Origin of the sequence: Methylobacterium sp. J-001, from assembly GCF_022829565.1 — a bacterium.
In the GTDB taxonomy this organism is placed as follows: Bacteria; Pseudomonadota; Alphaproteobacteria; order Rhizobiales; family Beijerinckiaceae; genus Methylobacterium.
This window is the reverse complement of sequence record NZ_JAKSYN010000200.1, coordinates 167,282-223,097: the sequence shown is the minus strand read 5'-3', so window position 1 is coordinate 223,097 and position 55,816 is coordinate 167,282. Positions and strand designations below refer to the sequence as shown.

52 protein-coding genes, 1 tRNA gene and 1 pseudogene (2 of these 54 cut by a window edge) are annotated in these 55,816 nt (G+C 69.3%); 21 read left to right on the top strand and 33 right to left on the bottom strand.

The window, feature by feature from the left end; all coding sequences use genetic code 11:
• Nucleotides 1-391, top strand: partial view of a GGDEF domain-containing protein gene (locus MKK65_RS25400; protein ID WP_243960785.1) — the 3' portion only. Its footprint begins 506 nt before the window's first position; only the last 391 of its 897 coding nucleotides appear in the window; its start codon lies off the left edge, out of view; its stop codon occupies nucleotides 389-391.
• Nucleotides 392-605: 214 nt separating this feature from the next.
• On the top strand, nucleotides 606-1,274 hold the full coding sequence (locus MKK65_RS25395; RefSeq protein WP_058192928.1) for a LuxR C-terminal-related transcriptional regulator: 669 nt from the start codon (nucleotides 606-608) through the stop codon (nucleotides 1,272-1,274).
• A 36-nt stretch (nucleotides 1,275-1,310) separates the two neighbouring features.
• On the opposite strand, the gene MKK65_RS25390 is transcribed toward MKK65_RS25395, so the two are convergent.
• Entirely contained in the window at nucleotides 1,311-2,549 is a 1,239-nt protein-coding gene (locus tag MKK65_RS25390) for a DNA topoisomerase IB (RefSeq protein WP_243960784.1), read from the bottom strand.
• Nucleotides 2,550-2,683: 134 nt separating this feature from the next.
• On the opposite strand from MKK65_RS25390, the gene MKK65_RS25385 reads away from it, so the two are divergent.
• The 4 genes from MKK65_RS25385 to MKK65_RS25370 all read left to right on the top strand — a co-directional run bounded on the left by MKK65_RS25385 (nucleotide 2,684) and on the right by MKK65_RS25370 (nucleotide 6,057).
• Nucleotides 2,684-3,847, top strand: a complete 1,164-nt coding sequence (locus tag MKK65_RS25385; protein ID WP_243960783.1) for a glycosyltransferase family 4 protein — start codon at nucleotides 2,684-2,686, stop codon at nucleotides 3,845-3,847.
• A gap of 2 nt (nucleotides 3,848-3,849) precedes the next feature.
• A complete protein-coding gene (locus MKK65_RS25380; protein WP_058192931.1) occupies nucleotides 3,850-4,509 on the top strand; it encodes a class I SAM-dependent methyltransferase in 660 nt (219 codons plus the stop codon).
• 213 nt (nucleotides 4,510-4,722) lie between these two features.
• Nucleotides 4,723-5,295, top strand: coding sequence for an NAD(P)H-dependent oxidoreductase (locus MKK65_RS25375; protein WP_243960782.1), 573 nt, complete (start codon nucleotides 4,723-4,725; stop codon nucleotides 5,293-5,295).
• A 147-nt stretch (nucleotides 5,296-5,442) separates the two neighbouring features.
• Nucleotides 5,443-6,057 carry a cytochrome b gene (locus MKK65_RS25370; RefSeq protein ID WP_243960781.1) on the top strand — a complete coding sequence of 205 codons (615 nt, stop codon included), beginning with the start codon at nucleotides 5,443-5,445 and terminating at the stop codon, nucleotides 6,055-6,057.
• A 2-nt stretch (nucleotides 6,058-6,059) separates the two neighbouring features.
• Here the strand turns inward: MKK65_RS25370 and MKK65_RS25365 are convergent, their stop codons facing one another.
• Entirely contained in the window at nucleotides 6,060-6,959 is a 900-nt protein-coding gene (locus MKK65_RS25365) for an AprI/Inh family metalloprotease inhibitor (RefSeq protein ID WP_243960780.1), read from the bottom strand.
• On the bottom strand, nucleotides 6,956-7,921 hold the full coding sequence (locus tag MKK65_RS25360) for a 2-hydroxyacid dehydrogenase (protein ID WP_243960779.1): 966 nt from the start codon (nucleotides 7,919-7,921) through the stop codon (nucleotides 6,956-6,958). Before MKK65_RS25360 ends, MKK65_RS25365 begins: the two co-directional genes overlap by 4 nt.
• A gap of 243 nt (nucleotides 7,922-8,164) precedes the next feature.
• Here MKK65_RS25360 and leuC point away from each other — a divergent pair, with 243 nt between their 5' ends.
• The 4 genes from leuC to mqo all read left to right on the top strand — a co-directional run bounded on the left by leuC (nucleotide 8,165) and on the right by mqo (nucleotide 12,757).
• Nucleotides 8,165-9,577, top strand: coding sequence for a 3-isopropylmalate dehydratase large subunit (gene leuC, locus MKK65_RS25355; RefSeq protein WP_243960776.1), 1,413 nt, complete (start codon nucleotides 8,165-8,167; stop codon nucleotides 9,575-9,577).
• Nucleotides 9,578-9,660: 83 nt separating this feature from the next.
• Nucleotides 9,661-9,745, top strand: a tRNA-Leu gene (locus tag MKK65_RS25350).
• 271 nt (nucleotides 9,746-10,016) lie between these two features.
• Complete coding sequence (locus MKK65_RS25345; protein ID WP_243960774.1) at nucleotides 10,017-10,538, top strand: lipocalin-like domain-containing protein; 522 nt, start codon at nucleotides 10,017-10,019, stop codon at nucleotides 10,536-10,538.
• A gap of 488 nt (nucleotides 10,539-11,026) precedes the next feature.
• Nucleotides 11,027-12,757 carry a malate dehydrogenase (quinone) gene (gene mqo / locus MKK65_RS25340; protein WP_243960772.1) on the top strand — a complete coding sequence of 577 codons (1,731 nt, stop codon included), beginning with the start codon at nucleotides 11,027-11,029 and terminating at the stop codon, nucleotides 12,755-12,757.
• A gap of 63 nt (nucleotides 12,758-12,820) precedes the next feature.
• Here the strand turns inward: mqo and MKK65_RS25335 are convergent, their stop codons facing one another.
• The 3 genes from MKK65_RS25335 to MKK65_RS25325 all read right to left on the bottom strand — a co-directional run bounded on the left by MKK65_RS25335 (nucleotide 12,821) and on the right by MKK65_RS25325 (nucleotide 13,811).
• Nucleotides 12,821-13,090, bottom strand: a complete 270-nt coding sequence (locus tag MKK65_RS25335) for a hypothetical protein (RefSeq protein ID WP_243960770.1) — start codon at nucleotides 13,088-13,090, stop codon at nucleotides 12,821-12,823.
• Between the two features lie 134 nt (nucleotides 13,091-13,224).
• Nucleotides 13,225-13,437, bottom strand: a complete 213-nt coding sequence (locus MKK65_RS25330) for a hypothetical protein (protein ID WP_058192940.1) — start codon at nucleotides 13,435-13,437, stop codon at nucleotides 13,225-13,227.
• A gap of 146 nt (nucleotides 13,438-13,583) precedes the next feature.
• The gene (locus MKK65_RS25325; protein WP_243960768.1) at nucleotides 13,584-13,811 is read right to left on the bottom strand and encodes a hypothetical protein; all 228 of its coding nucleotides are present in this window, start codon (nucleotides 13,809-13,811) and stop codon (nucleotides 13,584-13,586) included.
• A 185-nt stretch (nucleotides 13,812-13,996) separates the two neighbouring features.
• Here MKK65_RS25325 and MKK65_RS25320 point away from each other — a divergent pair, with 185 nt between their 5' ends.
• A complete protein-coding gene (locus MKK65_RS25320; protein ID WP_243960767.1) occupies nucleotides 13,997-14,164 on the top strand; it encodes a hypothetical protein in 168 nt (55 codons plus the stop codon).
• A 16-nt stretch (nucleotides 14,165-14,180) separates the two neighbouring features.
• Here the strand turns inward: MKK65_RS25320 and MKK65_RS25315 are convergent, their stop codons facing one another.
• From MKK65_RS25315 to murI, 3 genes are all read right to left on the bottom strand, one after another.
• Nucleotides 14,181-14,402, bottom strand: coding sequence for a hypothetical protein (locus tag MKK65_RS25315; protein WP_243960765.1), 222 nt, complete (start codon nucleotides 14,400-14,402; stop codon nucleotides 14,181-14,183).
• Between the two features lie 24 nt (nucleotides 14,403-14,426).
• Nucleotides 14,427-15,107: a cache domain-containing protein gene (locus tag MKK65_RS25310; protein WP_243961008.1), complete on the bottom strand. Its 681-nt coding sequence runs from the start codon at nucleotides 15,105-15,107 to the stop codon at nucleotides 14,427-14,429.
• A 205-nt stretch (nucleotides 15,108-15,312) separates the two neighbouring features.
• Nucleotides 15,313-16,188: a glutamate racemase gene (gene murI, locus MKK65_RS25305; RefSeq protein ID WP_058192944.1), complete on the bottom strand. Its 876-nt coding sequence runs from the start codon at nucleotides 16,186-16,188 to the stop codon at nucleotides 15,313-15,315.
• A gap of 261 nt (nucleotides 16,189-16,449) precedes the next feature.
• Between murI and egtB the strand changes: the two genes are divergently transcribed.
• The 3 genes from egtB to MKK65_RS25290 are packed head-to-tail and all read left to right on the top strand — an operon-like array spanning nucleotide 16,450 to nucleotide 19,799.
• Nucleotides 16,450-17,718, top strand: a complete 1,269-nt coding sequence (gene egtB / locus MKK65_RS25300; RefSeq protein WP_243960764.1) for an ergothioneine biosynthesis protein EgtB — start codon at nucleotides 16,450-16,452, stop codon at nucleotides 17,716-17,718.
• Nucleotides 17,719-17,736: 18 nt separating this feature from the next.
• Nucleotides 17,737-18,711 (top strand): L-histidine N(alpha)-methyltransferase, encoded by a 975-nt coding sequence (gene egtD, locus MKK65_RS25295; protein ID WP_243960763.1) that lies wholly within the window; start codon nucleotides 17,737-17,739, stop codon nucleotides 18,709-18,711.
• A 41-nt stretch (nucleotides 18,712-18,752) separates the two neighbouring features.
• Nucleotides 18,753-19,799, top strand: coding sequence for an adenylate/guanylate cyclase domain-containing protein (locus MKK65_RS25290; RefSeq protein WP_243960762.1), 1,047 nt, complete (start codon nucleotides 18,753-18,755; stop codon nucleotides 19,797-19,799).
• Nucleotides 19,800-19,820: 21 nt separating this feature from the next.
• On the opposite strand, the gene MKK65_RS25285 is transcribed toward MKK65_RS25290, so the two are convergent.
• From MKK65_RS25285 to clpS, 4 genes are all read right to left on the bottom strand, one after another.
• Nucleotides 19,821-21,119, bottom strand: a complete 1,299-nt coding sequence (locus MKK65_RS25285) for a flavin monoamine oxidase family protein (RefSeq protein WP_243960761.1) — start codon at nucleotides 21,117-21,119, stop codon at nucleotides 19,821-19,823.
• Between the two features lie 94 nt (nucleotides 21,120-21,213).
• Nucleotides 21,214-21,498: a hypothetical protein gene (locus MKK65_RS25280; RefSeq protein WP_007566909.1), complete on the bottom strand. Its 285-nt coding sequence runs from the start codon at nucleotides 21,496-21,498 to the stop codon at nucleotides 21,214-21,216.
• Nucleotides 21,499-21,589: 91 nt separating this feature from the next.
• Entirely contained in the window at nucleotides 21,590-24,082 is a 2,493-nt protein-coding gene (gene clpA, locus MKK65_RS25275; protein WP_243960760.1) for an ATP-dependent Clp protease ATP-binding subunit ClpA, read from the bottom strand.
• A 37-nt stretch (nucleotides 24,083-24,119) separates the two neighbouring features.
• The gene (gene clpS / locus MKK65_RS25270) at nucleotides 24,120-24,521 is read right to left on the bottom strand and encodes an ATP-dependent Clp protease adapter ClpS (RefSeq protein ID WP_208612073.1); all 402 of its coding nucleotides are present in this window, start codon (nucleotides 24,519-24,521) and stop codon (nucleotides 24,120-24,122) included.
• A gap of 631 nt (nucleotides 24,522-25,152) precedes the next feature.
• Here clpS and MKK65_RS25265 point away from each other — a divergent pair.
• Entirely contained in the window at nucleotides 25,153-26,634 is a 1,482-nt protein-coding gene (locus MKK65_RS25265; RefSeq protein ID WP_243960759.1) for a D-alanyl-D-alanine carboxypeptidase, read from the top strand.
• 110 nt (nucleotides 26,635-26,744) lie between these two features.
• On the opposite strand, the gene MKK65_RS25260 is transcribed toward MKK65_RS25265, so the two are convergent.
• Genes MKK65_RS25260 through MKK65_RS25250 form a run of 3 tightly spaced genes read right to left on the bottom strand, consistent with a single transcriptional unit; the run spans nucleotide 26,745 to nucleotide 28,873 of the window.
• Complete coding sequence (locus tag MKK65_RS25260; RefSeq protein ID WP_243960758.1) at nucleotides 26,745-27,491, bottom strand: J domain-containing protein; 747 nt, start codon at nucleotides 27,489-27,491, stop codon at nucleotides 26,745-26,747.
• A gap of 3 nt (nucleotides 27,492-27,494) precedes the next feature.
• Complete coding sequence (locus tag MKK65_RS25255; protein WP_243960757.1) at nucleotides 27,495-27,746, bottom strand: hypothetical protein; 252 nt, start codon at nucleotides 27,744-27,746, stop codon at nucleotides 27,495-27,497.
• Nucleotides 27,743-28,873, bottom strand: a complete 1,131-nt coding sequence (locus MKK65_RS25250) for a S1C family serine protease (RefSeq protein ID WP_243960756.1) — start codon at nucleotides 28,871-28,873, stop codon at nucleotides 27,743-27,745. The genes MKK65_RS25255 and MKK65_RS25250 overlap by 4 nt, the downstream gene beginning before the upstream one ends.
• A gap of 406 nt (nucleotides 28,874-29,279) precedes the next feature.
• On the opposite strand from MKK65_RS25250, the gene MKK65_RS25245 reads away from it, so the two are divergent.
• On the top strand, nucleotides 29,280-29,495 hold the full coding sequence (locus MKK65_RS25245; protein WP_007569315.1) for a hypothetical protein: 216 nt from the start codon (nucleotides 29,280-29,282) through the stop codon (nucleotides 29,493-29,495).
• Nucleotides 29,496-30,160: 665 nt separating this feature from the next.
• Here MKK65_RS25245 and MKK65_RS25235 read toward each other — a convergent pair.
• A complete protein-coding gene (locus MKK65_RS25235; RefSeq protein WP_243960755.1) occupies nucleotides 30,161-33,598 on the bottom strand; it encodes an SbcC/MukB-like Walker B domain-containing protein in 3,438 nt (1,145 codons plus the stop codon).
• Nucleotides 33,599-33,771: 173 nt separating this feature from the next.
• Here MKK65_RS25235 and MKK65_RS25230 point away from each other — a divergent pair, with 173 nt between their 5' ends.
• A complete protein-coding gene (locus tag MKK65_RS25230; protein WP_243960754.1) occupies nucleotides 33,772-35,448 on the top strand; it encodes a methyl-accepting chemotaxis protein in 1,677 nt (558 codons plus the stop codon).
• A 110-nt stretch (nucleotides 35,449-35,558) separates the two neighbouring features.
• Here the strand turns inward: MKK65_RS25230 and MKK65_RS25225 are convergent, their stop codons facing one another.
• From MKK65_RS25225 to MKK65_RS25180, 10 genes are all read right to left on the bottom strand, one after another.
• Nucleotides 35,559-36,185 (bottom strand): DUF4194 domain-containing protein, encoded by a 627-nt coding sequence (locus tag MKK65_RS25225; protein ID WP_058194654.1) that lies wholly within the window; start codon nucleotides 36,183-36,185, stop codon nucleotides 35,559-35,561.
• Entirely contained in the window at nucleotides 36,178-37,548 is a 1,371-nt protein-coding gene (locus MKK65_RS25220; protein ID WP_243960753.1) for a Wadjet anti-phage system protein JetA family protein, read from the bottom strand. The genes MKK65_RS25225 and MKK65_RS25220 overlap by 8 nt, the downstream gene beginning before the upstream one ends.
• Nucleotides 37,549-37,583: 35 nt before the next feature.
• Complete coding sequence (locus MKK65_RS25215; protein ID WP_007569323.1) at nucleotides 37,584-38,000, bottom strand: FKBP-type peptidyl-prolyl cis-trans isomerase; 417 nt, start codon at nucleotides 37,998-38,000, stop codon at nucleotides 37,584-37,586.
• 88 nt (nucleotides 38,001-38,088) lie between these two features.
• Entirely contained in the window at nucleotides 38,089-40,152 is a 2,064-nt protein-coding gene (locus MKK65_RS25210) for a methyl-accepting chemotaxis protein (protein WP_243961006.1), read from the bottom strand.
• 574 nt (nucleotides 40,153-40,726) lie between these two features.
• Nucleotides 40,727-41,941 (bottom strand): carbohydrate porin, encoded by a 1,215-nt coding sequence (locus tag MKK65_RS25205; protein WP_243960752.1) that lies wholly within the window; start codon nucleotides 41,939-41,941, stop codon nucleotides 40,727-40,729.
• Nucleotides 41,942-42,573: 632 nt separating this feature from the next.
• The gene (coaBC, locus tag MKK65_RS25200) at nucleotides 42,574-43,842 is read right to left on the bottom strand and encodes a bifunctional phosphopantothenoylcysteine decarboxylase/phosphopantothenate--cysteine ligase CoaBC (protein ID WP_243960751.1); all 1,269 of its coding nucleotides are present in this window, start codon (nucleotides 43,840-43,842) and stop codon (nucleotides 42,574-42,576) included.
• Between the two features lie 51 nt (nucleotides 43,843-43,893).
• Nucleotides 43,894-44,616, bottom strand: a complete 723-nt coding sequence (locus MKK65_RS25195) for a di-trans,poly-cis-decaprenylcistransferase (protein ID WP_243960749.1) — start codon at nucleotides 44,614-44,616, stop codon at nucleotides 43,894-43,896.
• A gap of 77 nt (nucleotides 44,617-44,693) precedes the next feature.
• On the bottom strand, nucleotides 44,694-45,083 hold the full coding sequence (locus MKK65_RS25190; protein ID WP_243960747.1) for a transcriptional regulator: 390 nt from the start codon (nucleotides 45,081-45,083) through the stop codon (nucleotides 44,694-44,696).
• Nucleotides 45,070-45,687: a hypothetical protein gene (locus MKK65_RS25185; RefSeq protein WP_243960745.1), complete on the bottom strand. Its 618-nt coding sequence runs from the start codon at nucleotides 45,685-45,687 to the stop codon at nucleotides 45,070-45,072. The genes MKK65_RS25190 and MKK65_RS25185 overlap by 14 nt, the downstream gene beginning before the upstream one ends.
• 158 nt (nucleotides 45,688-45,845) lie before the next feature.
• Nucleotides 45,846-46,331: a VOC family protein gene (locus tag MKK65_RS25180; RefSeq protein ID WP_243960743.1), complete on the bottom strand. Its 486-nt coding sequence runs from the start codon at nucleotides 46,329-46,331 to the stop codon at nucleotides 45,846-45,848.
• Between the two features lie 82 nt (nucleotides 46,332-46,413).
• Here MKK65_RS25180 and uvrB point away from each other — a divergent pair, with 82 nt between their 5' ends.
• Nucleotides 46,414-49,155, top strand: coding sequence for an excinuclease ABC subunit UvrB (gene uvrB / locus MKK65_RS25175; RefSeq protein ID WP_243960740.1), 2,742 nt, complete (start codon nucleotides 46,414-46,416; stop codon nucleotides 49,153-49,155).
• A 10-nt stretch (nucleotides 49,156-49,165) separates the two neighbouring features.
• Here the strand turns inward: uvrB and MKK65_RS25170 are convergent, their stop codons facing one another.
• The 3 genes from MKK65_RS25170 to MKK65_RS25160 form a co-directional block, all read right to left on the bottom strand.
• Nucleotides 49,166-49,384, bottom strand: coding sequence for a hypothetical protein (locus MKK65_RS25170; protein ID WP_243960738.1), 219 nt, complete (start codon nucleotides 49,382-49,384; stop codon nucleotides 49,166-49,168).
• 118 nt (nucleotides 49,385-49,502) lie between these two features.
• Nucleotides 49,503-50,399, bottom strand: a complete 897-nt coding sequence (locus MKK65_RS25165; protein WP_243960736.1) for a sigma-70 family RNA polymerase sigma factor — start codon at nucleotides 50,397-50,399, stop codon at nucleotides 49,503-49,505.
• Nucleotides 50,396-51,034: a flavodoxin family protein gene (locus tag MKK65_RS25160; protein WP_243961004.1), complete on the bottom strand. Its 639-nt coding sequence runs from the start codon at nucleotides 51,032-51,034 to the stop codon at nucleotides 50,396-50,398. The genes MKK65_RS25165 and MKK65_RS25160 overlap by 4 nt, the downstream gene beginning before the upstream one ends.
• A gap of 192 nt (nucleotides 51,035-51,226) precedes the next feature.
• Here MKK65_RS25160 and MKK65_RS25155 point away from each other — a divergent pair, with 192 nt between their 5' ends.
• Entirely contained in the window at nucleotides 51,227-51,760 is a 534-nt protein-coding gene (locus MKK65_RS25155; RefSeq protein ID WP_243960734.1) for an ankyrin repeat domain-containing protein, read from the top strand.
• A gap of 4 nt (nucleotides 51,761-51,764) precedes the next feature.
• Here the strand turns inward: MKK65_RS25155 and MKK65_RS25150 are convergent, their stop codons facing one another.
• Entirely contained in the window at nucleotides 51,765-52,076 is a 312-nt protein-coding gene (locus tag MKK65_RS25150; protein WP_243960732.1) for an addiction module antidote protein, read from the bottom strand.
• Nucleotides 52,077-52,087: 11 nt separating this feature from the next.
• Nucleotides 52,088-52,381: a type II toxin-antitoxin system RelE/ParE family toxin gene (locus MKK65_RS25145; protein ID WP_243960730.1), complete on the bottom strand. Its 294-nt coding sequence runs from the start codon at nucleotides 52,379-52,381 to the stop codon at nucleotides 52,088-52,090.
• A gap of 110 nt (nucleotides 52,382-52,491) precedes the next feature.
• On the opposite strand from MKK65_RS25145, the gene MKK65_RS25140 reads away from it, so the two are divergent.
• Both MKK65_RS25140 and MKK65_RS25135 read left to right on the top strand, forming a co-directional pair.
• Nucleotides 52,492-54,258 (top strand): pyrroloquinoline quinone-dependent dehydrogenase, encoded by a 1,767-nt coding sequence (locus MKK65_RS25140; RefSeq protein WP_243960728.1) that lies wholly within the window; start codon nucleotides 52,492-52,494, stop codon nucleotides 54,256-54,258.
• A gap of 59 nt (nucleotides 54,259-54,317) precedes the next feature.
• A pseudogene (locus MKK65_RS25135) lies at nucleotides 54,318-54,749 on the top strand (acyl-CoA thioesterase).
• A 6-nt stretch (nucleotides 54,750-54,755) separates the two neighbouring features.
• Here the strand turns inward: MKK65_RS25135 and MKK65_RS25130 are convergent.
• Nucleotides 54,756-55,816, bottom strand: the 3' portion of a protein-coding gene (locus MKK65_RS25130; RefSeq protein WP_243960727.1) for an O-antigen ligase family protein. Its footprint extends 265 nt past the window's final position; only the last 1,061 of its 1,326 coding nucleotides appear in the window; the start codon falls outside the window, past its right edge; its stop codon occupies nucleotides 54,756-54,758.

Here is a 55,816-nt window from a genome sequence, read left to right as displayed (position 1 = left end):
GGACATCGACCACTTCAAGCGGATCAACGACGAGCACGGCCACGATGTCGGCGACCTTGCCATCCAGGCCGTGGCCGAACTGATTGCGGGGGACGGCATCGGTGGCCGGCTGGGCGGCGAGGAATTCGGCCTTGTCCTGCCGGGCTGCGGACTCGCGGAAGCGATCGCCCGGGCCGAGTGCCTGCGCGCGAGCGTCGAGGCGCTCTGCATCCGCGGCAGCAATCATGCGATCAGCCTGACCTGCAGCTTCGGCGTCAGCACCTGGATCGAGGCGGACGACGTTCATGCCCTGATCAAGCGGGCCGATATCGCGCTCTATGCCGCCAAGGGCAGGGGCCGCAACTGCGTCGTGCCGTACCAGAGCGATGCCGGCTTGGCCGTCGCAAGCTGAGACAGCCGAGCCGGCCCAACCTGGCACGACGCGGCACAGTATGGTTACGGGCAGCGACCCATATCGGCACAGGCATTCGCGGCACGATGACAGGAATCGACAGAATCTGCGAAAATAAAGCTTAATATTCGCGCCAAACTCGTGGAATGGATCTTGGAACTACGCACCCGATCCCGGCCCCTTTGTATCGCCGGGAGACGAAAGGTGCGAGGTCATGAGTACGGCCGTAGGCGTCCTGATCCTGGATGAACCGCAGGACCTGAGCGCGACTGTTCGCGCCACTCTGGAGCATATGCCGGAGTTTCACACGATCGGCCTCGAGGACCTGGACCAGGCGAATGCCGGGCCCGCGGTCGCGCTGATCTTCCTCGATGAGATCCGGCTGGCGGATGGGATCGCGCGTCTCGTCGGCCTGAAGGAGCGGCAACCGAACCTGCGGACGCTGGTGGCCTTCGGGGCGCTCACCGCAGACGATCTGCGGGCGTTGCTGGCGGCGGGAGCCGATGCCTTCGTGGCGCGCTCGAAGTCGCCGCGGGAGCTGGGCGCGGCCCTGCTCGCCCTGGCCGAAGGGTCGGACTGCCTCGTGGCGCCGGAACAGCAGGCGGTGATGCCGGCGGACCAAGGCGACAGCCTCGGGCTCACCCCCCGCGAAGCCGAGGTGCTGCGCTTCCTCAGCTCGGGCTTCAGCAACAAGGAGGTAGCCCGCCGCCTGGCGCTCAGCGTCCGGACCGTGGAGACGCACCGGCTCAACCTGCGCCGCAAGACGCAGACCGGGCGGCTGAAGGACCTGGTCTCGCTGGCGCGCCAGCTCGGGCTGGCTCCGGTGGTCGATAGCGACCCGAATCGGCGCGGCGGCGGCTCCGGCAATCAGTCCCGGCACTGACCGGGATACCGGGCAGCCCCGGCGGGGCTGCCCCCCCTATGCGGCGCCGACCTGCGCCCGCGGACCACCCGACGACCGCTTGCCCCCGGTCGCGGACTTGGCCGCCGATTTGGCCCGGGACACGACCTGACTGGACTTGCTCCGCGTGCGGGCCTGAGTTGCAGCCGGCTTGACCTTCTTTCCCGCCCGGGCATCGCCCTCCGACGCGGCCAGCCGCGCCTGGAGCAGCCCAAGCACCGCCGCCTCCTCGGAGCGGAGCTTGCCGAGATCCCCGCTCAGCTCGGACTCGACCGCATCCTTCACCTGCAGGAGGAGATCGCCCTCCAGGTAGCAGTCGAGGATCTGGGGGTGGATGTAGCACTTCCGGCAGATGGTCGGCGTGTTGCCGAGGCGGCCGGCCACGCTCTCGATCGCCGTGCGAACGTTGCGCTTGGCGCCCGCCTCGCTGTCGAAGCTCTCGAATTCCTGCAAGGCCAGGGCCGCCAGGACAGTGCCCGCCCAGGTCCGAAAATCCTTGGCGGTGAAGTCCTGGCCGGTGATCTCACGCAAATACGCGTTCACGTCCGACGAGGTGACGTCGCGCTGGACGCCGTCGCCGTCGATGTACTGGAACAGCTCCTGCCCCGGCAGGTCCTGGCAGGCCTTCACGATCCGGGCGACGCGCCGGTCCTTCAGCGACACGTCCCACGTCTTGCCGCTCTTCCCCTTGAACCGGAACGACAGTTCGGCTCCCGCGATCCGGACATGCGGATCGCGCAACGTCGTGAGGCCGTAGCTCTTGTTGGTGCGGGCATAATCGTCGTTGCCGACCCGGATCAGCGTGGTCTCGAGCAGGTGGACCACGGTGGCCAGCACCTTCTCGCGGCATAGGCCCCGCCGCTTCATATCGGCATCGACTCGCTGACGGATACTGGGGAGCGCATCCGCGAAGGCCATGATGCGCGAGAACTTGTTGGCCTCCCGCGCCTGCCGGAATTCGGGGTGATAGCGGTACTGCTTGCGACCCTTGGCGTCCCGGCCGGTGGCCTGGATATGGCCGCTGCTGCGCGCGCAGATCCAGACGTCGGTATAGGCTGGCGGGATCGCCAAAGCGCGGATGCGGGCCAGAATCCGCTTGTCGCGCACCGGGGCGCCCTTCGCGTCGAGGTAGCGGAAACCGGTACCGCTGCGCTTGCGCGTCAGGCCCGGCCGGCTGTCATCGACGTAGACGAGGCCGGCTTCCTCGGCCGCCGCCCGCAAGCTTCCGCCGTTCTGGTCCGTCTCGACATCCGCCATGGTCGCCCCTCCCGGATACGCCGCCGGGGTACCGCCCGGCGAGAAGGCGCTGATCAACCGGCGTCGCCCGACCGCCGTTCCGAGTCTGCGCATCCGTCGCAGGCCGATCCGCGGTGCCGTGCTAGAGGGACTGGATGGATTCCGAACCCGCCCGCGACATCCGCCCGAACCCGAAGCGAAGCCTTGTCTTCGTCGTGACCGAGGATTGGTTCTTCGCCTCGCACTTCCTGCCCATGGCCCGCGCCGCCGTCGGCATGGGGCTCGCGGTGGCTGTCGTCACCCGGGTGCGGGCGCACCGTGCCGTGATCGAGGCGACTGGCGCACGCGTCGTTCCGCTCGAAGCGGACCGGGCGAGCCTGAACCCGATGGCCGCCGGCTACGCAGCCGGACAGCTCGCCGGGATCCTGAAGGCGTTGAACGCCGACATCGTCCACTGCATCGCCCTTCGGAGCATCCTGGTGGGCGGCACCGCGGCCGCGATGGCTGGCATCCCGGCACGGGTCTACGCGCTGACGGGCCTGGGCCTCGTCGGCGCCCGCGACGACCGGATCGGGCGCGCGGCGCGGCTCGGCCTGAAGGCGCTGATCCGCGGCCCGCTGGCTTCCGGGCGCACCCGATTCCTGTTCGAGAACCCGGACGACGCGCTGGCGCTGGGCCTCGATCCCTCCGAGCAGGCGGTGACGGTGCTCGGCGGGGCGGGAGTCGATTGCGGCTCCTTCGCGCCACAACCACTCCCGGCGATGCCACCGCTCAAAGTCGCCGTGGTGGCGCGCATGCTCTGGTCCAAAGGCATCGACGTGGCTGTCGAGGCGACCCGGCTGGCACGGTCCCGGGGCGCGCCTGTGGAGCTCGCCCTATTCGGGGTGCCCGACCCGTCCAACCGCCGCTCGATCGACGAGGCCACTTTGCGTGCCTGGAGCCGCGATGGCGTCGCATGGCATGGCCTGGCCTCCGACGTGTCCGCCGTCTGGGCGCAACACCAAGTCGCGTGCCTGCCGTCCCGGGGTGGGGAAGGACTGCCGCGCACCCTGCTCGAAGCCGGGGCCTGCGGCCGGGCGCTGGTGACGACCAATGTCCCGGGCTGCCGCAGCCTCGTACGGGACGGCATCGAGGGCCTGCTCGTGCCTCCGGGTGACGTCCCGATGCTGGCGGAAGCGCTGGTCCGCCTGAGTGGCGATCCCGCCCTGGTGGCGCGCCTCGGCGCGGCGGCGCGGGTGCGGATCGAGGCGGGCGGCTTCACCGAGGCCGCGGTCACCGATCGGGTCTGCGCCGTCTGGCGCGACCTGCTGGACGCCTGATCATGCGCCCCCCGGACGATCCGCTCGGTTTCATCGAGGCCCATACCCGGCTGCTGCCGGTTCCCTACGCGCCGGAGATCCAGCTCTACGTCGCCGACGAGGCGACCGAACTTTGGCAGAAGACCGAGGACGAACTGCAAGAGATCGGGCTGCCGCCGCCGTTCTGGGCCTTTGCCTGGGCGGGCGGGCAGGCGCTCGCCCGCTATATCCTCGACCACCCCGACATCGCATATGGACGCCGGGCCGTGGATTTCGCCTCGGGCTCCGGCCTGGTGGCGATCGCCGCAGCCCGCGCCGGCGCCCAGCATGTCCTCGCCAGCGACCTCGACCCGTTCGCCGTGGCGGCGATCGGCATCAACGCCGCGGCCAACGGGGTCGCCGGCCTGATCGAGCCGGTCTCGGCCGATCTCCTCGGCACACGACCCCAGGCCGATCTCGTGCTCGCCGCCGACGTATTCTACGAGCGCGACCTTGCCAAGGCGGTAACCGACTGGCTCACCGACCTCCAGGCCACCGGAGTCACGGTGCTGATCGGCGATCCGGGACGCACCTACCTGCCGCGCGACCGCCTCGAATGCCTCGCAACCTACGCAGTGCCGGTCTCGCGCGCACTCGAAGACGCCGAGATCAAGCAGAGTCACGTTTGGCGGTTGCATGGCTGAGACGATGGTTGGCGCGTCGCGCTGTCAATCGCACCCGCCGGAGCATCGAGGCTTCATCCGCGGCCGGAATGCGCTACCTTGCGGTCGGACCACGATCTGCGGGCGCGCCTCCGAAAGAAGCGTCGCCGGACGCTCGGGGGGCTCGAGATTTGCGCGTGTCCCGCCACGGGGCGCACGGCGTCTGAATGAACATGTCCAAGTGAGCGTCGAGTCGTGAGCGTCAAGCCCAGCCTTCCCCGTGTCGTCGCCTTCTCCGGAAGCGCCAAGCGACCCTCGCGGACCCGCGATCTCGTGGAGGCGGTGGGCGCCGAGCTCGGGCGGCTGCGCCGGATCGACCTTGCGGTCTACGATCTGGTCGATGCCGGACCCGGGATCGGTGCCTCGCGGCTCGAGGATCTGCCATTGCCGGCGGCGCACCTGATCGCGGCGATCGAGGGGGCGGACGCCATGATCGTCGGGACGCCGGTCTACCAGGGCGGCTATGCCGGGCTGTTCAAGCACGTGTTCGATTTCGTCGATCCGGCGCGGATGGCGGGCATGCCGGTGGTTCTCACCGCAACGGGCGGCGGCCTGCGCCACGCCCTGGTTGTGGAGCACGGGTTGCGGCCGCTGTTCGGCTTCTTCGCGGCGCATGTGGCGCCGACGTCGGTCTATGCCGGCCCCGACGACATGGCCGACGGCCGGATCACCGACGTGACCGTGGCGGCCCGTCTGGCCACCGCCGCGGTGGAACTGGCCGCGCTGCTCGACGTAGCCCGGGCGATCGATGCGGGGGCGGCCGCCTGACACGGGTGCGCCCGCCGCTAGCAGTAAGTGTGATGTGTCCCGCGACGATAAAGTGGGATTATTCTTAAACTTGATCAAACCTGGCATTGGTCCGGCACCGTCGGTCTGCTTAGATCCACGGTGAACGATGCGCATCCGCGAGGGATCATGGCAGGTTCGACGATCACGGCCGGCAAGAAGGCGGGGACGCCGCTTCCCGCCACCTACGTCACGGCCTCAGGCCTGCCACGCTACCACCCGGTCTCGCAGGCATTGCACTGGGTGACGGCCGCCCTGGCGCTCGCGGTGCTGCCGCTCGCCTGGGTGGCGGTCAGCCTGCCGCCGGCCCCCGCCAAGGGCAGCCTCTTCGTGCTGCACAAGTCGGTCGGGCTGACGATCCTGGCGATCGTCGTCCTGCGGATCGTCTGGCGGATGATCCGGCCGGCGCCGGCCGATCCCCTGGCGCCGCGGCTGCTGACGCTGATCGGCCGCGTCAATCACGGGCTGCTCTATGCGATCTTCCTGATCATGCCGATCAGCGGCTACCTCCTGAGCGCGCTGTCGGGGCGTGACACGCCGTATTTCTGGCTGTTCACCATCCCGGGCCTGACCAAGGACGAGGGCGCGCAGAAGATCGCCGAGTCGATCCATCTCGTCGGGCAATGGTTCGTCTACGCGCTCGTGCTTCTGCACGTCGCCGCGACGATCTGGCACCTCGTGATCCGCCGGGACGGCCTGCTGGAGCGGATGCTGCCGGTCCAGGACGGCCGCGGATCCCGATAGGATTACTCGACCCGGCGCAGCACGAAGGTGGTGCCGACCTCGGGCTCGCGCCGCCACCGCCCATCGTCGGTCGCCACCAGGTCGATGGTGTGGCCGCGCTTGGCGGTGAGGGTCATCCGTCCGTTGGCATAGCGCCAGCGGACGGGGTCGAACACCTCCAGGCCGCCATCGTGGCAGCCCGGGACGACGTGGACGCCGCCGCCGGCTCCGTCCAGGGTGATCCGGCAGGTGTCGCGTTCCTGGAAGCGATCGAGGGCGTAAACACCCGGAGCAGGCCCCGGCGCCGCCGTGGCGGTCGCATTCGCACTACGCTGCAATTCAGCGGGCACAGCCGGCGCGGTCTGCAAGGAGGACGGCGTCGGCGCCGCCTCGATTCCGGCGATGTCGGGTGCGGCAGACGCGGCCGGACGCATCGCCGCGATGTCGAGGGGGACCAGGCTGTAGGTCTCACCGCCTTCCGTCTTTGCGACCAGGCTACGCTGGTCCGGACGCCGGGCGAATTCGAGGATCGGGCGGACGTTCCGGTCCACCAGGCGCACGCCCCGGTCACTGAACAGCCAGCCGGCGATGCCGCTCACGACCGGCAGGGCGCGCCGGCAACCGGCCGGGAAGCTGATCCGCTGGCCGGCGTCGCCGTTCTCGCTTCGCAAGGTCATGACGCAACGGCGATTGGTGCCGTCGCGCGACAGGTCCCAGGTCCCTGGCACTTCGCTGAGACGCTCGGGCAGGCTCGGCGGGGCAGGGGGAGCCGCTTGTGTTGCGATCGGCGGAGCAGCCAGCGTCCCCGGATCCAGGAGGCTGGGCTCCGGCGCCGTCGGAGGAGCGGCAAAGTCCTGCTGCGCCGCCGCCGGCCACGGGATCAGGGCCAGGGCAGCAAGCAGCGGGGCCAGTGCAGGTCTCACGCGGGCGGGCTCCAGGGTGTCTCGGAAACGGGGGTCAGCGGACCGCGCCCCTCGAACCACGACAGGACGTTGTCGACGACGAGTTGCGCCATCGCCGTGCGGGTATGCTCGGAGGCGGAGCCGACATGCGGCAGCAGCACGGTCTTGTCGAGGGCCGCGAGTTCCGCCGGCACGTGCGGCTCGTTCTCGAACACGTCGAGCCCGGCCCCCAGGATCGTGCCCGCCTGAAGCGCCGCGATCAGCGCTGCCTCGTCGACCAGGCTGCCGCGGGCGACGTTGATCAGGATCCCCTCGGGTCCCAGCGCCTCCAAGATTCCGGCATCCACCAGGCCGCGGGTGTCGTCGCCCCCGGGCGCGACCACGATCAGGATATGGACCGCCCGCGCCATACCGAGCAGGCTGTCGTGGTAGGTGTAGGACACGTCGTCCTTCCGGCTGCGGCCGTGATAGTCGATCGCGACGCCGAAGCTCTCGAGCCGATGGGCGATCGCCTTCCCGATCCGGCCGAGCCCCAGGATCCCGACCCGCCGCCCGCGCAGCGAAGCGGTCAACGGGAACGGCGCCTTCGGCCAATGACCTTCGCGCAGGTAGCGGTCGGCCTGCGGGAGCCGCCTTACGGTCGCCAGAACCAGGCCGACGGCGAGGTCGGCGACCTCGTCGGTGAGCACGTCCGGGGTGTTGGTGACGACGATCCCGCGCCGCTGCGCCTCGACGGCGTCGACGGCGTCGTAGCCCACGCCGAAATTCGCGATCAGTTCGAGCTTCGGCAGCTTATCCATCAGGACGGCGTCGACCTGGCCGCCGACGCAGAGACCGCGGATCCGCGGGCCGATCTCGGCGAGCAGCGCCTCCGGGTCCGCGGCGCCCGCGAGCCGGTGCACCGTGAAGCGCCCCTCGAAGGCGGCCTCGACCAGCGGATGCATTTTCTTGAGGAACAGGATCTCGGGCGGCGCTTCGGACATCCCACACTCCCTTGTTTTTGAACGACCGCCGATGCGGCCGGTCATGCTCGCTTCGGCATAGGGCCAGTGGCCGGTTGGGCGCCAGCCACGGCCAGCCTCCGGCCGTGACATCGGGGGCCAAGCGCCGAGCGGCCAATTGACAGGGCGAAGACTTGCCTCTTCCGAAAACCGCGCGCGATGCCTACTAAGGAACCCGCATTATCGCGAGAGCTCTGCACCGATCCCATCCGAAGACGAAAACCGATGACCAGCCCGCGCACCCTCTACGACAAGATTTGGGACGACCACGTCGTCGATGTCCAGCCGGACGGCACCAGCCTCCTCTACATCGATCGGCACCTCGTTCACGAAGTCACGAGCCCGCAGGCGTTCGAGGGTCTACGCGTGGCCGGCCGCAAGGTGCGGCATCCGGAAAAGACGCTGGCGGTGGTGGACCACAACGTCCAGACCTCCGACCGCTCGAAGGGCATCGACGATCCCGAGAGCCGGACCCAGCTCGAGGCGCTGGCCGAGAACGTGCGCGACTTCGGCATCGAGTTCTATGACGCCCTCGACCGCCGTCAGGGCATCGTCCACATCATCGGCCCGGAACAGGGCTTCACGCTCCCCGGCCAGACGATCGTGTGCGGCGACTCGCACACCTCGACGCACGGCGCCTTCGGGGCGCTGGCCCACGGCATCGGCACCTCGGAGGTTGAGCACGTGCTCGCCACGCAGACGCTGGTGCAGAAGAAGGCCAAGAACATGCGCGTCACGGTGGACGGCGCGCTGCCGGCCGGCGTGGGCGCCAAGGACATCATCCTGGCGATCATCGGCGAGATCGGCACGGCCGGCGGCACCGGTCACGTGATCGAGTATGCCGGCGAGGCGATCCGCGCCCTCTCGATGGAGGGCCGGATGACGATCTGCAACATGTCGATCGAGGGCGGCGCCCGGGCCGGCCTGGTGGCACCGGATGCCACCACCTACGCCTACGTCAAGGACCGTCCGAAGGCGCCGAAGGGCGCCGCCTTCGACAAGGCGCGGGCCTACTGGGAGAGCCTGCTCACCGACGAAGGCGCGTTCTTCGACCGCGAGGTCCGCCTCGACGCCGCAAGCCTGCCGCCGATCGTCAGCTGGGGCACCAGCCCGGAGGACGTGATCTCGGTGCAGGGACGCGTGCCGGATCCGGCGGCGATCGCTGACGAGAACAAGCGTCAGTCCAAGGAGAAGGCGTTGGCCTATATGGGCCTGACCCCGGGAACGCCGATCACCGACATCACCCTGGACCGGGTGTTCATCGGCTCCTGCACCAACGGCCGGATCGAGGACCTGCGGGTCGTCGCCCAGATGGTCGAGGGCCGCAAGGTGCATGAGAGCGTCTCGGCCATGGTCGTGCCGGGTTCGGGCCTCGTGAAGGCGCAGGCCGAGGCCGAGGGCATCGACCGGGTGCTGAAGGCGGCGGGCTTCGACTGGCGCGAGCCGGGCTGCTCCATGTGCCTGGGGATGAATGCCGACCGGCTCAACCCGCTGGAGCGGTGCGCCTCGACCTCCAACCGGAACTTCGAGGGCCGCCAGGGCCATCGCGGACGCACGCATCTGGTCTCGCCGGCCATGGCGGCGGCGGCGGCCGTGGCAGGCCGGTTCGTTGACATCCGGGAGTGGCCGCGCAGCTGAGGCCAGAAAGGCTGAAATCGCGATTGACGGGCCCCGTCCGTCCGAATAAACGAAGCCGTCGCCGACCGCTGGGTCGGCGGCAAGCCCAGGTGGCGGAATTGGTAGACGCGCTGGTTTCAGGTACCAGTCTTGCAAGAGGTGAAGGTTCGAGTCCTTTCCTGGGCACCATCAGCCGCCTAGAGCGCTGATCCGCTTAATACGCTCCCCCGACGTTTACAGAATGACAGGCTCTGGCAGCCGGTCAGTCCTACCTTCGGATCCGTGTCGATCGAGGGTGCACATCCGCCTCCCATCCCAGCTTCGCGCTACAAAGACCCGTTAGGGAAAGCGCGCCGTCTCCGGGAATGCCCGCATTGCGCCGTTGGCATCACCGCCACGGCGCACGGCTCTCGATGTCCGGCACGTCGACGTCGGGCTGCGCCGGAAGGAGAATCCCAGGATGACGAAATTCTCCGCCACGCTCGCCGCGGCCCTGCTCATGGCCGCGTCCCCCGGCCATGCCACCGAAGCTCAGCCCCCGATTCAGGCGGACGAGGACGACCTGGCCGCGAAAATCGTCGGAACCTGGGAGCTCGTCTCCTATCAGGTCGAGGATAAGGCGACCGGATCGCTCGTCGACGCGATGGGCAGCGCACCGCGGGGCCGGGTGATCTTCACGAAGGACGGTTGGGTCGCGTTCAACTTGGAAGGCACCGACCGGACGCCGGCCGAGACAGATGCCGATCGCGCCGCGCTGATGAAGACGCTGGTGGCCTATATCGGCCGCTATCGGATCGAGGGGGACCAGTGGATCACGCAGGTCCAGACCGCCTGGGCACCGGAATGGGTCAACACCGAGCAGCGGCGGACGATCGCGATTCACGGTGACGCGGCGGACGTGACGACACCGTGGCGAATCATGCCCAACTGGGATGCCGGCCGCCTGTCGCGCAGCATCATTCGCTTCCGCCGCAGCCGATAGCGTCGGACAGACCGAGTGCCACCGCGCCGGGCGGACAGGCGTCGCCTGTTTAGATCGGGTGCAATCCGGGCGATTGTCCAGCACCACAGATTGTTCTTTCAGACCTCATCCCTTAAGACGCGGACGGCAAGCCAGTTGGCCATACCTGTCATCCTCGATTCGCGTCATACGACGGCTGATTTTCGAATCCGGTCATGGCTTTATTCGGCATTGCGCGAACGAACCGGGTTATAGGTTAAGAAAAGTCTTTCCGATCGCGTATCGGGTTTCTCGAAGCTGCTTTTGTCAGCGCTTCGAGGGTGTGTTCGGCCGCTAATCATAAGAACGATCAGATAAGATCGATCGATCAATCTTCGAGTGCCGCACCATCGGCGGGGGAACGTTCTGGAAGGCTGGACGCGCGGGTCTCCCGGTCGTGTCGATCCGACGCCTTCTTGACCGGAGAGTGCGAGCCGCACTGTCCCGGTCCGCAACGATGAGATGTGGCGATGCGTGCCGACGACACCAACAAGCCCCGGTCCGGGCACTCCGCGCAGGAGAGGCTGGCCTTCAGCCGCCGGCAGCTGCTTGGCACCGCCGCCACCGGGCTCGCGGCCGCCTCGCTGCCGAGCGCCCTGGCCTTCGCGGATAGCGCCGACAGCAAGGTCGATGTGCTGCTGATCGGTGGCGGCATCATGAGCGCCACGCTGGGCGTGTGGCTGAACCAGCTGGAGCCGACCTGGTCGATTCAGATGGTCGAGCGCCTGGATCAGGTCGCCCTGGAGAGTTCCAACGGCTGGAACAATGCCGGCACCGGCCACTCGGCGCTGGCCGAGCTGAACTACACCCCCGAGAAGAAGAACGGCCAGGTCGAGATCGCCAAGGCGGTCGAGATCAACGAGGCGTTCCAGGTGACGCGCCAGTTCCTGGCCTCGCTGGTCAAGACCGGGGTCCTCAAGAACCCCCACTCCTTCATCAACTACACCCCGCACATGAGCTTCGTCTGGGGTGACGACAACATCACCTATCTGAAGAAGCGCTTCGAGGCGTTGAAGGCCAGCCCGCTGTTCGCCGGCATGCAGTACTCAACTGATCCGGAGCAGCTCAAGACATGGGTGCCCCTGATGATGGAGGGGCGCGACCCGAAGCAGAAGGTCGCCGCCACATGGTCGCCGCTCGGCACCGATGTCGAGTGGGGCGAGGTCACCCGTCAGTACGTGGCCCATCTGCAGGGCCAGCCGAACTTCAAGCTGAACCTTTCGACCGAGGTCGAGGGCATCACCAAGAATGCGGATGGCTCCTGGCGGGTCACCTCCCGCAACACCAAGGACGGGTCGCGGCGCACCGTCGATGCCAAGTTCGTGTTCATCGGTGCGGGCGGCGGCGCCCTGCACCTGCTGCAGAAATCAGGCATCCCGGAGGGCGCGGATTACGGGGGCTTCCCGGTCGGCGGCTCGTTCCTGATCAATGAGAACCCGGACGTGGCGACGCTGCACCTCGCCAAGGCCTACGGCAAGGCGTCGGTGGGCTCCCCGCCGATGTCGGTACCGCACCTGGACACCCGTGTGCTCGGCGGCAAGCGCGTGATCCTGTTCGGGCCGTTCGCGACCTTCTCGACCAAGTTCCTGAAGGAGGGCTCGTATCTCGACCTTCTCAGCTCGACCACGACCAGCAACATCTGGCCGATGGTCCGGGTCGGAATCGACGAGTATCCCCTGGTCGAGTACCTGGCCGGCCAGCTCATGCTGTCGGATGACGACCGGATCGCGGCCCTGCGCGAGTACTTCCCGAAGGCCAAGAAGGAGGAGTGGCGCCTCTGGCAGGCGGGCCAGCGCGTGCAGATCATCAAGCGCGACCCGAACAAGGGCGGCGTGCTGAAGCTTGGCACCGAGATCGTGAACGCCAAGGACGGCAGCATCGCCGCCCTGCTCGGGGCCTCCCCGGGCGCCTCGACGGCGGCGCCGATCATGCTGCAGGTCCTGGAGAAGGTGTTCGCCAAGAACGTCGCCACGCCCGAGTGGCAGGCGAAGATCAAGCAGCTCGTCCCAAGCTACGGCCTGAAACTCAACGACGATCCGGATCGGGTCGCCGAGGAATGGGCCTATACCAGCGAACAGCTGCAGCTGCCGGCCCCGCCGCAGATCGACAAGGCGGCGCTCAAGGCCGTCCCGACCAGCAGCACCGTGCTCAACAGCAGCAACACCACCGTCCCGGCGCCGGTTCACGACTTGGCCCCCTGAACCGAACGGGTCCCGGGTCTCGCGCACTTGCGCGAGGTCCGGGATCAACTCTGGTCGCCCCACTCAGGCGGAGCGAACCGGGGCTGAGCGGCTGGCGAGGTGAAGCCAGCCGAAATCCACCGGATAGCCGAGGCCGTGGAGCATCTTGACCCGCTTCCACGAGGCCGAGCGCGCCGAGGCCTCGTCCTGCCCGGCCTCGATCTCAGCGGCTTCCATTTCCTGAAGCTCCAGGGTCAGTTCCTCGCGCAGCCCCGTCGCCTTCATGGCGCCGAGCGCCGCCGTGAACGCCCGTTCGGTGACCCGCACCTGATCGCAAATCTGACGCACGCTCATCAGTCTTGAGCCCTCTCGCGCTACCGCTTGACTGCTGTCCTGCAGTCATCGGACCCTAGCATTTGCGGCGGCGACGGGTGATGTACGTCTTTGGTGCAGACAGGCTTACTATTGGACGTTGTTCATCGCGCCGTCTACCGCAGCGGGAGTGAGCCGAGCCGCCGCACCACGCGGGATGGGCGACGCCAGGGCCGCTTGCGGCCGAAGGTCCGGCGCGGGTCCAGGATACCCGAAGCGAGGTCATCCTTCTGAATGATCGGCGGCTGCACGGCGGCGCCGATCGCGACCAGCGCGGCGGATCCGACCAGGGCGATAATCGCGGCACCCCAGAAGAGACTCTCGAACATCTGGCCCTTCCGATCACGATGTCCTCATATAGGCATGAAGTCTGATCTAAATTGCGGCAAAACCTGGGCGAGGTCGATTAATTTGCATAGTCATCAATATCCATTGTGGAGCTTGAAAAAACACGGCTGCTTCGACGGCGATCATATCAGCTGACGATTGGTCCCGGCACGGTCGCGCGCGCGGCCCTGGCCATGCTGACGGCGAATCGGTGTCGGGGGATGCCGTGGGACATCGCCAAGGCCCGGGGCACGGCCGGCACAGCGTCCGCCTCCAGACGGTCGATCCCGCGCAGGTCGCCGACATCGCCCTGTCGATCCACGGCCCAGACGCCTGTCGCAACCCGTGGGACGGTGCCGACGACACGCTGATCCATGCATCACGAGAGCCGCAGACCGGATCAGCGGGCCGCCGCCGGTTGTACGATTTACGACTCGTTCATCCTCTAGGTGTCCCCTGGTCCAAGCCGGACGCCGATCCAGGCCTCCGGTGGAACAGGACGATCACGCGGGGCGAGGGCCCCATCCGCAGGACAGCATTCAGAACGGGGATACGGAAGCGATGCCGCGCAAGTCCGAGACGACGACCCAGGAACCGATCATGGAGCTTTGGCGGATCCTGGCCCTTGCGCTGATCGTCGCCGCCGGGATGCTGTTCGTTCACCTGGTCGTGCCGGCCGAGGCCGAAGCCTCCGGCGAGCCCACAAGCGCCTTCACGACGGTTCGGTAGCCACCTGCCGGGTCTGTCAGAGGAGCCTGGGCCAGAGGTTCGCCGGGTCCAGGGACATGGCATCGCCGGCAAGATCCGCTGGCGTCAGCCCGATCAGCAATGCGACCGCGAGGATTGCAGCGGTCAGGACCAAGACGATGGCGATACGCTCCGGATCAATCCGTGTCGCGTGCAGCACGGCGCACCCGAGCGTGAAGGTCGCGGCCTCCGTCAACGGAAGAAACTGCGCCAGGGCCATGACGGACGGTCCGGACGGCGCGACCTACTCGGCGCCCGCAGGTTTCAGGCCGGCCGAGTCCAGGGCGGCCGTGGCGGCTCGCATGTCCCGCCGGGCCTGCGCGATCGCCGCCGCCTTCGCGTCGCCTTGCGCATTGAGTGCCTCCAGGAATGCGATCCAATCCGCCCGCGCCTGGCTCGGGATTTCCCGATCGAGCTTCTGCCGGAGCTGGGCGATCCGGCCGTCCGGCGTGGCGGCGGTCGGCGCCGCCTGATCGGTGTCGTAGACGCCGACCGCGCACATCTGGTCGCCGGCCTTCGTGTAGTAGGTGGTCTTGGGTTCCTCGATCGTGCTGCCGGGCTTCGGGAACAGGTAGTGGATCACCGCGATCTGTCCGGGCTTGGCCGTATCCAGCATCGTCTGGATGAAGTGGTTGCCGGTCCTGTCGTGCAGGTCGCGAACGTCGTGGCCCTTCAGGATCGGGTTGGGATGGGCACTCATGACGCCGTCGGGACCGACGCAGAACACGTAAGTGTCGGCGGTGCGGAAGCCGTTCGTTCCCGCGGTGAATTCACCGAGCGCCTGGGCCGGGCTGGCCTCGAGAGCCCGGCCGACACGCCCGAGCATCCAGGACGCGAAGCCGTTCGGGCTCGGATCGTCGCAGGATGTCGGCGCTTCGCCATCGCCGCAGGCGAGCGCGGCCGCCGGCGGCTGCACGGCACACATCAGTGTTGCCGCAAGCAGCCCTGCTCGCAAAGCCATGCAAAACCCCCGAAATCAATATAATCGATTCAACACGGGGAATTAAAACTGGATCGACTGATTATGCAAGCGCGCATGATTATCGCCCCGCGCCAAGCGGGCCGTGACACTGGGCAATTCGGGATCGAACGAAGCGTCGAACCTGCGACCGGGTCCCGGTCCGGGTCGCCTACTGCATCGGCAGCGGGAGTGCCTCGACGGCGATCTCGCCGATGCCGCGGGCGGCGAGCGAGGCGCGCAGCGGAGCGGTCAGGCAGGTGCCGGCGGTGAAGGCGCCGTGCACGGAGCCGTCATGGTCCGCATTCCGCCGGGCGGGACCGATCAGCTGAATCACGCGTCGGGCGATGGCCGGGGCCGGATCGATCCACGTTACCGGCCAAGGCGCGAGGGCTTCGAGGCGCGGCAGCAGCAGCGGGTAATGGGTGCAGGCGAGGCAGATCACGTCGGTGCGTCGTCCATCCGCATCCGAGATGAAGCAGGGGGCGATCTCGGCGGCAAGAGCCGCGTCGTCGATGGGCGTGCCGGCCAGTTCGGCCTCGGCGAAGCCCGCGAGGTTCGGCGAGCCGACCAGCGTCACCGCGCAGGATCCGGCGTAGGTCGCGATCAGGTCGTGCGTGTAGGAGCGCGCCACCGTACCAGGGGTGGCCAGCAGGGAGATCAGGCCCGAGCGCGTCGCCGCAGCGGCCGGCTTGATCGGCGGTACCACGCCGACGAACGGCGTCGCGAAGCGCTGGCGCAAAGCCGGGAGGACCAGGGTCGACGCCGTGTTGCACGCGATGACCACCAGATCGGGCCGGTGCGTCGCAAGGAGTTGCTCCATCACCGCCAGCACCCGGGCGACGAGGGCGGCTTCGCCCAGCCGGCCATACGGGAAGGCGGCATCGTCGCCCGCATAGATGTAGCGCCCATCAGGCCGGGCCCGGCGCACGGCATCGAGGACGGTGAGGCCGCCCAGCCCGGAATCGAACACCAGGATGGTTGGTTCAGGCGACACGCGGAATGCCGCGGCGGACAGGCTGGCCCCGGCCATCAGATCGATCCGCATGGAAATTCTGGACTCCGCACTCAGCGCCTCGAATCTCGATGCCGAGGGTTAAGGCCTCCTCACTGCGGCGCAAAAAAGACCCGCGAATTCCCGTTCTTCTCATTAACCGCAGCGGCGCCACCGGCGAATAAGCGGATCGGACTGAGCGGCGGCAGAATCACTGGCGGAGGTTGTCTGACCACGGCGGGGACATATCTTCTGCGACCAAGCTGGGCGTCGACAAGACGATCCCAGGAGAGATGCGAATAAGGGAAGATCCGCATGGCAGCCACGGCGGCACTCCGCTCCGGCGACACGCGCGCGCAAACGGCTGCGGCTTTCCCGCCTCCGCCCGTGACGGCACGTCCGATCGACCGCGCCGCCTGGATCGCGGCCTTTCGCTTCGTCCGCAGCGAGACCGAGCGTCGGGCCGCGCCACTCTCGGCGGAGGATCAGCAGGTCCAGTCGATGGCCGATGCCAGCCCGACCAAGTGGCACCGCGCGCATGTGACGTGGTTCTTCGAGCAGTTCCTGCTGCGCGAGCACCTGCCCGGCTACGCCATCTACGACGAGCGCCTGCACTACCTGTTCAACTCGTATTACGTCGCGGCCGGCCCGCGGCAGCCGCGCATCCAGCGGGGCATGATCACCCGGCCGACGATGGACGAGGTGACGGCCTACCGGGCGCATATCGACCGGGCGGTGGAGTCGCTGCTCGGTCAGGCCTCGGAGAGTGCCCTGGAGGCTGTGCTGCCGATCCTGGAGATCGGGCTCTACCACGAGCAGCAGCATCAGGAACTCCTGCTCACCGACATTCTGCACGCCTTCGCGCAGAACCCCCTGGGGCCGGTCTACGACGCCGAATGGCGGTTCCCGGCTGCCTCCGGGCAGACAGGCCAGGCCAAGGTCGCTCGAGGCATCGCCTGGATCGGGCATGAGGGCGACGGCTTCTCGTTCGACAACGAGTCGCCCCGCCACGAGGCGCTGATCCTGCCCGGCCGGATCGACGAGGCGCTGGTCACCAACCGCGAATGGCTCGCCTTCATGGAAGCGGGGGGCTACGCCAAGCCTGAGCTGTGGCTCTCGGACGGCTGGTATGCCGGGCAGGCCGAGGGTTGGGAGGCGCCGGGCTACTGGCGCCGGGACGGCGACGGCTGGGCCACCATGACGCTCGGCGGCATGCGGCCGGTCGCGCTCGACGCGCCGGTCACCCACATCAGCTACTACGAGGCTGACGCCTATGCCCGCTGGGCCGGCCGCAGCCTGCCGACCGAGTTCGAATGGGAGGTCGCGGCCCGCGACGGCGCGCTTCCGGACGCCTTCGGCCTCGTCTGGCAATGGACCCGCAGCGCCTACGCGGCGTATCCCGGCTACCGCCCGTTGCCGGGGGCCCTCGGCGAATACAACGGCAAGTTCATGGTCAATCAGTTCGTGCTGCGCGGCTCGTCCGTCGCCACGCCCGAAGGCCATGCAAGGCTGCCGTACCGCAACTTCTTCTATCCGCACCAGCGCTGGCAGTTTACCGGCCTGCGCCTCGCCGACGCCGCCTGACGCGCCCCGGAGCTTCCCTTGACCGTCAAGCCCAGCTTTTCCGACGCGACCCCGGTCGCCCTGGACACCCCTGAACTTGCCTTTCTCGCCGACGTGCGGGACGGCCTGTCAAAGAAGCAAAAAGCGCTCTCGCCGAAATACTTCTATGATTCCGCCGGCTCCGACCTGTTCGAGGCGATCACGCGGTTGCCGGAATATTACCCGACCCGCACGGAGGTCGGTATCCTCGACAGCAGCGGGCCGGAGATGGCCGCGTTGCTGCCGGCCCGGGCGGCGCTGGTCGAATTCGGCAGCGGCTCGACCATTAAGCTGCGCCGCCTCCTGCGCCACCTCGACAAGCTCGCCGCCTACGTGCCGGTGGACGTGTCGGGCGAGTTCCTGCGCGCGCAGGCGGAGGTCCTGAGCGGCGACTTCCCGCATCTGCGGGTTGAGCCCGTGGTCGCGGATTTCACCCGCGATTTCGACCTGCCCGAGAGCCTGCGCGACATGCCCCGGGCCGGTTTCTTCCCGGGCTCGACCATCGGCAATTTCGAGCCGAGCGAGGCCGAGGATCTGCTGCGGCGGTTCGGGCGGATCCTGGGGCAGGGCGCGCACATGATCGTGGGCGTCGACCTCGTGAAGGACGCCGCGATCCTCGAGCGGGCCTATGACGACGCCGCTGGCGTCACCGCAGCGTTCAACCTCAACCTCCTGACCCGGATCAACCGGGAACTCGCCGGTCGTTTCGACCTCGGCGCCTTCTCCCATCGAGCCGTGTTCAACCCGCAAGCCTCCCGGATTGAGATGCATCTTGTCTCGGCGGGCGCGCAGGACGTCGGCATCGGCTCCGATACGGTCGCTTTCGCGGACGGCGAGACGATCCATACCGAGAGCAGCTACAAGTATACGGTCGAGACCTTCCGGGCCCTTGTGGAACGGGCCGGCTGGACCTGGATCCAGGTCTGGACCGATCCGGAGGGGCTGTTCTCGGTCCACGCGCTGCGGCAGGACTGAGATCGGCGCCGCCAACCGGCGCGTGGGGTGAGGGCGCCCGGATGCGTTTCGGCCCACGCTGGTTCTATCTCGTGGCGCCGGGGCTCGGTGCCCTGGCCGGCCTCCTCTACGGATCGATCTTCGCGGTCGGTCCGCTGCTTGGCTCGGCGATCCGCGGCGCGATCATCGGCACGCCGATCCTGCTCTACGAGCGCCGGCTGCTATGGCCGCATATGCGCGAGCGGGTGCGGCAGATGGCGACGCCGCTGTTCCTGCTCGCCACGGTGGCGCTCTACATCCTGATGATCGTGGTCGGCAACGCCGCCGCCAGCACGGTGCTGAACCGCCTGTTCCGCTTCATGTACAGCGAACGGAACGCGATGCTGATGTCGCAATCCGGCCTGCTCTACGCCCTCGGCATCTCGGCGCTCACCGTGTTCGTGTTCCGGGTGCGGGACCTGATTGGCCCGGGCGTCTTCGCCAACCTGCTGATCGGCCGCTACCACCGGCCGATCAGCGAGGAACGGATCTTCCTGTTCCTCGACGTCACCGGGTCCACCCGCTTCGCCGACCGACACGGCGACCGTGCGGCCCAGGCCTATCTCGGGCAGGTGTTCAACGCCCTGGCAGTGCCGGTCGCGCGCTCGCGGGGCGCGATCGACGATTATATCGGCGACATGGCGCTCGTCACCTGGACGATCGAGCGGGGCACCCGGGACGCCGCCTGCCTGCGCTGCGTCTTCGACTTCGCCGCCCGGCTGACCGAGGAATCCGCGGCCTGGACGCAGCGTTTCGGGCAAGTCCCTCAGTTTCGCGCGGCCCTGCATTGCGGCTCCGTGGTCACGGCCGAAGTCGGGTTGGAACGCCACAAGATCGCGTATTTCGGCGACGTCGTGAACACCACCGCCCGGCTGGAGAGCCTGTCTAAGAGCCTCGGCGTCCACGTCCTCGTGTCGGCCGACCTGCTGAACCGGATCGGCCCCTTGCCGCACGACTTGGTTGCCGAGGATCTTGGCGCCCATGCCCTGCGGGGCCGGGACGCGCCGCTCGCCGTGGCGGCCATCCGGCAGCGCCATCAGCCGCCGCCCGTGCAAAGGGGCGCTCGTTGATCGGGCGTTCGTGAGGCGCTGTTAGGCGCCCAACACCTTCAAGACGTCCCGGGCGGCGCGCTCGCCGTCCAGGGTCGCACCGCCCACCGTCATGGCGCCGCCGCCGGCCAACGCTTCCCCGGCGAAGAAGACGCGCCCTCCGACCGGCTCACGCAGGCGATCGCGCGCCTCCGCATGCCCTGGATTGACGATGGAATACGAGCCTTGGGCATACGGGTCGGTCCACCAGCCGGCGAGCCGCCCCGCCTGGACCGCGCCCGGCGCCTTCGAGCCCAGGATCACGCCGAGTCGCTCGGTGGCCAGCGCGACCGCGGCGGGCTCGCCCGCGCGGCACAGGTCCCGGGCAAGGTCACCGCCCAAATTCGCCACCGCCATGGGACGGCCGAACGGGCCCATCTCGAAATAGATAGTCGCCCCCCCGGTGATCACCGACACTGCGTCGCCCAGGGCCGCCGGATCGACCTTGGCCGGGTCGAGGCGCAGCGCAATCTTGGTGTAGGCACCCATGTGAAGCCCACCCAGCGCCGTCTCCACGGGCTCGGGCAGTCGCGGCGTGAACCGGATCGCACCGGATTTCAGCACGCCGATGGGCACCGTGACGATGGCGGCCGCCGCCCCGAGGACGCCAGCACCGGTGTCGATCCGGACGGTCTTCTCGGACCAGTCGATCGCCCGCACCGGACAACCGAGGCGCACCGGCAAATCGGAACCATGCCGCGCCACGAGGGCCCCGTAGCCGTCGACCCAGAGGTCGGTGCCGGACCACAGCCGATCGTAATCGACCGCTGAGACCCGTTCGGGATCCTCGCCCAGGGAGAGGCGGCTCAATCCGGCCGCCGCCCGTTCGGCATTCGGGCCGCCGGCGCGGGCGGCCTCGGCGAGCGATGAGTCGCCACCCTTCGGCGCCAGCAGCGCATCGAGCCCGGAGAAGCCTGCGCGACGGCTGGCATTCTCGGCCTCGGTCGCCGGGCGGCCGTCGATCGTGAGCGTGCGCGCCCAGCTACCGTCCTCGGCGAAGCGCACGCCCGCCGCACGGGCGATCGGTGCCCAGGGGTTGCGCTCGGCCCAGTGGATGTACTCGGCCCCGGCATCGAACCGGCAATCCGGACCGAGGGCTTGATCGGTGAACGCGCGGCCGCCGATCCGCTCCCGGGCCTCGAGCAGCACGACTTCTTGCCTGGCGGCCCGCAGGACCGACGCCGCTGCCAATCCGGCCGCTCCGGCGCCGATCACGACCACGGTCCCGCCCCGCGCGGCCGCGTGCAAGGCGGGGGCCGCCAGCAGGGCGGAAGCCAGTATCGTGCGTCGGGTCGGACTCATGGCGTACCCGCTCGGATCTCTGGTCGACCGGCGGACGTGCCGTAGAGGCCGGATGAAACGCCCGCGGCGATCCGGGATCCGAAAGGCGCGCGTGCTAGCCGCGCGCGCCCTGCGTACCGGAGCGTTTCTCCATCATGGTCTTGACCTGCATCAGCTGGTCCCAGACCTGGCCCGGCGAGGTCCCGAAGAAGTCGAAACCGGCATTCACCCCGAGATAGATCCCCACGCAGATCAAAGGCACCAGCACCCAGGCCAGAACCTCCTCACCGCGCCGACGCCGTTGGCGGCGCCTGCGGCGCTCCTCGCGTCGGGTCAGCTTCTGGGCAGGCGCAGGATGCGTGACGGGGGATAAAGGCCCCTCGTGCAGATCTTCTGTCATCAGGCGCCTCCTCGCCGCGGCGCGTTCACGTCGCGGCGGTCATAGACCGGCTTGGCTATGTCCGGAAGCCTGCCGACCGGGATGCGTGCCCTTATGCGCGCACCAGTGGCACCTTCGGCACGGTGCGGACACCGCCCGAACCGCCACTGCCCCCGCCACCCTTGTCATCCTTCGGGGTCTTCTTGCGCGTGGCCGCCCGGGGCTTGGCCCGCTTGTGCCGCTTGGCGGCGTTGGTGACATCCGCCTCGGGCTTGGGCGTGACCGGACCGGCCGGGAACTCGAAGCCCAAACTGTCCTTGGCGCCGGCCTTGGCTTCCTCATCCTCGGGCTTGCGCACGATCACCTTGACCGCGCCGCCATCCTTGAGCTTCCCGAACAGGACCTCATCGGCCAACGGCGTCTTGATGGTCGCCTGGATCAGCCGGGCCATCGGGCGGGCGCCCATCGCGTCGTCGTAGCCGTGCTCGACCAGCCACTCCCGGGCCTCGTCCGAAAGCTCGATGGTGACGTTGCGGTCGGCGAGCTGCGCTTCGAGCTGGAGGACGAACTTGTCCACCACCTTCGCCACCACCTCCTTCGGCAGGTGGCCGAACGAGATGATCGCGTCGAGACGGTTGCGGAATTCCGGCGCGAACAGCTTGTTGATCGCCTCGACGTCGTCACCGGTGCGCTTCGTCTGGGTGAAGCCGTAGGCCGACTTCGCCAGGTCCGAGGCACCCGCGTTGGTCGTCATGATGATGATGACGTTGCGAAAATCCACCTGCTTGCCGTTGTGGTCGGTCAGCTTGCCGTGGTCCATCACCTGCAACAGGATGTTGAACAGGTCCGGGTGGGCCTTCTCGATCTCGTCCAGCAGCAGCACGCAATGCGGGTGCTGATCGATCCCGTCGGTGAGCAGGCCGCCCTGGTCGAAGCCGACATAGCCGGGGGGCGCGCCGATCAGGCGGCTGACCGTATGGCGCTCCATGTATTCCGACATGTCGAAGCGCAGCATCTCGACGCCCAGCGACGCGGCGAGCTGCTTGGCGGCCTCGGTCTTGCCGACGCCGGTCGGTCCCGCGAACAGGTAGGAGCCGATCGGCTTGTCCGGATCGCGCAGGCCGGCGCGCGCCAGCTTGATCGCCGAGGTCAGCGCCTCGATGGCGCTCGGCTGGCCGTAGACCACCCGCTTCAGGTTCTCGGTGAGGTGCTGGAGCACCACCGCATCGTCCTTCGAGACGGTCTTCGGCGGGATGCGGGCCATCGTGGCGATGGTCGCCTCGATCTCCTTGATGCCGATGGTCCGCTTGCGGCGCGCCTCCGGCACCAGCATCTGCGAAGCGCCTGTCTCGTCGATCACGTCGATCGCCTTGTCGGGCAGCTTGCGGTCGTTGATGTAGCGGGCGGACAGCTCGACCGCGGCCTTCACGGCCTCGGTCGTGTACTTGAGCTTGTGGAACTCCTCGAAGTACGGGCGCAGGCCCTTCACGATCTCGATCGTGTCCGGGATCGACGGCTCGTTGACGTCGATCTTCTGGAAGCGCCGCACCAGGGCGCGGTCCTTCTCGAAGTACTGGCGGTACTCCTTGTAGGTGGTCGAGCCGATGCAGCGCAGCGTGCCGGAGGCCAGCGCCGGCTTGAGCAGGTTCGACGCGTCCATGGCGCCGCCCGAGGTCGCACCGGCGCCGATCACCGTGTGGATCTCGTCGATGAACATGATCGCGTTCGGGTGCGCCTCGATCTCCTTCATCACCTGCTTGAGACGCTCCTCGAAGTCGCCCCGGTAGCGGGTGCCGGCGAGCAGCGTGCCCATGTCGAGGGAGAACACGGTCGCGTCAGCCAGGACCTCCGGCACCTCGTGCTGGATGATCTTGCGAGCCAGCCCTTCCGCGATCGCGGTCTTGCCGACGCCGGGGTCGCCCACCAGCAGCGGGTTGTTCTTCTGGCGGCGGCAGAGCACCTGGATCGTGCGCTCGACCTCGGAATGGCGACCGATCAGCGGGTCGATCTTACCGTCCCGGGCCTTCTTGTTGAGGTTGACGCAATAGGCGTCGAGCGCGTCGCCCTTCTTCTTGGCGCCGCCGCGGGGATCGCCCTCGTCGCTCGGGCGCTCGGCAGCGCCTTCCTCTTCGGCGCCGCGCACGGGCTTCGCCTCGGACGCACCGGGGCGCTTGGCGATGCCGTGGCTGATGTAGTTCACCGCGTCGTAGCGGGTCATGTCCTGCTCTTGCAGGAAGTAGGCGGCGTGGCTCTCGCGCTCGGCGAAGATCGCCACCAGCACGTTGGCCCCCGTCACCTCCTCGCGCCCCGAGGACTGGACGTGGATCACCGCTCGCTGAATCACCCGCTGGAAGCCCGCCGTCGGCTTGGCGTCCTGGCGTCCGTCGCCGGTCAGGTTCGAAAGCTCGGTGTCGACGTAATCGACCAGGCTGCGCTTGAGCGTGTCGATCTCGACGTTGCAGGCGCGCATGACCGCCGCCGCGTCCTGGTCATCCACCAGGGCGAGCAGGAGATGCTCCAGCGTCGCGTATTCGTGCCGTCGCTCGCCGGCGAGCGCCAAGGCTCGATGGAGGGCTTGTTCTAGGCTGCGTGAGAAGCTTGGCAAAGCTGGCCTCTGTGTGGGTGCCTACCGCGAACGGCGCCTATTTCTTTTCCATAACGCACTGGAGAGGATGTTGGTGTTTGCGTGCGAAGTCCATGACCTGCGTCACCTTGGTCTCCGCCACCTCGTAGGTGAAGACCCCACACTCACCGACCCCGTTCTGATGCACGTGCATCATGATGTGGTAGGCGTCCTCGTGGCTCTTGTTGAAGAAGCGTTCGACGACCAGCACGACGAATTCCATCGGCGTATAGTCGTCGTTCAGAAGGAGTACCCGGTAGAGGCTCGGCTTCTTGGTCTTTGGCTTGGTGCGGGTGATGATCGCGGTGTTGGACCGGTCGTCGCCGCCCGGCGCGCGCGAACCGGAGGCCGTGATCGCGAGTCGCGCAGGCCGATGAAGCGTCGTCGATATCGCGGTGCCCTGCAGGGGGACCTGTGTCATGTGCGTCGAACCGATCCCTCGATTGGAGCGGGCGTCGCCGGCCCCCAATACCGATCCCGTCATGACCCTGCCGGGAGCGGCGTCTGGGTCAACGGACATTAATCTACAGACCGTGAGGCGACTTCGCCAGACGCCTGCGCGCACTTGTCCGCCCCGCAAAGCTTGCGCCAGGCGCATCGGCCTCGCGCCGCTCACGCCGGCGGGCGGAGGGCAAGGCGGTGGGCCCGCCGGACAGGAGGGGCTGCGGGACTCACGCATGTCACGACTCGGAGTGGGCGACGCTGGCGCCCCGTCGAGCCGCAGACAATCCGGCCCGCGAGATGGGGATTCCGTGAGCCGCCGGGCAGGCGGAGGATCGCTGCATGGCCGGCCTCCTCGGCACCGCCGGGCCGGCTTGGCGCGACCGACACGGACAGCGAAACCGGATGTCCCGGAAAGATTGTGCGCCGCCTCCACCCGCGTCAAGCGGCGCCCCGGCCGACAGGATTTCGAAGTCGCGGGGTTCGCATTAACGGGCCTGTAACTGCACCCGCCTAATTCTCAACCGATGCAGCGGGGCCACGCGATCGGCGCAGGCCTGCACCAGAGATACGACCGGCCATGCGCCGGTCCCGCGAGGCAATCAGGCGTGATGCGTAGCGTTGTAGGCCGCCCCCGGACGATCCCCGCGCTGCCGGCCGCCCTGGCGGCTGCCGCGGTCCTGACCGCCCTGGCGGCGCCGGCCGAGGCCCGGCGTGGGCGGCATCACCACCACGCGTCCGGCGGCGGCTACAACCCGCCCTACGCCGCCATGGTGGTGGACGTGAAGAGCGGAAAGACGCTGCACGCGGTCAACGAGGACGCCCTACGCCACCCGGCCTCGATCACCAAGGTCATGACGCTCTACATGCTGTTCGAGCAGATGGAGCGCGGCAAGTTCGCCCTCGATTCCGACCTGACCATCTCGGCCCACGCCGCCGCCCAGGCGCCGTCGAAGCTCGGCCTGCGCCCCGGCCAGACCATTACGGTCGAGGATGCGATCAAGGCGATCGTCACCAAGTCGGCCAACGACGTGGCCTGCGCGATCGGCGAGAACATCGCCGGTTCCGAGGAGCGCTTCGCCCAGATGATGACCGCCAAGGCGCACGCCCTCGGCATGAGCCGGACGCAATACGCCAACGCCTCGGGCCTGCCGGATCCCGACCAGCTCACCACCGCCCGGGACCTGACCGTCCTGGCCCGGGCCATTCAGGACCGGTTCCCGCACTACTACCGCTACTTCCAGACCCGGTCCTTCGCGTTCCGCGGCCGGGTGATCGGCAACCACAACCACCTGCTCGGCAACGTCCAAGGCGTGGACGGGATCAAGACCGGCTACACCCGCGATTCGGGCTTCAACCTGATGACGGCAGCGAAATCCGACGGCCGCCAGATCGTGGCGATCGTGCTCGGCGGCAAGTCGGGCGCCAGCCGCGACCGGATCATGGCCGACCTGGTCCGCTCCAGCCTGCCCCGGGCCTTCGCGGGCGCCCGCCAGGCCCCGCCGGTCACCGAGGTCGCCGAGCGCGCCCGGCCGGCGGTCGTGGCCGATGCCGTCTCACGCACCCGCACGCAGGTCGCCTCGGCCGACGACGAGGATGTCGAGACCACCGGCACCACCGGCGAGCCCCTGGACATCATGCCCTCCCGGACGACCACGACCCCGGGCGGCACCTGGAAGCCGGGCCCTCAGGGCGCTTCACAATCTCTGCCGAAGGCGGCCCAGGCCTATGCCGGCACCAGCAGCGCGCAGGCCCCGTTCCCGGGCGCCTCGAAGACCGCGGCCCGGATGGCGTCCACGGAGCGCGACGAGCCGCCGAAGGCGGTCACCGGAACCCGCGTCGTCCCCACCGCCTGGGTGATCCAGCTCGGCGCCATGGACGACGAGGCCAAGGCCCGCTCGATGCTGTCCGAGGCCCGCGCCAAGGCGGGCGGCAGCCTGTCGAAGGCGGCGCCCTACACGGTCAAGGTCGAGCATGGCGGGACCACGCTCTACCGCGCCCGCTTCTCGGGCTTCGCGGAGCAGGATTCGGCGCAGGATGCCTGCACGGCCCTGAAGCGCAGCGGCTTCAGCTGCTTCGCGACCCGCAGCTGAACCACCTCGACAATCAGCGTCGCGCCCACAAGGTGCGCCGGCACGGCGACGTCGCGGCTCAGTTTGCTCGCGGCTGCGAATCAGTAAGTATCTGACAACGCGCGTGGAGTTCAGCGATGTCGGTTCAAAAGCCTGTCTCGGGCCGCGTTAACCCGCGCCGCCCTCTCGGCACTTCCGCCCTGGTCGGGGTGGGTGAGCTTCATCAACGACCTGTGGGCCGTCCGGACCTGCTCAGCGGTCGCCCCGCGCTGAAGCCCCAGGATCTGGTACGCCTCCTCCTGCGTCATCGACCCTGGATACGTCGGGCGTCCCGGCCGCGGGTCTCGATCGCGCTCAGCGTCTACACGCCAGCCGGGCGCCCGGCGGTCGAGATACGGCTCTAGCAGCGCCGCGCCCTCGGGATCGGTCTGACGGCAGGCGGCAAGCAATTCCGCCACCTCCGCGACCGAGAGGGCGTCGAGCCAGGCCCCGGCGCGGGGCCCGGCGATCACCCGGCCCTCGCTGAAGCTGCCGTCCGGACGCAGGCGGATCTCGATCAGCGCCGTCCGGTGCCGGCGGCCGCGATCGACCCAGGGCTTGAGGATCGGGGTGAGGCGTGCCGTCATCGCGGCCTGCCCCTCGATCATCCAGATGCCGCCGAGGCCGAGCAGGGCCACCAGCACGAAGTTGCCGTGCAGCAGCAGGAATCCGGCCGCCCCGAGGGCGAGGACGCCGCCGATCTTCTCCGGACGGATCGCGCCCATCATCGCGGTCACGCTCTTGCCGAAGGCGCGGCCGAGCCGGCGGCCGAGGCCGTCGCCGTTCTTCGAGAGCCACCAGAGCGTGAGGCAGGCCAGAAGGGCCGCGAACAGCACCATCGCTCAGCGCCGCGCGCCGAATTCGGCGCCGGCGCGGCCGCCGATCTGCACCGTCGTGCCGTCGCCGAGATCGTAGAAGCCGCGCCGCGTCGGCATCGGCGTCGACGGCTGCCACGCGGCGCATCCGGGGCGCGGCGGCAGGCGCACGCCCTCGGGCAGGTCATCCGGGCAGAGGCGCGAACGCACCGGCTGCTCGGCCGCGGACGCGGCGCCGACGAGCAGGCAGAAAACAATCAGGGCGGGCAAGCTTTTCACCGGCGGTTCTCCGCGACATCGGCGGTGGTGATCCGAATCTGTCGGATCCGGCCGTCGCGCTCGACCTTCAGGGTTACGGGCGCGCCGAGGCCGGCCTCCTCGATCGCCGTCGTCAGATCGGCGAGGCGATGGACCGGCTGGTCGTTGGCGGCCACGATCACGTCGCCGATGTCGCCGGTCTGCGGATCGACCCCGCGCAGACCGGCCTGGGCCGCCGGGGAGCCGGGCAGGACCCGCAGCACCACGACGCCGTCGATCCCGAGCCGAGCGGCGGCGGCCTCCTGGGCGGCGATGATGCCGATGCCGGGGTTGCGCACCCGGCCGACCCGGATCAGCTCCGGGACGACGCGGTTGACCACATCCACGGGGATCGCGAAGCCGATCCCGGCGCTGGCGCCTGAGGGCGACACGATGGCGGTATTGACCCCGATCAGCCGCCCGGCGGAATCGAGCAGCGGGCCGCCGGAATTGCCGGGGTTGATCGCCGCATCGGTCTGGATGACGCCCGACAGTTCGCGCCCGGCGCTGGTCGGCATCCGTCGGCGCACGGCGCTGATCACGCCGGTGGTTAGGGTATGGTCGAGGCCGAACGGGTTGCCGATGGCGAAGGCCGATTGCCCGACCTTGAGATCCGCCGAGGATCCGATCGCCAGCGGCGGCGGCATCTTGGCCACACGCCCCAGCCGCAGGACGGCGAGGTCGTAGGACGGCGCCAGCCCGACCAAGGTCGCCGAGACCACCGCGCCGTCGCTCATCCGGACCGAGACCGAGCCGCCCGTTTGCGCAGCGTTCTGCACGACGTGCGTGTTGGTCACGATGTGGCCGGCGCCATCCCAGACGAAGCCGGTTCCGGTCTGCGTACCGCTCTGCTCCCCGCCCTCGTCGTCCGCGTCGAACAGGTCGCGTCCGTTGGCGGCGCTCTGCGCGAAGACGTGGACCACGGACGGGCTCGCCCGCTCGAACAGCGCGATCGTGGCCGTTTCGGACTGAGCCAGATCGCCGCGGGCGGCGACCACACGGGGCGCCTCGGCCGAGTAGAGAAGCGGCTGCACGTACGGTTGGGCGACGTAGAGCGCCAACAGGACCAGAACCGCGGCGAGCACGATGCGCACGGTACGGTCCGGCAAGACGCTGTCTCCAATCGGGGCCCATCGGCGGGCGAGGGCCTTAAGTGCGCGTTCAGGATCAGGGCGTCAACACAGACGGAGCGCGGTCGCCGACCAGCCCCTGACGTGTCCTGGCGCACGTCGGAAACTGGCGCGCACTGGCTAACGGAATGGTCATCAATCGAGCGCCACAATTCTCGCAAGTTCAGGGCGGATCAGATGTGACCGGTTTGGGCATGGAACACGGCAACGCACCTTATCCTACGTACTCGGACAATGTGCTGGTGCCTAGAATGCCCAAATTGATCGCAAAGCTGCCGCAGAGATGCTTGCATTGACGCTCAGCCTTTCAGTCCCCGCAGGAGGCCGGCTCGACCGGACTGCGGGAGTCTGAACGGTCCCAAACGGTTCGGAAGGACAAGTCGACATGGAAACCGAAGCTCTCGAACGCCCGGCCGATCTGACGATCTGGCGCACGGCCCCGGCGAGCACCCCGCTGGCCCAGCCCGAGCGGTACGGCACCCTGCGCGAGGCGATCGCCGCCGCCGCCGGTGCCCTGACCGATCCGGCCAAGCAGCCCTGGATCATCACCGAGGAGGGCGAGATCCTCTCCCCGAACTGGATCCGCACCTACCTGAACTGACACGACGATGCGGCTTTGCACCTCGAAGATCGCCGCGCGAACTTTCAGAGCGCGAAAATCTTCGGGTGCAAAGCCCCGTCATGCCGCGGCAAGCGCGGTCCATTTACGCCAAGCGCGTCCGGCCCGGTCTGCCGTTGACAGGACATGCGCCCGGCAACATCCTCCGCGTATCGCAGCGCGCGGCGTACGATTCGAATGTCGTCCTGAGACAGGACCTTCGGCGTAAGCCGCCTCCTAAAAATCGCGAGCCGCGTCCGTGACCGCCGTTGCGTTCGATACGCTGTGCTTCGTTCGCACCCTCCGCGACAAAGCGACGATGTCTTCGGAGCAAGCCGAAGTGTTGGCCGACGCCGTCGCCGAGGCGATCTAGAGCAATCTCGCGACCAAGTCGGATATCGAAGCTCTGCGGCTCGCCAACAAAGCGGACATCGAGGCCCTGCGCCTCACCAACAGGGCCGACGTCGCCGAGACGAAGGTTGAGATCCTCAAGTGGGTGCTACTGGGCGCAGTCGGGCTCCAGACGCTCGTGATCATCGGTGCGGTCATGGCCCTGACACCGGACCTGCGCTGACCGCACGCGCAATCTGCCACGCGCGATCACGCAGGGACGGCAGCCTTCGCTGAAGACCGGGGATATCGGGGATCGCAATCGGTGCCCCGCCGGCTCACTCGGCCGCGTCGGAGCGGCGGAATCCCTCGATCCCGACCTGCTCCGGGTTGATCGCGTGCAGCGCCCGGCGCGCTGCTTCCAGCGGATGCTCGGCCTCGATCCGCACCGACGTCAGGTCCGGGCTCTTGTAGACGGTGACGATGGTGTCCATCACCTCGGTCAGGGTCGTGCGCTTGTCCTCGGGGGCGGCGATCAGCAGCTGCAGCCCCCAGGCGCGGTAGAGATCGACCAGCGCCTGGCTGTTGCGCACGTCGAGCTTCGAGAACGCCTCGTCGAGGAGGCAGAGCCCCAGTCCCGGATTCTCGTCGCCGGGCCGGTCGCCCGGATAATAGGCGCTGGCGAGCGAGGCCGCGATTGCCACGTAGAACGGCGCCTGCGCCTCGCCGCCGGAGCCGCGCAGGGCCCGCGCTGACATGGTCGTGCGGTTGCCCGCCGCGTCCTTCATGCCGATCTCGTAGACGAAGTAGTTGCGGTAATCGGCGAGCCGCGCCGCATCCTCTTGGCCGGCGATCAGCGCGGTGATTTCTTCCAGCGCCGCCGCCATCGGCCCCTCGGTCTCGCCCGCCAGCAGCGCCTGCGCGGCCTCCGGCGAGCGGGCGGTCTCGGTGGCCAGCGCATGAACGGCGGCGTAGCGGCGGTCCACCGCCGCTTCGAACGCATAGGTCTGGCCGGTGAAGCTGCGCGCGGACAGCCGCTCGTTCAGAGCCGCGAGCCGGGCATGGACCCGCTCGAACCGGTCGGCCAGGCGCGTCAGCAGGTCCTCGGTCATGAGGCGGCGCATCTCGACCTCGGCCCGCTCGGCCTGGGCGCGGTAGCGGCGCAGCTCGTGGCCCTCCACGGCCTCGTATTCCTTGCGGACCCAGGCGTAGCCATCGATCGCCGGGGCGTCGCCGGCGTTCAGCGGATTCTCGACCCGCCAGGCCGAGCAGGCCTCGGTCAGCTCCCGCTCGGCGACGCGGCCGTGGGAGCGGGCCGCCTCGGCCGCCTCCCGGGCGAGCCCGCGCTCGGTGGCGGCCCGCGTGCCGGCGGCCTTGGCGTCGAGGCCCGCCAGCGCATGCCGCGCCTCGGCGATCACCGCGACGCTGAACGGCTCCGAGCGGGCGAGGCGCACCCGCGCCGCGTCGCCGCCCATGAGTTGCCGCAGGGCCGAACGCCTGGCCGAGAGCGCAGCCCGGGCCGCCTCACGGACGGTCCCGAGACGCGCCCGCAGCGCGGCCTCGTCGGCGAGCAGGCGGTCGAGCTTCGGCTCCAGCTCCTCCGACAATTCCCGCAGGTAACCCATCCGCTCGGTGGTCAGCGCGGCGATCTCGGCGGTGAGGCCCGCGTTGTCGCGCTTCTCGATGCCCTCGCGCTCGGTCTGGAGGGTACGTCGCCTTCCTTCCAGTCCGTCGAGTTCGGCCCGCAGGGCGTCGACATCGTCGAGGCCGCGACTGATCCGGGCGCGGATGGCCGCGGCGGTGCGGGCGGCCTCGCGCAGGACAGCGGCCTCGCCGCGCAGCCGGCGAGCCTCGGCGACCGCGGCCTCGTGCGACCGGCGGCTATCGACCGTGGGGCCGCGATGGCCGCGGGTCATGAGCAGGTCGACGCTGCGGGTGACCGAATAGGCCATGCCGGCGGTGGTCCGGCCGCTCGGAGCGACGGCGCGGGACAGGCGCGCCAGCTCGGCATCGTCCTTTGCCAAATCGTAGCCCCCGAGCCGCACCCCCAGGAATGCCTCCGCGTGCGGATCGCTGGTCTCGATCACGGTGAGCGGCCCGTCGTCGTAGCGGCGCGGGCGCTGCTTGGCGGTGTCGGTGGTCTTGACCAGGATGCAGCGGTGGAACCGGTCGCGGCCCGACTGGAGCACGCCCAAAGCCTCGCTCAGCCGGTCGGGGGAAACGACCAAAGCCTCGCGGGCGCGGCCGAGCAGCCCTTCGAGCGCCGGTCCCCAGTGGGGATCGACGATCTCGGCCAGTTCGCAGATCGGCAGGGCCTCGATTCCACGCCGCTCCAGCTCGCCGCGGAACGCCACCGTGTCGGAGGACAGGCGCGCCGCCGGTCCGGCGCCCGTGCGGGGCGCGGTGCGCTCGGCCTCGCTCTCCTGGGCGCGGGCCTTCAGCGCCGCGTCCTCGGCCGCCCGCTCCAAAGCCTCGTCGAATTCGGGCAGGCGCGCCAGCCCGTCGATCAGTTCGGCCAGGGGGCCGTCCGGCCGCAGGATCTCCTCGGGCGAGGATTCCCGGCGCAGGCCGGCCCGGGCGCACGATTCGGCGAGCCGCGCCGCCGGCGGGCAGGCCTGGCGCAGGATCGGGGCGACCGGCTGCAGCTTGCCCATCTGGCCGACGACGCCGACGAGGTCGGAAATCCGCGCCACCAGCTCCTTCCGGTCCCGCTCCAGCATCGACAGGCCCAGCGTCGAGGCCGCCAGTCGCCCTTCCGCGGCGCTGCCGGCGAGCAGGGCCTTCTTCTCGGCGATCTCGCCGTCGATCTCGCGGACATGCCCGCGGCTCGCGGCGACTCGCTCCCGGGCGATCCGCAGGATGTCGGCGCCCTCGTTCAGGCGCAGCCGGACCGCGGTGAGGTCGAGGCTGCGGCGGCGCAACTCGGCGCAGGCCGCCCGGAATTCATGGTTGGCGGCGGCGAGCACCGCCTCGCTCCAGGCGTCGTAGCGGTCGCGCAGGCGGCGCAGGCGGGCGAGGCGGCTCTCCAGCTCGCCGATGGTCTCCAGCAGCCGGCGCCAATTGGCGATGGAGAGCCGCACCCGCTCGACATCGAGCGGCTCCGGGTCGAGCACGAAGGCGCGCACGAAGGCGCTGGTGTCGAAGATCGGCTTGAACGCCACCGCGTTGGCGAAGCTGCGCAGGAAGTGCCGGGGCTCGGGCGAGGGCGCGCCCTCCCGCAGGGTCGCCAGGATGTCGGCGGTGAAGCGCTCGCCGGAGGTCCGGTACTCGGTGAAGCTCGCCGCCCGGGCGCGCAGATCCGCCGCGATCTCACTCCACGGCGCCGTGAAGCTGCCCCCCGGGGCGGTGCGGGCGTAATCGGCGATCTCGAACCGGTGCCCCACCGCGATGAAGCGCGACAGCACGGTCTCGCGCGGCTCCACGGCCCGGGCGGCGAGCGCCAGCCCGACCGTGACGGTGCGGCCCGAGGCCGGGTTCTCGAACACCAGGGCCAGCACGGTCTCGCAGGATTCCCGCGTCGGCCTTCCGCCCTCCGCCGGGTCGCTGATCCAGCCGAGGCAATAGTCGCGCACCGTGCGGGCACTGCGGCCCGAGGCCGAGGCGTTGAGCGCCAGGCGGCTGGCATTGTTGCCGGCGAGCACCGTGCCGACCGCGTCGAAGATCGTGGACTTGCCGGCCCCCGTCGGCCCGACCAGGGCGGCGGCGCCCCGCAGGCGGATCTGCTCCCGCCGGATCAGGTACCAGTTGGAGATGGCGATATCGGTGAGGACGTACACGATGTCGGAAGGCCGGGCCGCTGCAGGGAAACGCGGGGCCCAGTTGGCCGGGTTCGGCCGCGCATGCAAGCTTCAGCCTTCATGACGCCGGGTTGTCACCGCGGCCGAGATTCGCGACTTGTCAGACAATTCGACATCTGTATCGTCCCCGCCCGGGGGGATTGATAAAAACCATGCGCGCCAGCCTGAAGCTCAAATTGAGCGGCCTATTCGCTCTGCTCCTCCTGTCGGCGGCGCTCCAGGGGGGATTCGCGATCCATAAGATGATCGCCCTCGACCGGCAGCTCGAAGCGCTGCTCGACCACGCGGTCCTGTCGATGAACGAGGCGCAGGCGATCGAGGCCCTGGTGATCCGCACGCGCCTCGCGCAGGTCCGGTTCGTCACCGCAACAGCCGAGACCGAGCGGCAGCTCACCGTCAAGGAGGTCGACGAGCTGACCCGGGAGCGCAACGCCAAGGTCGACGTTTATCGGGCGCTGATCGCCTCGCTCGACGAGAAGGCGCGATTCGACGACCTGCTCGCCAAGCTCAAGATCCAGCACTACGACTGGGAGCGCCTGCGCGGCTTCACCCTCGCGCAGCGCGACCCGGCGATGTCATATTTCCGCGGGACGATGAACGGCCATTACGTCGCCGCCGCCGGGGCCGCGCACGCGCTTGCCGAGATGAACATCAAGGCCGGCGACGAGGCCGGCCGGAGCGCCCGCCGGAGCCAGGCGGAGGCGGTCCGCTCGACCGTGATCATGCTGGTTGTCACCCTGCTGATCGCGCTGGGCGCGACGCTGTACAGCTTCATCGGCGTGTCGCGGCCGATCACCGTCATGACCCGGGCCATGCGCCGGCTGGCCGACGGCGACACGCAGGCGGGGATTCCCTACGCGGCCCGGCGGGACGAGATCGGCGCCATGTCGGCCACCGTCGCGGTGTTCAGGCAGAACCTGCTGCACGCCCGCAGCCTCGAGGCCGAGGCGGCCCGGGCCCGTTCCGACTCCGAGACCCAGCGCCGGGCGGCGACGCGCACGCTCGCCGACCGGTTCGAGGGCGCCGTCGGCGGCATCGTCGGCTCGGTGACGGCGGCGGCGACTCGGCTGCAGGCCACCGCCCAGAGCCTGAGCGCGACCGCGACCCAGACCGCCGGGCAGTTGACCAGCGCGGCAGCTGCGGCCGAGCAGGCCTCCACCAATGTGACCACGGTGGCGGTGGCGGCCGAGCAGCTGGGCTCCACGGTCGACGAGATCGGGCGCCAGGTCGGGTCCTCGGCGGATCTGGCGCGGACCGCCGTCAACGAGGCGGCCGTGACCGCGCAGCTGGTCCAAGCGCTGAGCGCCGAGGCGAGCCGGGTCGGGGAGGTCGTCGCCCTGATCTCGTCGATCGCCAACCAGACCAACCTGCTGGCCCTGAACGCCACCATCGAGGCGGCGCGGGCCGGGGAGGCGGGGCGCGGCTTCGCGGTGGTCGCCACTGAGGTCAAGGCGCTCGCCGCCCAGACCGCCCGGGCCACCGCCGAGATCGCGGCGCAGATCGGCGAGATCCAGGGCTCCACCGGCGAGGCGGTGCGGGCGATCGACGGCATCGCGGCCCGCATCCGCGAGATCAGCGGCATGGCGACCGCGATCGCCGCCGCGGTGGAGGAGCAGGGCGCGGCGACCCAGGAGATCGTCCGCAACGTCACCCAGGCCGCCACCGGCACCGAGGCGGTGACCGCCAACGTCACCGGGGTCGCCGGCGCCGCCGAGGCCACCGGGAACGCGGCCGGGCAGGTGCTGGATTCGGCCTCCGAGATGGCCCGGCAGGCGGCCCAGCTCGGCAAGGAGGTGGAGCGTTTTCTCGCAACGGTGCGGGCGGCCTGAGGCATCACGCCGTCATTGCGAGCGCAGCAAAGCAACCCAGGGCGGCGCGCGTTTCCAGGATGTTGCGCTTCTCTGGGTTGCTTCGCTGCGCTCGCGATGCCGGTGCGCTCTCAGAGCTCCCCGGCTTCCGACCACGCCCGCAGGCGCTCCAGCCAGGCGTCGGAGGCGAGCACCGCTAGGCCGGGCAGCAACGACAGCGGCGTGACCCGCTCGACCCGGTCTCGCTCGCCCATCCTGAGGCCGCCGCGGCGGGCGTAGAGGCGCAGGATGTCGGCGAGGCGGCCCTCCTCGGGGGGATCGTTGCGCGCCACAGCGCGGATCTTTTCCACGATCTCGTCGGTGGTGCACTCGACGATTCCGTCCGTGCCGGCGCGGTTGTCGCGCAGGCCCTCCTCGTAGAGCAGCCGCAGCGCCAGCAGCACCAGGGTCTCGTCCTTGCGCAGGCGCTCGGAGGCGATGTCGTGCCGGGGCGCGTCGGCGGCCGGGCTCAGCGACACCATCTGGTCGCGATGCGCGACCGTGAGGGCGTAGCCGAGACAGGCGAAGTAGTCGGTGAAGAACGGCGCGTAGTGCCGGGCGAGCTCGTAGGAACGGCCGATGCCCGGCGTGTCGGCGTAGATCACCTGTCCCTTGAGCATCACCTGGAGGGCGCGGCACAACTCCTCGGCGTCGGGGGCACGGGCGCCCGGAGGCGGCGGCTCGTCGCCGTCGATGATCGCGCGAAATCCCTCAAGCACCGGCCCGACGCTCCACCACGAAATCCGGGCAGTCCAGCCAACCATTGGCGAGCCGCTCGGGCAGCCGGACCACAGCGTAGCGGTCGCGCAGCCGCGCATCGAACAGCACGTCGATCTCGCGCAGGCGCTGGAACACCACGAAATCGTCCACGCCCGCGATCGTGAACTGCGAGCCGCGCAGCGACACGGCCTTGCCGAGCCGCGCCTCGACGAAGGCCGTCATGGTCTCCGGCGTCACGGTGGTGCGGCGGCGGAACTCGGCCTTGGCGGCCGCGAAGGCATCGACCGCGGGGTCGTCATCGACATCCGGCAGCGGCTCGACATCGATGGCGCTGCGCCGGGCGCGGGGCGTCTGCAGGTGAGCCTGGCCGATCGGCGGCCGCAGCAGCGACACCACCGGGGGCACGTCGGGGGCGACCTCGGCGGCGCCGACGGCGCGCAACATCGCGGCGGTCCGCTCGATTCCCGTCGGGTCCGGCCGGTCCATGGCGTGGAGCGCGGCGCCGATCCGCCGCTCCAACCGCGCCACCACGGCGTCGACCGCGTCGAGATGGTTGTCGAGCCCCTCGAACACAGAGAGGATCTGGGCGAGATCCGCCCGGACCGCCCGCTGGGCGGTGTCGAGATCGGGGCTGCGGCCCTCGCGGATCAGGCCCTCGGCCAGCGCCCGCACGGTAAGGGCGTCGCGCAGGGCCCGTCCGGCCTCGCGGACCACGCTGGCCCGGAACCGGAACGGGTTGAAGCGGGTGTGCAGCGTCCGGTAGTCGCTGATCAGGTGGCGCTCGACGAAATCCTCGAAGAACAGCCGGAAGGTCTTGGCCCGGTCGGGCTCGCGCAGGATCCGCTCCTCGACCTTGCGCATGCCGGCGGCGAGCCCGCGGACATGGGCCAGGAACGCGGCGGACGCCCGGGCGGCGTTGGACAGGGCCTCGGAGCGGCTGCCCGGATCGGAGACGGCGCTCTCCAGGCCGCCCAGAACCTCCAGCACCGCGCCGCCATAGGAGCGGGTCTCGCCGCGCTCCAGCCGCGACAGCTCCTCGAGGAGCAGGCGCGCCTCGGGGTCGAACTCGACCACCGGCACGTAGCGCTCCCGGCGCTCGATCAGCCAGCCGGTCTCCAGGAGCCGGCGGTAGAGGGCGTTGCGGCGCTCGGCCGGATCAGCGGAGATCGGCTCGTCGCCCAAAATCTCCGGATCGCTCCAGCCGGCGGCGAAATCGCCGATCTCGGCCAGCAACTCGGCCTTGCGCACCGGCTCCGCCCCGAGGACGCGCCGGTGCAGGTGCAGCAGCAGGGCCGCGTTGAAGCCCCGGCTTGGCGAGGCCAGGGGCTTGAACAGCTCGTCGGGCAGCTGCGCGAACAGCATTTTCTTGAGACTCTCGCCGTCGCGCAGCCGGACTCTTACTTCGCGCCGAGGAGTTCGACGTCGAAGATCAGCGTGGCGTTCGGCGGGATCACGCCGCCGGCGCCGCGGGCGCCGTAGCCGAGCTCCGGCGGGATGATCAGGGTGCGCTTGCCCCCGGTCTTCATCGTGGCGACGCCGAGGTCCCAGCCCTTGATCACCTGGCCGGCGCCGAGCGGGAAGCTGAAGGGCTGGTTGCGGTCCCGCGAGGAATCGAACTTCTTGCCCTTCTTGCCGCCCTCATCGAGCCAGCCCGTGTACTGCACGGTGACCTGCTGGCCGGCCTTCGGCTCGGGCCCGGTGCCCACGACCTCGTCCTGATACTTCAGGCCCGAGGGCAGGGTGACGATCTCGGCATTCGCGGCTGCTGTCATGGCGATGAACGCGGCTCCGGCAATGAGGGACAGGCGAGGCATGGTATCTCCCTGGAGCCGGCGCCGTCCGCGCCGGCCGTCGGGGGGCCTTCTATCGGCTCAGGTCCGTCCAGGCCAGGGAGGCGGGCGATCAGGCCGCCCGGACGGTATCGAGGAAGCGCGCGACCTCGGCGGTCAGCGTCTCCGACTGGCGCGACAATTCCGTCGCCGCGCTGAGAACCTGGCCCGCGGCCTTGCCGGTTTCGTCGGCGGCATCGGCGACGCCCGCGATGTTGCCGGTCACCTCGCCGGTGCCTGCCGCCGCCTGGCCGACATTGCGCACGATTTCCTGCGTGGCCGCGCCCTGCTCCTCCACCGCCGCGGCGATCGAGGTCGCCACGCCGCTGATCTCCTGGATGCGCGCCGTGATCGAGCCGATCGCCGTCACCGCACCGCCGGTGGACGCCTGGATCCGGGCGATCTGGGCAGAGATCTCCTCCGTCGCCTTGCCGGTCTGCTCGGCCAGCGCCTTCACCTCGGACGCCACCACCGCGAAGCCGCGCCCGGCATCCCCGGCCCGGGCGGCCTCGATCGTGGCGTTTAGCGCCAGCAGGTTGGTCTGCCCGGCGATCGACGAGATCAGCCCGACCACGTCGCCGATCCGGCCGACGGCGCTGCTCAACTCCTGCACCAGCTGTGCGGTCTGCGCGGCCTCGGCGGACGCGCTGAGCGCGAGCTTGGCGGACCCATCGACCTGCCGGCCGATCTCCTGGACCGATGTGCCCAGCTCCTCGGCGGCGGCGGCGACCGTGTTGACGTTGGTCGCAGCTTCCTCGGCGGCGGCGGCCACCGTGGTCGATTGGCTCGCCGTCTGGGTCGCGGTGGCCGTCATGGTCTGGGCGGTGGCCTGGAGTTCGGTGGCCGAGGACGACACCATGCCGATGATGCCGCCGATCGCGGTCTCGAAGCGCTCGGCCATCTGCCGCATGCCGGCCTTGCGCTGCGCCTCGGCGGCAGCCCGCGCCTGGGCGGTCTCAGCCTCCAGGGCGCGGGTGCGGAGCAGGTTGTCCTTGAACACCTGGACCGTCCGTGCCATCGCGCCGATCTCGTTGCCCCAGTCGCGCAGGGGTACCGCGACCGCTGCGTCGCCATCCGCCAGGGCCTGCATTGTCCCGGTCATGGTCCGGATCGGCCGGAGCACGTAGCGGATCAGGGCGAAGAGGCCGAGCGCGACGAGCAGCGCGGAGACCAGCAGCGCGGCGACGTTGCGGACCAGACCGCTGCGCGCTTCCTGGGCGAGGGTCTCAGCGCGCGCGATCATCTCGTCCAGGGCGGCGTAGGCGAGGTCCACGATGGTGGCCTGTTCCGGCGTATCGAGCTTGCGGGCCTCCTGGAGCGTGATCTTCGGCGGCTCGTGCTGGGCCAGCGCGGTCGAGACGGCGAGGCGCCGGGCGAGCGGCGCTCCGTCGAAATTGTTGGCCCGGGCCTTCTCGAAGGCTGCGCGAACCGTGTCGGAGAGGTCGGTCGCGGCCTCCGTGGCGACCTTCCACGTGGCGTCGAGCCGACCGCGCTCCTCCGCCGCCGCCACGGTCTCGGCCGGGGACCAGGGCGTGCCGGCCGACAAGGACGTCTGGATCCGCAGGGCGATGGCACCGACCGCCATGCGGGTCGCCCAGGCGGAGCGCTTGAGGGCAAGGTCGCGTTCCAGGATCGTGTCGGAGCGCGGGATCGCGGCATCGACCGCATCGGTCGTGGCCGTCAGGGTGTCGAGCATGGCCAGAAGGGCCGCCTGTGCCTCCGGGGTGACCGACGTGTCGCGCTGGACCTTGGACACCTTCAGGGCCGCATCGACCCGGGGCCGGAGCCCTTCGACGCGCTCACGCGCCGCCTGCAGCGGACCGAGGGTCGCTTTGACGGTCGGCAGATCCAACCCACCGACGAGCGCCGTCGCCTCGGCGATACCGGTCACCGCACGCTGCCGGTCCGCGTAAAGCCCGGACAGGGTTTCGGCATCCATGGGTTGATCGGCGGCGAGGAACTGCAGAGTGGCGCCCCGCTCCAGCCGCGTCGCGTACAGGGTCTGGAGCAGCGCCCGGCTCGCCCGCACCAGGGAGATGCCAGCCTCCGATTGAACCGCCTGCTGGCGCGCCCCAATGAGCGCGTTCGTCGCATAGGTGAAGATGATCAGACCCAAGACGAAGAACACGAGGCCCATCGTCGAGCGGATCGAAATATTCTGCAGGCGAACCACCGCACAACTCCAACGGCCTAGGGATGGTGCGTTCATGTCCCATAAGATCGATTTTGTCGATCGATATGCCTTCGATCTTGTCTGATCCACCTCTAAGGTGCGCCGAAACTCAAATCCAATACGGCAGAAACTTCATAAATTACCGAGATAAACCAAATTAATTTGCGGGATATGCTGCGATCGAGCCGTCGTTTAACACCGTCTTCACGGTTACAATCCGACGCGTCATTGATCACCGCGGCGCGGAGCGTCCGATGATAGCCTTCGCCCCACCGGCGGAGCGGTGGGGCGAAGGCGTTCGGGCCTCATCCGTGCGGCACCGCAGGGGTTGGACGGTGGCCCGTGCGGCACACGCGTGGACCCGATCGGCTGACCAGGCGGCTCCGGGTCTCCGATCCGGCATGGGCGCTTGGCCGGACCGATCGTTCCTTCGGCGGCACGCAAGGCAGCATTGTCGCGATGCGTGGCGCCGCGACGATGCCCTCGCCCCCGATCCTCCACGTCCCGAAAGCCGGGGAAAGCGTTTCGGGACGCGATGTCAGAAGGTGATCAGCGAGGTTAGGCCGAACACCACGACATCAGGCTTGCGTTCCGGCGTTGCACGCCGGGTGATGTATTGGATATTGGGCCGTACGACGATGTTGTCGTTCACAGCGATGCTGTAGAAGGCCTCGACGAAGCGCTCCTGCGCCGGGAGCCGCCGGTTGGTCCGGCTGATCAGGTTGCGCAGCTCGACGGCCTCGACAGCCCTGGGATTCGGGGTCGTCTGGCCGACACCGAGGCCGATCCAGTCGTTGGGACGCTCCGGGCACCAGCCCTTGTAGACGAAGCCGCTCGTCACCTGGGCGGAGTAGATCGAGGTGTCCCGGTCGCTGGCGACGGCCCGGACGAAGGCCGAGACGTTGCGCGCGGTGTTGGCGGGATCCGGGCGGTAGACCTCCTGGACCCCGACGAAATACAGGCCGTTCCGGCCGTCGTGGTGCAGCGGCTGGCCCCGGTAGAGCGCGGAGGGCAGGCGCCGGTCGTTCAGGTAGACGTCGTTGCCGCCGCTGGTCTCATACCAGCCGCCGACCTTGTAGCTGCCGGCGTAGCCCAAGCCGCCGAGCTTCGGGAACCAGCCCGCCTCGGACAGAATCAACGCTCCGGTGCCCTTGCTGAAGTCGAAGCTGAAGCCGTCGACGAGGTTGTCCGGGTTGACCTGGTAGGCGCCGACCTGGACGTAGGCCGTGTCCGCCGTCCCGACGCGCAGGCGGGTCGCCCATTGGCCGACCGGGAAGTTGTAGATGTAATTGCCGGCAATCTTGCCGGTCGGGGCGCCGCACAGGGCGTTGAGCTGGAACTCGCAGGCGAACCCGGCGAAATCGTCGCTGGACGGCATCCGGCCGATCTTCAGGTCGACCCACGGTCCGAACTTCTGATCGTACCAGAACTGGGTCAGGCGCCAGATGCGGCTGCGGCCGTAGATCTCCTCGACGCTGGTCTGGGTGCCGAGATGCGCGTCGGCGGTCAGGTCGCGCCCATGCCGCTGGGTGAGCGTGACCACGCCCGATCCACCGGCAAGGCCGAACATCTTCTCGAAATCGAACACGCCCTTGGCGACGAACTGGGCGGCCCCGCGCGCCAGGGTGCGATCCCCGCCGGCCGCGTTGGTGGCGGCCTCGTGGACGTAGCCCAGGTTGAGCAGGATGCCGTTCTCCCAGAGCCGGTCCCGGATGCCGCCGAGATTGCCGAGGAGGCCGAATTTCGGACCCACGTTCCGCGGATCCACCGAGCCGGCGGCGGGGCGGGTGTCCGGGGCAGGCGTCGACGGCCGATCGAGGGGCAACCGTTGCGGCGCATTCGGATCCGGTAGAATCGTAGATTCGTCCGTGTCTTTCGGCGCCGAAGGCTGTGCCTGCGCGAGTCCGGCAAATGGACTTACGCCGATGACCAACAGCGCTGCCGCCCATTTCGATAGTAGTCTACGTGACATGATCCATAATGCCCCCAAGCCGACAGTGTTCTGTTCGGCACTTGGGCTTTAGAGGCTAAAAAAACGGCAGATTGCAAATTTCTACTGACACTAATCTTCATAAACGTAACGACTTAATTTCGATCGCGAGATTTGGACTCGCCCTATCGGCCTAGAGATCCGCAAGACGATCGGTTTTTAATACGGTTCTTCAAATCAGGACGAGATATTCCGCTCACGATTGCAGAGGTGGGCGGCCCATATCTGCCAGCAATGCAGGCAGAGACAGAGTTCGTGCCGACCATGGACCGCTTGGTCGCGATGGTGAGATGGCTATACGAGAACCGAACCGTGCCGAACCGAGCGAGGACTCGCGGCAACACCCGCGGCGAAATCAACGACGTCCGGTTGCATTGTGCCGGCCTGACGTCGGTTCAGCGCCCCAGCATCCCAGCCAGATGCGCAACCAGGCGGCGGGCGACCTCGTCCTTGCCGAGGCGCGGCCAGGTTTCCTGGGCACCGTCGCGGTGGATCAGGTGGACGGTGTTGTCAGTGCCGCCCATGACGCCGCCCGCGGCCGAGACGTCGTTGGCCACGATCAGGTCGCAGCCCTTGCGGGCGATCTTGGCCCGGGCGTGGTCGAGCACGGTGTCGGTCTCGGCGGCGAAACCGACCACCAAGGGCGGGCGCCCGGCCTCCATCCGCGACACGGTGGCGAGGATGTCGGGGTTCTCCACGAGGGTCAGCGGGGCCGGGCCGCTGCCGTCCTTCTTGAGCTTCTTCGAGCCGGCCTCGGTCTCAGGCCGCCAATCGGCCACGGCCGCCGCGAAGACCGCGATGTCGGCCGGCAGGGCCGCCGCGACGGCGGCGAGCATCTCCCGGGCGGTCTCGACCCGCACCACCGTGACGCCCGCGGGATCCGGGATCGCGACCGGCCCGGCGACCAGCGTCACGGTCGCGCCGGCTTGCGCGGCGGCCGCCGCGATGGCGTGGCCCTGGCGGCCGGACGAGCGGTTGGCGAGGTAGCGCACCGGGTCGATCGGCTCATGGGTCGGCCCGGAGGTCACGAGCACGCGCCGGCCGGCGAGGGGACGCGCACCCGCGCTCGGGCGGCCCGACAGGAAACCGAGGCCCGGAGCCTCCACGCCGGCCTTGTTCAGCATCCGCTCCAGGGCGTCGGCGATCTCGGTGGGCTCGGCCATGCGGCCGGGACCGGTCTCCGCCTCGGCCATCTTGCCGGCATTGGGCCCGACGAGGCGTACGCCGTCGGCCTCCAGGGTGGCGCGGTTGCGCCGGGTCGCCGGATGCGCCCACATCTGCACGTTCATGGCCGGGGCGATCAGGATCGGCAGCGTCGTCGCCAGCAGGATCGTGGTGGCGAGGTCGGCGGCGTGGCCGCCAGCCATGCGGGCCATCAGGTTGGCGGTGGCCGGCGCCACCACCACGGCATCCGCCTGCCGGGCCAGCTTGATATGGCCGATATCGGCCTCTTCGGCCCGGTCGAACAGGTCGGTATGGGCCCGTTCGCCGGCGAGCGCCGCCGCGGCCAGCGGGGTAACGAATTCCTGCGCGCCCGCGGTCAGGACCGGGCAGACGCTGGCGCCGCGCTCGCGCAGGCGCCGGATCAGGTCGAGGGCCTTGTAGGCCGCGATGCCGCCGCCGATGATGAGCAGCACGCGGCGGTTGGCGAGGGTTTCGGTCATAGCGAAAAGCCTCTGCCTGAGGCGGCGCGCCCGTCAAGCGGGCGGAGGCGTTCAGGCCGCCGCCGGAACCGCCACCGTCTTCAGGCCGCCGAAGCGCCGGTCCCGGCGGGCGAACTCGGCGATTGCCGCGGCGAGGTCGTCCGGGCCGAAATCGGGCCACATCCGGTCGGTGAAATGGAGCTCGGCATAGGCCGCCTCCCAGAGCAGGAAATCCGAGAGCCGCTGCTCGCCGCCGGTGCGGATCACGAGGTCGACGTCCACCGGCGAGCCGTGCATCTGTCCGGCCACCAGCGCGCCGAAGCTTTCGCGGGTGGCGTCGCTGCCCTGGAGCGCCTGCGCCGCCGCGATGATCGCGTCCCGGGCGGAATAGTCGACGCAGATCCGCAGATGCAGGCGGGTGCCGGCCGCGGTGGCCGCCTCGGCGGCGGCGATCGCCTCGGGGATGCCCCGGGGCAGGCGGTCTCGGCGGCCGACGACGCTCAGCCGGGTACCGGTGCGGGCGAGCCGCTGGGTCTCATTGCGCAGGTAGGAGCGCAGCAGTCGCATCAACCCGCCGACCTCGTCGTCCGGCCGCTGCCAATTGTCGGCTGAGAAGGCGTAGAGCGTGAGCGTGCCGATGCCGAGATCCGGGCAGGCCTCGGCGGTGCGCCGGATCGCCTCGACGCCGCGATGGTGACCGGCCAGCCGCGGCAGGCCGCGCTGCGTCGCCCAGCGTCCATTGCCGTCCATGATGATCGCGGCGTGCAGCCCCCCCGGCCCCGCTTCGCTTTGCATCGTAAAGTCTCCCGGCATGGGCGTATCGCTGACGTTTATTCGGGTTGCGTTGACAATCTCTGCGCGATCCGGCGGTCTCAGGCCGGTTTCGTGGCCGGATCGAGGCCGCGCACCCCGCCCTCCGGACTTCGCTCCGCCGCTACGGCCGCGTCGCGCACCACCTGCTCGAGCACCCCGAGATAGCCAATGAAACGCCTGCGCCCGGTTGGCGTCATGCGGCAGATCGTCTGTGTGCGGTTGAGGGCGAAGTCCTTCTCCAGGCTCACGAGGTCGGCCTCGCTGAGCACCGCGAGGTGCCGGCTCAGATTGCCGTCGGTCAGACCGCAGAGGCGCTTGAGGTCGGGGAACGGCAGGCCCTTGGGATGGGCCACCAGGGAGGTGAGCACGCTGAGTCGCGCCCGCTCGTGGATGATCCGGTCGAGCCCCTCGTAGGAGAAGCGGCCGTCGTCGCGGTCAGAGGTCATCATCGAAGGCCCGGGCGCCGCGATGGACGATACTGGCCAGCCAGATCTGGCCGACCACGAAGGGCAGCCCCATGGCCCAGGGCGACAGGGTGCGGGTCTCGGCCGAGAAGGCCAGTACGGCGAGGCCGGTGAGCAGGTACCACGCGCCGACCCCCTGGACCGCGCGGGGCAGGATCCGCGCCGAGGCGAACAGGCCGAGGCCGACCAGCACCTGCCAGAGGCCGGGCAGCATCCAGATTTCGGCCGGCGCGAACCGGGCGATGACCAGGGCGAGGCAGGCCCCGGTGCCGGCAGCGGGCAGGAAGACCTCGATGGCGTTCCAGACCATGGCGTCGGCAAGGCCGGAATGGAGCCGGCGGCTGCGCCGGACCGCCTCGACGCCGATCAGCGCGAAGGCCACCAGGGCGGCGGTGATCCAGAGGCCGAAGAACAGGACCGGCCGGGCGGCCGGATCGCCGAGCCACAGCGCCTGGCCGACCGCGCAGGCGAGCGCAAGGCCGCCGGTGCCGGCGACGGTCGCCGCTCCGAGGCCGCGGAACGCCGTCTCGCGTGCGATCTGCGAGCGGATCGCGACGATGTCGGCCAACGCCTTATCCAGATCCTGCATGAGTTTCAGCCCCTGTGCTGCATCATGCTTTGCACTGCAAAGTACCGGCGCGCCCCGGCCATCGCAAGCCAATTCGCCCGATCATCATGGCGAATTTTCTCAACATCGGCCCGTCTCGTCGAGACCAATGCACGGTGAATTCTACCTAAGAGTTGTAATCACGCGATTTCCCGGCGGAGAGCATCGAGATCGAGCCGGGCCGTGACCATCCGCAGGGCGCCGTCCGGATCGCGCGGCCACTCCGCCTCCGGGCGGTCCCGGTACAGCTCGACGCCGTTCCCGTCGGGATCGCGCAGGTACAGGGCCTCGCTGACGCCGTGATCGCTGGCACCGTCCAGGGGAATGCCGGCTGTCTCGACCCGGCGGAGCGCATCCGCCAGGGCGGCCCGGCTCGGGTAGAGCAGGGCAAGGTGGTACAGCCCGGTGGTCCCCGGCGCCGGCGGCGATCCACCGAGGCTCTCCCAGGTGTTGAGCCCGATATGGTGGTGATAGCCACCGGCCGCGATGAAGGCGGCGCGTTCGCCGTAGCGCTGGGTCAGGCCGAGGCCGAGCACGCCGCAATAGAAGCCGAGCGCCCGGTCCAGGTCGGCGACCTTAAGGTGGACGTGCCCGATACGGGTTTCGGGATGGATCGGTGCGGTCATAGGCGGGGCCCACCCGTGAAAGCTAGAAAACTCCGCGCCGCGGAGGGTTTCTCGCGGCGCATGCGGAGCCCATATTGATCCCATGCCCGCTCCGAAGAAAACGCGCGCCGCGTCCGTCTCGGCCTCGTCCGCCAAGGCGTCGAAACCCGAGCTGAAGCCGCTCGATACCTATCTGGCCGCGTTGCTGAACCCGGCGCTGAACCGCAACCGGCCGCCGCCGATCGCGCCGGAGCCGGAAAAGCCACGGCCGGGCAAGCCCAAGGGGCGACCGACCAAGGAGCCGACCGGCAAAGCCGCCACCCGCAAGGTCGAGATCGCCCGCGACGGGTTCGCGGAAGCGCCGCAGTCCGGCTACGCGCTCGGCGACGCGGCCGAGGTCGATCCGCGGCTCGCCCAGGCCCTCGGGCTGACCCCGCCCGAGGACGGACCCATACCCGAGGGTGCCGCACTTCCGGATCCGGGCGGCGACGGCGGCGCCTCCGCGACCGTGACGGCGCTGGAGCGGCTGCTGATCGAGGGCAACCCGCTGTTCAAGGACGGCCAGACCTGGGTGCCGCACCGCCCCGACCGGCCGCAGAAATCCGAGGGCGGCCTCCGCTTCACGCTGAAATCCGAGTTCGAGCCGGCGGGCGACCAGCCCACCGCCATCGCCGAGCTGGTGAAGGGCGTGCAGGCCCATGAGCGCGACCAGGTGCTGCTGGGCGTCACCGGCTCGGGCAAGACCTTCACGATGGCCAAGATCATCGAGCATACCCAGCGGCCGGCGCTGATCCTGGCGCCGAACAAGACGCTGGCGGCGCAGCTCTACGGCGAGTTCAAAGCCTTTTTTCCAGATAACGCCGTCGAGTATTTTGTCTCCTATTACGATTACTATCAGCCGGAAGCGTATGTCCCGCGCTCCGACACGTTTATCGAAAAAGAATCGTCGATCAACGAGCAGATCGACCGGATGCGCCACTCCGCCACCCGGGCCCTGCTGGAGCGGGACGACGTGATCATCGTGGCCTCGGTGTCGTGCATCTACGGCATCGGCTCGGTCGAGACCTACACGGCGATGTCCTTCACCGTGACGCTCGGCGAGAAGATCGAGCAGCGCCAGCTCGTGGCCGACCTCGTGGCCCTCCAGTACAAGCGGATCCAGGCGGATTTCGCCCGCGGCACCTTCCGGGTGCGGGGCGATTCGATCGAGCTGTGGCCGGCCCACCTGGAGGATCGCGGCTGGCGGATCGGCATGTTCGGCGACGAGATCGAGTCGATCGTCGAGTTCGACCCGCTCACCGGCAAGAAGATCGCCGAGCTGAAATTCGTGAAGGTCTACGCCAATTCCCACTACGTGACGCCGCGGCCGACGCTGCAGCAGGCGATCAAGGGCATCAAGAACGAGCTGAACGGCCGGATCGAGGAGCTGACCAAGATGGGCCGGCTGATCGAGGCCCAGCGCATCGACCAGCGCTGCACCTTCGACATCGAGATGATCGAGGCCACCGGTGCCTGCAACGGCATCGAGAACTATTCCCGCTACCTCACCGGCCGCCGGCCCGGCGAGCCGCCGCCGACCCTGTTCGAGTACCTGCCCGACAACGCCCTGGTCTTCACCGACGAGAGCCACGTCACCGTGCCCCAGATCGGCGGCATGTACCGGGGCGACTTCCGCCGCAAGGCGACGCTGGCCGAATACGGCTTCCGCCTGCCGTCCTGCCTCGACAACCGCCCGCTGCGCTTCGAGGAATGGGACGCGATGCGGCCCCAGACGGTCCACGTCTCGGCCACGCCCGGCAAGTGGGAGATGGAGCGCACCGGCGGCGTCTTCGCCGAGCAGGTGATCCGCCCCACCGGCCTGGTCGACCCGGTGATCGAGATCCGCCCGGCGCGCGCCCAGGTCGACGACCTGCTGGGCGAGGTCAAGGCGGTCGCCCTGGCCGGCTACCGGACGCTCGTGACCACGCTGACCAAGCGCATGGCCGAGGACCTCACCGAGTACCTGCACGAGAACGGCGTGCGGGTGCGCTACATGCACTCCGACATCGACACCCTGGAGCGCATCGAGATCATCCGCGACCTGCGGCTCGGCGCCTTCGATGTCCTGATCGGCATCAACCTGCTGCGCGAGGGTCTCGACATCCCGGAATGCGCCCTCGTGGCGATCCTCGACGCCGACAAGGAGGGCTTCCTGCGTTCCGAGACCTCCCTGGTCCAGACGATCGGCCGGGCGGCCCGGAACGCCGACGCGCGCTGCATCCTGTACGCCGATTCCATCACCGGCTCGATGGAGCGGGCGATGGCCGAGACCGAGCGGCGGCGCACCAAGCAGCTCGCCTACAACGAGGAGCACGGGATAACGCCCCAGAGCGTGAAGCGCGGGATCAGCGACATCCTCAACAGCGTCTACGAGCGCGACCACGTCCAGGTCGATACCGGTTTGGCCAAGGACGCGATCACGGTAGGCCACAACCTCAAGGCGGTGCTGGCCGATCTGGAGAAGCGGATGCGCACAGCTGCGGCGGATCTCGACTTCGAGGAGGCGGCGCGCCTGCGCGACGAGCTCAAGCGGCTCCAGGCGACGGAGCTGCTGGTTTCGGACGATCCCATGGCCCGGCAGGGGGATGTCGAGCGCGAGGCCGGCAAGTACGGCCGCAAGGCGCCCCGGGGTACCGGCGCCACCCGGATCTCTAAGCCCGATCTGGACAATATGGGCCCGGGTACCGACCGCGAGATGCCGGCTAACGCCGTGGCGTGGCAGGAGCGGCCCAAGCCCCGCTCGACCCAGGGCCTCGGCGGCCAGAAGCCGAAATACAAGGGCGGGGGCGGCCGCAAGCGCGGCTGACTCGCCTCGGTCAGGCGGCCCGGTCGTCCCGGCCGGCGTAGCGGCTCGCCACCGCCTCGCCCTCCTCCACGAGCGCCTCGGCGATCCGGAGGGCGAGGGCGTTGCAGGCCTCGTCATAGGCATGCGGATCCGCCTGGACGGCCGCCCGCGTCACCGCGCCGACCCGGTCGCGGACGATCTCGCGGGCGATGCGCAGGGCATCGGCGAAGGGCTCATAGGGGCGCGGCATGGTCGTCGCTCCGGCGGCGTCGAGCCATGATGGCCCGGGTGGCGGCTGCAACGGCCACGCGGGCGAAAGCGTTCCCGCGGGTGCTGGGCGTCACTGCCGCACCGGCCCGGCTCGGCCCTCATGCGCATCGCGACGCCCCCTCGCGCAGAACCCGCCCGGTCTTGTCCGGATTGCGCACGACGTAGATGGCGACGACCTTGCCCTCCTGAACGTGCAGGGCCGTCGTCTGGACGAGGCCCCCCGCCTCCACGGTGACGAAACCCGGCACTCCGTCGATGACGGCGTAGCGCACAAGCTGCGACGGGTTCAGGCCGAACTCCCCGACCATGGCCGCGTGGCGAGCGAGCACCGCATCCTGCCCGACCAGCGGCTCCGGCGATGCGGGAACCTTGCCGCCGCCATCGGCCGTGGCGACGACGTCGTCGGCGAGCAGGGTGCGCAGCGCCCCCAGGTCGCCGCTGCGTGAGGCGGCGAAGAACGCGGCGGCGATCCTCAAGCCGTCCTCCCGGGGGACCGTGAAGCGCGGCCTGGCCTCCCGGAGATTGACGCGGGCGCGGCTGGCGAGCTTGCGGCACGCCGCGTCCTCCCGCCCGATCGCCGCGGCCACCTCCGGAAACGGCATGCCGAACACATCGTGCAGCAGGAACGCCGCCCGCTCCAGCGGCGACAGGCGCTCCAGAGCGATCATCAGCGGCAAGGTGATGTCGTCGAGATCCTCCGGCTCGTCGGAATCGAAGATCGGCTCGGGCAGCCACGGCCCGAGATAGGTCTCCCGCCGGCGACGAGCCGATTTCAGCTGGTTGAGGCAGAGGCGCGTGACCACGATCCGCAGGAACGCGGCTGGCTCCCGCACCGCCGCCCGATCGGCGGCTAACCAGCGGGCATAAGCGTCCTGCACCACGTCTTCCGCATCGGCCAGCGAACCCAGCATGCGGTAGGCCAGCCGGATCAGGCCCGGACGCGATTCCCGGAAGCCCGTTTCGGGGACGGCGGCCCCGTTGCACGAGGGGGTCACAGGCTCAGCGCCTCCCGGCCGCGCACGAATTGGCCCGTGACCTGCGCCACGCGCCGCCCGAGATGGCGTGCGGTCGCGCGATCGGCCTCCGGCGGTGCGCGGTCTGGACCCTCGTCCGTGTTCGACTGCGCCGCGGCACCGAGCCAGCAGCCGAGCCGGTTCAGATCCCGCTCCGATCCGAGAGTCGAACAATTTGCCGGCGGAAGGTCGAGGCTGACCCAGTGCATGCCGTGCTGCGCCGCGAACAGCGCCATCTGGATGAGCGTCGCCAGCTTGTCGCCGGCCATCGCGCCGGAATTGGTGAACCCGGCGGCGATCTTGTTCGTCCACAGATAGCCCTTGGCCATCACCGCGTTCGAACTCGATTCCTGAAACGCTTTGAACGCCGCGGACGGCCCGGCCACATAGGTCGGCGCGCCGAAGATGATGGCCGGTGCGGCCTCAAGAACCGCCCAGGACCGTTCCACCTCTTCGACGGGCAGCAGCACGGCGTCGGCACCGTCGACCAGCCGCACGCCCTCCGCCACGGCCTCGGCCTGCCGAGCGGTGTGGCCGTAGCCGGAGTGGAACACGATCGCGATACGGATGGGACCGAATCCCATCGCCCGGTCCATTGCACGCTCACGCACGGTCATGTCGGCCATCGTTCCCCCTATCAGTCGCGGTGCCGATGACATGACAAGGATGGGGGCCCCGGTGTGACACCGCGCTCGGTGTCCGCAACCCTGCATCCCGGGAAGCGTTTTTCGCGATGCTGGACAGGGCCGGCTTGCCGTCCCAGATCAGCCCGAGCGAGATCAGCCCGAGATCGAACCACGCGAGCGACGATGAACCTCGAGACGAGCACGCCCCCGGTCCTCGACGACGAAACCCTGGCCTTCGCCGGCCGGGTCTTCCAGTACGCCCGGATGGGCCATGCCGACGAGTTGGCCGAGTTGTTCGGCCAGGGCCTTCCGGCGAACCTGCGCAACGACAAGGGCGACAGCCTGCTGATGCTCGCGGCCTATAACGGCCAGGCGGAGGCGACCCGGGTGATCCTGGAGGCCGGCGGCGACCCGGAACTCGCCAACGACCGCGGCCAGACCCCGCTGGCCGGCGCCGCTTTCAAGAACGACCTCGCCGTCGCCCGGCTGCTGCTCCAGCACGGCGCCGCCGTGGACGGCACCGGCGACGGCACCCGCACGGCCCTGATGACCGCGGCGATGTTCGACCGCACCGAGATGGTGACGCTATTGCTCGAGCACGGCGCCGACCCGGATCACCGCGACGCCGCCGGCCAGAGCGCCGCCGACATGGCCCGGGCCATGGGCGCCCAGGCGACCCCGGACCAGCTCGACGCGGCGGCGCGGAAGGCGGGGTGAGGGGTCAGCGATTGTCGGCCGACGCTGCCGGGACGACCGCGAGGGTCAGGCCGAGGGCCGAGACCACGCGCTGAACCGTGTCGAGGCTCGGATTCCCGCTCCGCGAGAGCGCCTTGTACAGGCTCTCGCGGCCGAGGCCGCTGGCATCGGCAACGGCCGCCATGCTTCGGCCCCGCGCCACGTCACCCAAGGCCCGCCGGAAAACGGCGGGATCGTTCTCCTCCAGGGCGGCGGACAGGTAGGCGGCGGCGTCCTCCGGCGTACGCAGATACATCGCCACGTCGAAGGGCCGGGTGGATGTCTCGGAACCGGCCATAGGCGTCCTCCTCAAACCGTCAGCGCGAGTTTGTGAGCTCGGGCAATGTCCCGAACCTGTGAGTTCTTGTCACCACCACAAAGTAAGATCACGATAGCGCCATTGGTGCGTTCGACAAAATAAACACGGTATCCAGGCCCAGTATCGATCTTCATTTCACTGACCCCGCCGCCGACGGATGCCACGTGCCCCGGATTGCCTTCTTGAAGTCGCACGATCCGGCGAAGGATATGGGCGCGCCCTGCAACGTCGCGCAGACCAACGATCCACCGATCGAACACCTTCGTTGTGGAAACGTCGGGCACGGCTCTTGTATCCCATAAGATACAAAACGTCGCAAGCACACTCGATCGCCTTGCCAAACCGTCCCCATCACCGGATCGGGTGATCTCAAAAGTTTGGGAGCCGAAACGCCATGCCGCAAACGACCTGGATCGACAGAGGACTTCGCCTTGCTTGTGCGGCGCTGGTCGCGGCCCCCATCCCAGCCATCGCCGTCGAGACCCCGTGGCCGGCCTTCGGTCACGACCACAGCAACCGCAACTTCTCCGACCTGACCCAGATCGACCGGGCCAGCGTCGGCCGTCTGCGGCCCGCCTTTCTGTTCCAGACCGGGGTGACCGGCTATTTCCAGGCGCAGCCGGTGATGGTCGACGGCACGCTCTACATTTCGACGACCCAGAACAACGTCGCGGCGCTCGATGCCCGCACGGGTCGGCCGCTCTGGACCTACGCGCATAAGCCGCGCACGGAAAAGATTTTCGGCCCGCCCTCCAACCGCGGGGTCGCGGTCTCGGACGGCCTCGTGTTCGAGGCGACCATGGACGGGCGCCTGATCGCGCTCGATGCTAAGACCGGGCGGGTGGTCTGGGACAAGGAGGCGGTGCGCCCGGAGGAGGGCGAGAGCGAGACCGCCTCGGATCTCGCGGGCAAGCTCGGCGGCAAGCCAGTGCAGGGCTCGAGCCGGCTCGGCTTCAAGATGCCGCCCCTGGTGGCCGAGGGGCTGGTGATCGTCGGGGTCACCGGGGCGGGCTACGGCCTGCATATCGAGGACGAGGCCGGCGGGCTCGATGGCGGCGCCGTGGTCGGAATCGAGGGCGGCTACGGACGCCGGGGCTGGCTCGCCGCCTACGATGCCAAGACCGGGGAGGAGCGCTGGCGCTGGTACGTCACCCCGTCCGAGGGCTGGGAGGGCGGCTTCGTCGCGCAGACCGTGGACGGCGTGCCGCTCCAGCGGGACATCGCCGCCGAGAAGGCGGCGGCGCCGGCCAATCGCGAGGCCTGGCGGGTCGGCGGCGGCTCCCTCTGGATGACCCCGGCCTACGACCCGGATCTCGGCCTGATCTTCTTGGGCACCGGCAACCCGGCGCCGCAGAATTTCGGCCTCTCGCGCCCGGGGGACAACCTCTACACGATGTGCCTCGTGGCCCTCGACGTGCACACCGGGCAGTTGCGCTGGTATTCCCAGCAGGTGCCGCATGACGAATGGGGCTACGACGTCGCCGCGCCGCCGTTCCTGCTCGATGGGCCGAACGGCGCCAAGGCCGTGGCCTCGGCGAGCAAGACCGGCTGGATCTACGTCCACGACCGCGCGACGGGGACGCTGCTCGAACGCTCGGCCCCGCTGATCGAGCAGAAGAACCTGTTCGCGCCGCCGACCCCGCAGGGCACCGTGGTGGCGCCCGGGCCGCTCGGCGCCGTATCGTGGCCGCCCACCGCCTATGACGGACGCCTGGCCTACGTGCAGGTCCGCCACGGGGCGACGACCTACACGGTCAAGACCGTCCCGGCCGCCGGGGACAGGCCCGAGATCCGCTACACCGAGACCGGCGAGGCCAAGGGCGAGCCGTCCTTCAGCACCCTCACGGCGGTCGACCTCGCGGACGGCGGCAAGATCGCCTGGACGATACGCGCCGGCAGCCGGCTCTCGGGAGGGACGCTCGCCACCGCCGGCGGCCTGGTCTTCTCCGGCGAGGAGGACGGCCATCTCGACGCCCACGATTCCAGCGACGGCACATTGCTCTGGCGCTTCCAGTGCGGCGCCGGCATCAGCGGGCCGGCCATGACCTACGCGCTCGACGGCAAGCAGTACCTCGCGGTCGCCGCGGGCGGCGCGTCCTTCACCAAGGCCTCCGGGTTCGGCACCGGCGACGCACTGCTGGTCTTCGCGCTGCCCGATTGACGCCCGTCGAGCTTGGCTGGAGGAGTTCCAGCCTTTGGCGGCGGGGATTCGACCGGACGATGACGCACGAGCAGGGCAGGGACGGCGTGGCTGCGGACGCGCAGCCGAGCCATCGCGGGGCGCCGGTGATCCGCACCATCGCGATGCCCGCCGACACCAACCCGGCGGGCGACATCTTCGGCGGCTAGCTGATGGCCCAGATGGATCTCGCCGCCGGCAACGTCGCGGCCCGGCGCTCGCGCGGGCGCTGCGCCACCATCGCGGTCGATGCGATCACCTTCCACCACCCGGTCTTCGTGGGCGACGAGGTCAGCCTCTACGCCTGGCTGATCAAGGTCGGGCGCTCGTCCCTGCGCATCCAGGTCGAGGTCTGGCGGCGGGAGCGGGCGAGCGAGACCACCATGAAGGTCACCGAGGCGACCTTCACCTTCGTGGCGATCGGCGAGGACCGCCGGCCGCGGCCGGTGCCGCCGGAGGCGGGCGGGGCCTGATCCGCCTCACCCCCGCGCGATCGAATACCGCGTCCGCAGGCGCAGCCCGAACACCGCCATCATGAACATGCAGCAGGTGGCGTTGTTGCCGTTGTAGAGCACCGTCTCGAACGAGGCCGAGACGAGGCCGAGGAACCACAGGCGCAGGAACAGCAACGTCTCCGCGTCGAGCCGCCGGCCGCCGGTTCCGCGTTGCAGGTCGCGCACCGGCGCCAGCACGAAGGCCCAGAGGGTGAGCACCAGGAACGGGAAGCCGCCGATCAGCGCCGTGTCGAGATAGGCGTTGTGCGAGTGGTTGGCGGTGTTGACCCAGGTCAGCTCCTCGGAGCCGCCATACATGGTCCGCTCGGTCATCCAGAAGGCGCCGATACCCCAGCCCCGCCAGGGGCGGACCATGATGTTGTCGAGGGCGAACTGCCAGATCTCGCTGCGGCCCGTGAACGTCGCGTCGGTGAGCAGCGCGCCGATCGCGTCCTGGATCGCCGGGACCAGGACCGAGCCGATCGAGATCAGCGAGAACCCGACGATCGGCCCGAGCAGCAGAAGGCCGCGCATGCCCCCGCCGGTGAAGATCCGGCACAGGCTTGTGATCGCAAGGATCACCGGCAGGAGCAGGATCGCGGTCTTGGAGCCGCTCGCCACCAGCAGGCCGATGGCGAGAAGCACGATCGTCCAGCCCAGGACCCGGCTCGCCGCGGAGGCGACGTAGAGCCCGACGATCACCAGGATCACCATGGCGGCCCCGGCCTCGTTCTTCTGCGGGAAGATGCCCCGCCACAGGCCCGGATGGCTCGGATCGGAGTTCACGTCGAAGGCCGAGTGGATCGCCAGGTCCGGCACCAGCGCCACCGCCAGGTACGAAGAAACCAGGATGACCAGGGCGGAGCCGGCGAGCGTCAGCGCCAGCTGGCGCGGCGACCGGGCGACCAGCAGCACGCCGGCGGACAGCATCGCCGCGATGGCGAACAGCGCCAGCCGCCGCAGCGACAGGCTGGGCTCCACCGACATCAGGGCGGTCACCCCGAGCCAGGCGCCGCAGAGCATCAGCGGCCGGGTCATCAGCGGGC

Excerpts from the sequence above, each read along its gene's own strand:
- MKK65_RS25395 (WP_058192928.1), top strand. The coding sequence starts at position 606 with ATGAGTACGGCCGTAGGCGTCCTGATCCTGGATGAACCGCAGGACCTG.
- MKK65_RS25390 (WP_243960784.1), bottom strand. The coding sequence starts at position 2,549 with ATGGCGGATGTCGAGACGGACCAGAACGGCGGAAGCTTGCGGGCGGCG.
- MKK65_RS25385 (WP_243960783.1), top strand. The coding sequence starts at position 2,684 with ATGGATTCCGAACCCGCCCGCGACATCCGCCCGAACCCGAAGCGAAGC.
- MKK65_RS25380 (WP_058192931.1), top strand. The coding sequence starts at position 3,850 with ATGCGCCCCCCGGACGATCCGCTCGGTTTCATCGAGGCCCATACCCGG.
- MKK65_RS25370 (WP_243960781.1), top strand. The coding sequence starts at position 5,443 with ATGGCAGGTTCGACGATCACGGCCGGCAAGAAGGCGGGGACGCCGCTT.
- MKK65_RS25360 (WP_243960779.1), bottom strand. The coding sequence starts at position 7,921 with ATGTCCGAAGCGCCGCCCGAGATCCTGTTCCTCAAGAAAATGCATCCG.
- leuC (WP_243960776.1), top strand. The coding sequence starts at position 8,165 with ATGACCAGCCCGCGCACCCTCTACGACAAGATTTGGGACGACCACGTC.
- MKK65_RS25345 (WP_243960774.1), top strand. The coding sequence starts at position 10,017 with ATGACGAAATTCTCCGCCACGCTCGCCGCGGCCCTGCTCATGGCCGCG.
- mqo (WP_243960772.1), top strand. The coding sequence starts at position 11,027 with ATGCGTGCCGACGACACCAACAAGCCCCGGTCCGGGCACTCCGCGCAG.
- MKK65_RS25335 (WP_243960770.1), bottom strand. The coding sequence starts at position 13,090 with ATGAGCGTGCGTCAGATTTGCGATCAGGTGCGGGTCACCGAACGGGCG.
- MKK65_RS25330 (WP_058192940.1), bottom strand. The coding sequence starts at position 13,437 with ATGTTCGAGAGTCTCTTCTGGGGTGCCGCGATTATCGCCCTGGTCGGA.
- MKK65_RS25325 (WP_243960768.1), bottom strand. The coding sequence starts at position 13,811 with ATGGATCAGCGTGTCGTCGGCACCGTCCCACGGGTTGCGACAGGCGTC.
- MKK65_RS25320 (WP_243960767.1), top strand. The coding sequence starts at position 13,997 with ATGCCGCGCAAGTCCGAGACGACGACCCAGGAACCGATCATGGAGCTT.
- MKK65_RS25315 (WP_243960765.1), bottom strand. The coding sequence starts at position 14,402 with ATGGCCCTGGCGCAGTTTCTTCCGTTGACGGAGGCCGCGACCTTCACG.
- MKK65_RS25310 (WP_243961008.1), bottom strand. The coding sequence starts at position 15,107 with ATGTGTGCCGTGCAGCCGCCGGCGGCCGCGCTCGCCTGCGGCGATGGC.
- murI (WP_058192944.1), bottom strand. The coding sequence starts at position 16,188 with ATGCGGATCGATCTGATGGCCGGGGCCAGCCTGTCCGCCGCGGCATTC.
- egtB (WP_243960764.1), top strand. The coding sequence starts at position 16,450 with ATGGCAGCCACGGCGGCACTCCGCTCCGGCGACACGCGCGCGCAAACG.
- MKK65_RS25290 (WP_243960762.1), top strand. The coding sequence starts at position 18,753 with ATGCGTTTCGGCCCACGCTGGTTCTATCTCGTGGCGCCGGGGCTCGGT.
- MKK65_RS25285 (WP_243960761.1), bottom strand. The coding sequence starts at position 21,119 with ATGAGTCCGACCCGACGCACGATACTGGCTTCCGCCCTGCTGGCGGCC.
- MKK65_RS25280 (WP_007566909.1), bottom strand. The coding sequence starts at position 21,498 with ATGACAGAAGATCTGCACGAGGGGCCTTTATCCCCCGTCACGCATCCT.
- clpS (WP_208612073.1), bottom strand. The coding sequence starts at position 24,521 with ATGACACAGGTCCCCCTGCAGGGCACCGCGATATCGACGACGCTTCAT.
- MKK65_RS25265 (WP_243960759.1), top strand. The coding sequence starts at position 25,153 with ATGCGTAGCGTTGTAGGCCGCCCCCGGACGATCCCCGCGCTGCCGGCC.
- MKK65_RS25260 (WP_243960758.1), bottom strand. The coding sequence starts at position 27,491 with ATGGTGCTGTTCGCGGCCCTTCTGGCCTGCCTCACGCTCTGGTGGCTC.
- MKK65_RS25245 (WP_007569315.1), top strand. The coding sequence starts at position 29,280 with ATGGAAACCGAAGCTCTCGAACGCCCGGCCGATCTGACGATCTGGCGC.
- MKK65_RS25230 (WP_243960754.1), top strand. The coding sequence starts at position 33,772 with ATGCGCGCCAGCCTGAAGCTCAAATTGAGCGGCCTATTCGCTCTGCTC.
- MKK65_RS25220 (WP_243960753.1), bottom strand. The coding sequence starts at position 37,548 with ATGCTGTTCGCGCAGCTGCCCGACGAGCTGTTCAAGCCCCTGGCCTCG.
- MKK65_RS25215 (WP_007569323.1), bottom strand. The coding sequence starts at position 38,000 with ATGCCTCGCCTGTCCCTCATTGCCGGAGCCGCGTTCATCGCCATGACA.
- MKK65_RS25210 (WP_243961006.1), bottom strand. The coding sequence starts at position 40,152 with ATGGGCCTCGTGTTCTTCGTCTTGGGTCTGATCATCTTCACCTATGCG.
- coaBC (WP_243960751.1), bottom strand. The coding sequence starts at position 43,842 with ATGACCGAAACCCTCGCCAACCGCCGCGTGCTGCTCATCATCGGCGGC.
- MKK65_RS25195 (WP_243960749.1), bottom strand. The coding sequence starts at position 44,616 with ATGCAAAGCGAAGCGGGGCCGGGGGGGCTGCACGCCGCGATCATCATG.
- MKK65_RS25190 (WP_243960747.1), bottom strand. The coding sequence starts at position 45,083 with ATGATGACCTCTGACCGCGACGACGGCCGCTTCTCCTACGAGGGGCTC.
- MKK65_RS25185 (WP_243960745.1), bottom strand. The coding sequence starts at position 45,687 with ATGCAGGATCTGGATAAGGCGTTGGCCGACATCGTCGCGATCCGCTCG.
- MKK65_RS25180 (WP_243960743.1), bottom strand. The coding sequence starts at position 46,331 with ATGACCGCACCGATCCATCCCGAAACCCGTATCGGGCACGTCCACCTT.
- uvrB (WP_243960740.1), top strand. The coding sequence starts at position 46,414 with ATGCCCGCTCCGAAGAAAACGCGCGCCGCGTCCGTCTCGGCCTCGTCC.
- MKK65_RS25170 (WP_243960738.1), bottom strand. The coding sequence starts at position 49,384 with ATGCCGCGCCCCTATGAGCCCTTCGCCGATGCCCTGCGCATCGCCCGC.
- MKK65_RS25160 (WP_243961004.1), bottom strand. The coding sequence starts at position 51,034 with ATGACCGTGCGTGAGCGTGCAATGGACCGGGCGATGGGATTCGGTCCC.
- MKK65_RS25155 (WP_243960734.1), top strand. The coding sequence starts at position 51,227 with ATGAACCTCGAGACGAGCACGCCCCCGGTCCTCGACGACGAAACCCTG.
- MKK65_RS25150 (WP_243960732.1), bottom strand. The coding sequence starts at position 52,076 with ATGGCCGGTTCCGAGACATCCACCCGGCCCTTCGACGTGGCGATGTAT.
- MKK65_RS25140 (WP_243960728.1), top strand. The coding sequence starts at position 52,492 with ATGCCGCAAACGACCTGGATCGACAGAGGACTTCGCCTTGCTTGTGCG.